General features: G+C 53.4%; 55 protein-coding genes and 1 riboswitch (2 of these 56 running past the window's edge). Of the genes, 27 read left to right on the forward strand and 28 right to left on the reverse strand.

The annotated features are described in order from the left end of the window. From deoC to PXG97_RS11005, 14 genes are all read left to right on the forward strand, one after another. Positions 1–381, forward strand: partial view of a deoxyribose-phosphate aldolase gene (deoC, locus tag PXG97_RS10940; RefSeq protein ID WP_276497786.1) — the 3' portion only. Its footprint begins 282 nt before the window's first position; 381 of the gene's 663 nt are visible here — the last part of the coding sequence; its start codon lies beyond the left edge, outside the window; it ends in the stop codon at positions 379–381. Further along, positions 374–892, forward strand: coding sequence for a sporulation protein (locus PXG97_RS10945; protein WP_276497787.1), 519 nt, complete (start codon positions 374–376; stop codon positions 890–892). Before deoC ends, PXG97_RS10945 begins: the two co-directional genes overlap by 8 nt. A gap of 147 nt (positions 893–1,039) precedes the next feature. Next, positions 1,040–2,230 (forward strand): M20 metallopeptidase family protein, encoded by a 1,191-nt coding sequence (locus tag PXG97_RS10950; RefSeq protein WP_276497788.1) that lies wholly within the window; start codon positions 1,040–1,042, stop codon positions 2,228–2,230. A 21-nt stretch (positions 2,231–2,251) separates the two neighbouring features. After that, positions 2,252–3,043: a DUF2490 domain-containing protein gene (locus tag PXG97_RS10955; RefSeq protein ID WP_276497789.1), complete on the forward strand. Its 792-nt coding sequence runs from the start codon at positions 2,252–2,254 to the stop codon at positions 3,041–3,043. 149 nt (positions 3,044–3,192) lie between these two features. Next, positions 3,193–3,696 (forward strand): Hsp20/alpha crystallin family protein, encoded by a 504-nt coding sequence (locus PXG97_RS10960; RefSeq protein ID WP_276497790.1) that lies wholly within the window; start codon positions 3,193–3,195, stop codon positions 3,694–3,696. A gap of 178 nt (positions 3,697–3,874) precedes the next feature. Continuing rightward, entirely contained in the window at positions 3,875–5,368 is a 1,494-nt protein-coding gene (locus PXG97_RS10965) for a Do family serine endopeptidase (RefSeq protein ID WP_276497791.1), read from the forward strand. Between the two features lie 107 nt (positions 5,369–5,475). After that, positions 5,476–7,053: an L-piperidine-6-carboxylate dehydrogenase gene (gene amaB / locus PXG97_RS10970; protein WP_276497792.1), complete on the forward strand. Its 1,578-nt coding sequence runs from the start codon at positions 5,476–5,478 to the stop codon at positions 7,051–7,053. Positions 7,054–7,673: 620 nt separating this feature from the next. Continuing rightward, complete coding sequence (locus PXG97_RS10975) at positions 7,674–8,231, forward strand: RNA polymerase sigma factor (protein WP_276497793.1); 558 nt, start codon at positions 7,674–7,676, stop codon at positions 8,229–8,231. Between the two features lie 35 nt (positions 8,232–8,266). Beyond that, positions 8,267–8,920: a hypothetical protein gene (locus tag PXG97_RS10980; RefSeq protein WP_276497794.1), complete on the forward strand. Its 654-nt coding sequence runs from the start codon at positions 8,267–8,269 to the stop codon at positions 8,918–8,920. Between the two features lie 13 nt (positions 8,921–8,933). Then, the gene (locus PXG97_RS10985; protein ID WP_276497795.1) at positions 8,934–10,106 is read left to right on the forward strand and encodes a DUF4097 family beta strand repeat-containing protein; all 1,173 of its coding nucleotides are present in this window, start codon (positions 8,934–8,936) and stop codon (positions 10,104–10,106) included. 111 nt (positions 10,107–10,217) lie between these two features. Further along, positions 10,218–10,643: a RidA family protein gene (locus PXG97_RS10990; RefSeq protein WP_276497796.1), complete on the forward strand. Its 426-nt coding sequence runs from the start codon at positions 10,218–10,220 to the stop codon at positions 10,641–10,643. Between the two features lie 27 nt (positions 10,644–10,670). Continuing rightward, entirely contained in the window at positions 10,671–12,485 is a 1,815-nt protein-coding gene (locus PXG97_RS10995; RefSeq protein WP_276497797.1) for a MutS family DNA mismatch repair protein, read from the forward strand. Positions 12,486–12,618: 133 nt separating this feature from the next. Next, a complete protein-coding gene (locus PXG97_RS11000; RefSeq protein WP_276497798.1) occupies positions 12,619–12,864 on the forward strand; it encodes a hypothetical protein in 246 nt (81 codons plus the stop codon). Positions 12,865–12,942: 78 nt separating this feature from the next. Continuing rightward, complete coding sequence (locus tag PXG97_RS11005; RefSeq protein WP_276497799.1) at positions 12,943–13,401, forward strand: hypothetical protein; 459 nt, start codon at positions 12,943–12,945, stop codon at positions 13,399–13,401. Positions 13,402–13,491: 90 nt separating this feature from the next. On the opposite strand, the gene tsf is transcribed toward PXG97_RS11005, so the two are convergent. From tsf to PXG97_RS11035, 6 genes are all read right to left on the reverse strand, one after another. Then, entirely contained in the window at positions 13,492–14,325 is an 834-nt protein-coding gene (tsf, locus tag PXG97_RS11010) for a translation elongation factor Ts (protein WP_276497800.1), read from the reverse strand. Positions 14,326–14,479: 154 nt separating this feature from the next. Continuing rightward, positions 14,480–15,247 carry a 30S ribosomal protein S2 gene (gene rpsB / locus PXG97_RS11015; protein ID WP_276497801.1) on the reverse strand — a complete coding sequence of 256 codons (768 nt, stop codon included), beginning with the start codon at positions 15,245–15,247 and terminating at the stop codon, positions 14,480–14,482. A 21-nt stretch (positions 15,248–15,268) separates the two neighbouring features. Continuing rightward, positions 15,269–15,655 (reverse strand): 30S ribosomal protein S9, encoded by a 387-nt coding sequence (gene rpsI, locus PXG97_RS11020; RefSeq protein WP_276497802.1) that lies wholly within the window; start codon positions 15,653–15,655, stop codon positions 15,269–15,271. Positions 15,656–15,659: 4 nt separating this feature from the next. Further along, positions 15,660–16,109 (reverse strand): 50S ribosomal protein L13, encoded by a 450-nt coding sequence (gene rplM / locus PXG97_RS11025; protein ID WP_276497803.1) that lies wholly within the window; start codon positions 16,107–16,109, stop codon positions 15,660–15,662. 257 nt (positions 16,110–16,366) lie between these two features. Then, positions 16,367–18,166, reverse strand: coding sequence for a M56 family metallopeptidase (locus PXG97_RS11030; protein ID WP_276497804.1), 1,800 nt, complete (start codon positions 18,164–18,166; stop codon positions 16,367–16,369). Position 18,167: 1 nt separating this feature from the next. Next, positions 18,168–18,533 carry a BlaI/MecI/CopY family transcriptional regulator gene (locus PXG97_RS11035; RefSeq protein WP_276497805.1) on the reverse strand — a complete coding sequence of 122 codons (366 nt, stop codon included), beginning with the start codon at positions 18,531–18,533 and terminating at the stop codon, positions 18,168–18,170. A gap of 184 nt (positions 18,534–18,717) precedes the next feature. Here PXG97_RS11035 and PXG97_RS11040 point away from each other — a divergent pair, with 184 nt between their 5' ends. Further along, complete coding sequence (locus PXG97_RS11040) at positions 18,718–19,698, forward strand: NAD(P)H-quinone oxidoreductase (RefSeq protein WP_276497806.1); 981 nt, start codon at positions 18,718–18,720, stop codon at positions 19,696–19,698. A gap of 82 nt (positions 19,699–19,780) precedes the next feature. Here PXG97_RS11040 and PXG97_RS11045 read toward each other — a convergent pair whose 3' ends face one another. The 5 genes from PXG97_RS11045 to recA form a co-directional block, all read right to left on the reverse strand. Beyond that, positions 19,781–20,491 (reverse strand): RluA family pseudouridine synthase, encoded by a 711-nt coding sequence (locus PXG97_RS11045; RefSeq protein ID WP_276497807.1) that lies wholly within the window; start codon positions 20,489–20,491, stop codon positions 19,781–19,783. Between the two features lie 222 nt (positions 20,492–20,713). Then, positions 20,714–21,742 carry a sensor histidine kinase gene (locus tag PXG97_RS11050; protein WP_276497808.1) on the reverse strand — a complete coding sequence of 343 codons (1,029 nt, stop codon included), beginning with the start codon at positions 21,740–21,742 and terminating at the stop codon, positions 20,714–20,716. 3 nt (positions 21,743–21,745) lie between these two features. Then, complete coding sequence (locus PXG97_RS11055) at positions 21,746–22,435, reverse strand: response regulator transcription factor (RefSeq protein ID WP_276497809.1); 690 nt, start codon at positions 22,433–22,435, stop codon at positions 21,746–21,748. 216 nt (positions 22,436–22,651) lie between these two features. Continuing rightward, a complete protein-coding gene (locus tag PXG97_RS11060) occupies positions 22,652–23,464 on the reverse strand; it encodes a DUF3108 domain-containing protein (RefSeq protein WP_276497810.1) in 813 nt (270 codons plus the stop codon). 170 nt (positions 23,465–23,634) lie between these two features. Further along, positions 23,635–24,690: a recombinase RecA gene (gene recA, locus PXG97_RS11065; protein WP_276497811.1), complete on the reverse strand. Its 1,056-nt coding sequence runs from the start codon at positions 24,688–24,690 to the stop codon at positions 23,635–23,637. Positions 24,691–24,850: 160 nt separating this feature from the next. Here recA and PXG97_RS11070 point away from each other — a divergent pair, with 160 nt between their 5' ends. Further along, complete coding sequence (locus PXG97_RS11070; protein WP_276497812.1) at positions 24,851–26,002, forward strand: hypothetical protein; 1,152 nt, start codon at positions 24,851–24,853, stop codon at positions 26,000–26,002. A gap of 680 nt (positions 26,003–26,682) precedes the next feature. Here the strand turns inward: PXG97_RS11070 and PXG97_RS11075 are convergent. Continuing rightward, positions 26,683–27,312 (reverse strand): GNAT family N-acetyltransferase, encoded by a 630-nt coding sequence (locus PXG97_RS11075; RefSeq protein ID WP_276497813.1) that lies wholly within the window; start codon positions 27,310–27,312, stop codon positions 26,683–26,685. A 169-nt stretch (positions 27,313–27,481) separates the two neighbouring features. Here PXG97_RS11075 and PXG97_RS11080 point away from each other — a divergent pair, with 169 nt between their 5' ends. Beyond that, positions 27,482–28,354 (forward strand): SDR family NAD(P)-dependent oxidoreductase, encoded by an 873-nt coding sequence (locus tag PXG97_RS11080; RefSeq protein WP_276497814.1) that lies wholly within the window; start codon positions 27,482–27,484, stop codon positions 28,352–28,354. A 71-nt stretch (positions 28,355–28,425) separates the two neighbouring features. Here the strand turns inward: PXG97_RS11080 and PXG97_RS11085 are convergent, their stop codons facing one another. The 9 genes from PXG97_RS11085 to PXG97_RS11125 all read right to left on the reverse strand — a co-directional run bounded on the left by PXG97_RS11085 (position 28,426) and on the right by PXG97_RS11125 (position 39,131). Next, positions 28,426–28,854 carry a hypothetical protein gene (locus PXG97_RS11085; protein WP_276497815.1) on the reverse strand — a complete coding sequence of 143 codons (429 nt, stop codon included), beginning with the start codon at positions 28,852–28,854 and terminating at the stop codon, positions 28,426–28,428. 232 nt (positions 28,855–29,086) lie between these two features. After that, a complete protein-coding gene (locus PXG97_RS11090; RefSeq protein ID WP_276497816.1) occupies positions 29,087–30,052 on the reverse strand; it encodes an AAA family ATPase in 966 nt (321 codons plus the stop codon). A 7-nt stretch (positions 30,053–30,059) separates the two neighbouring features. Further along, entirely contained in the window at positions 30,060–31,427 is a 1,368-nt protein-coding gene (locus PXG97_RS11095; RefSeq protein WP_276497817.1) for a peptidylprolyl isomerase, read from the reverse strand. Between the two features lie 103 nt (positions 31,428–31,530). Further along, the gene (locus PXG97_RS11100) at positions 31,531–33,831 is read right to left on the reverse strand and encodes a peptidylprolyl isomerase (RefSeq protein ID WP_276497818.1); all 2,301 of its coding nucleotides are present in this window, start codon (positions 33,829–33,831) and stop codon (positions 31,531–31,533) included. A 166-nt stretch (positions 33,832–33,997) separates the two neighbouring features. After that, complete coding sequence (locus PXG97_RS11105) at positions 33,998–34,408, reverse strand: ATP-binding protein (RefSeq protein ID WP_276497819.1); 411 nt, start codon at positions 34,406–34,408, stop codon at positions 33,998–34,000. Beyond that, positions 34,401–34,739, reverse strand: a complete 339-nt coding sequence (locus PXG97_RS11110; protein WP_276497820.1) for an STAS domain-containing protein — start codon at positions 34,737–34,739, stop codon at positions 34,401–34,403. Before PXG97_RS11110 ends, PXG97_RS11105 begins: the two co-directional genes overlap by 8 nt. 20 nt (positions 34,740–34,759) lie before the next feature. Next, the gene (locus PXG97_RS11115; RefSeq protein ID WP_276497821.1) at positions 34,760–36,799 is read right to left on the reverse strand and encodes a GAF domain-containing SpoIIE family protein phosphatase; all 2,040 of its coding nucleotides are present in this window, start codon (positions 36,797–36,799) and stop codon (positions 34,760–34,762) included. A 320-nt stretch (positions 36,800–37,119) separates the two neighbouring features. Then, positions 37,120–38,589 (reverse strand): IMP dehydrogenase, encoded by a 1,470-nt coding sequence (guaB, locus tag PXG97_RS11120; protein WP_276497822.1) that lies wholly within the window; start codon positions 38,587–38,589, stop codon positions 37,120–37,122. 224 nt (positions 38,590–38,813) lie between these two features. Then, entirely contained in the window at positions 38,814–39,131 is a 318-nt protein-coding gene (locus PXG97_RS11125) for a rhodanese-like domain-containing protein (RefSeq protein WP_276497823.1), read from the reverse strand. A 119-nt stretch (positions 39,132–39,250) separates the two neighbouring features. Here PXG97_RS11125 and pnuC point away from each other — a divergent pair, with 119 nt between their 5' ends. After that, positions 39,251–39,868 (forward strand): nicotinamide riboside transporter PnuC, encoded by a 618-nt coding sequence (pnuC, locus tag PXG97_RS11130; RefSeq protein WP_276497824.1) that lies wholly within the window; start codon positions 39,251–39,253, stop codon positions 39,866–39,868. A gap of 404 nt (positions 39,869–40,272) precedes the next feature. Here the strand turns inward: pnuC and PXG97_RS11135 are convergent, their stop codons facing one another. Then, entirely contained in the window at positions 40,273–40,680 is a 408-nt protein-coding gene (locus tag PXG97_RS11135; protein ID WP_276497825.1) for a hypothetical protein, read from the reverse strand. Positions 40,681–40,887: 207 nt separating this feature from the next. Here PXG97_RS11135 and PXG97_RS11140 point away from each other — a divergent pair, with 207 nt between their 5' ends. Further along, on the forward strand, positions 40,888–41,412 hold the full coding sequence (locus PXG97_RS11140; protein ID WP_276497826.1) for an ATP-binding protein: 525 nt from the start codon (positions 40,888–40,890) through the stop codon (positions 41,410–41,412). Between the two features lie 12 nt (positions 41,413–41,424). Next, positions 41,425–42,300, forward strand: a complete 876-nt coding sequence (locus PXG97_RS11145) for an aldose 1-epimerase family protein (RefSeq protein ID WP_276497827.1) — start codon at positions 41,425–41,427, stop codon at positions 42,298–42,300. Between the two features lie 164 nt (positions 42,301–42,464). Here PXG97_RS11145 and PXG97_RS11150 read toward each other — a convergent pair whose 3' ends face one another. Next, positions 42,465–42,686 carry a hypothetical protein gene (locus PXG97_RS11150; protein ID WP_276497828.1) on the reverse strand — a complete coding sequence of 74 codons (222 nt, stop codon included), beginning with the start codon at positions 42,684–42,686 and terminating at the stop codon, positions 42,465–42,467. Between the two features lie 253 nt (positions 42,687–42,939). Beyond that, positions 42,940–43,036: riboswitch (TPP riboswitch) on the forward strand. A 61-nt stretch (positions 43,037–43,097) separates the two neighbouring features. Between PXG97_RS11150 and PXG97_RS11155 the strand changes: the two genes are divergently transcribed. Then, the gene (locus PXG97_RS11155; protein ID WP_276497829.1) at positions 43,098–45,515 is read left to right on the forward strand and encodes a TonB-dependent receptor; all 2,418 of its coding nucleotides are present in this window, start codon (positions 43,098–43,100) and stop codon (positions 45,513–45,515) included. 356 nt (positions 45,516–45,871) lie between these two features. Next, on the forward strand, positions 45,872–47,050 hold the full coding sequence (locus tag PXG97_RS11160; protein WP_276497830.1) for an acyl-CoA dehydrogenase family protein: 1,179 nt from the start codon (positions 45,872–45,874) through the stop codon (positions 47,048–47,050). Between the two features lie 300 nt (positions 47,051–47,350). Here the strand turns inward: PXG97_RS11160 and PXG97_RS11165 are convergent, their stop codons facing one another. Further along, positions 47,351–47,857, reverse strand: a complete 507-nt coding sequence (locus PXG97_RS11165) for a phospholipase D-like domain-containing protein (RefSeq protein ID WP_276497831.1) — start codon at positions 47,855–47,857, stop codon at positions 47,351–47,353. Between the two features lie 197 nt (positions 47,858–48,054). On the opposite strand from PXG97_RS11165, the gene ruvB reads away from it, so the two are divergent. Next, positions 48,055–49,098: a Holliday junction branch migration DNA helicase RuvB gene (gene ruvB, locus PXG97_RS11170; protein WP_276497832.1), complete on the forward strand. Its 1,044-nt coding sequence runs from the start codon at positions 48,055–48,057 to the stop codon at positions 49,096–49,098. A gap of 140 nt (positions 49,099–49,238) precedes the next feature. On the opposite strand, the gene PXG97_RS11175 is transcribed toward ruvB, so the two are convergent. Next, positions 49,239–50,159, reverse strand: coding sequence for a BRCT domain-containing protein (locus PXG97_RS11175; RefSeq protein WP_276497833.1), 921 nt, complete (start codon positions 50,157–50,159; stop codon positions 49,239–49,241). Positions 50,160–50,412: 253 nt separating this feature from the next. Between PXG97_RS11175 and queG the strand changes: the two genes are divergently transcribed. Then, positions 50,413–51,357, forward strand: a complete 945-nt coding sequence (queG, locus tag PXG97_RS11180; protein WP_276497834.1) for a tRNA epoxyqueuosine(34) reductase QueG — start codon at positions 50,413–50,415, stop codon at positions 51,355–51,357. Between the two features lie 3 nt (positions 51,358–51,360). On the opposite strand, the gene PXG97_RS11185 is transcribed toward queG, so the two are convergent. Further along, positions 51,361–51,552 (reverse strand): hypothetical protein, encoded by a 192-nt coding sequence (locus tag PXG97_RS11185; RefSeq protein ID WP_276498262.1) that lies wholly within the window; start codon positions 51,550–51,552, stop codon positions 51,361–51,363. A 366-nt stretch (positions 51,553–51,918) separates the two neighbouring features. On the opposite strand from PXG97_RS11185, the gene PXG97_RS11190 reads away from it, so the two are divergent. Then, positions 51,919–53,361 (forward strand): BatD family protein, encoded by a 1,443-nt coding sequence (locus PXG97_RS11190; RefSeq protein WP_276497835.1) that lies wholly within the window; start codon positions 51,919–51,921, stop codon positions 53,359–53,361. A gap of 2 nt (positions 53,362–53,363) precedes the next feature. Further along, positions 53,364–54,443, forward strand: a complete 1,080-nt coding sequence (gene aroC / locus PXG97_RS11195) for a chorismate synthase (protein ID WP_276497836.1) — start codon at positions 53,364–53,366, stop codon at positions 54,441–54,443. Positions 54,444–54,461: 18 nt separating this feature from the next. On the opposite strand, the gene PXG97_RS11200 is transcribed toward aroC, so the two are convergent. Next, positions 54,462–55,124 carry a carboxypeptidase-like regulatory domain-containing protein gene (locus PXG97_RS11200; RefSeq protein WP_276497837.1) on the reverse strand — a complete coding sequence of 221 codons (663 nt, stop codon included), beginning with the start codon at positions 55,122–55,124 and terminating at the stop codon, positions 54,462–54,464. A 233-nt stretch (positions 55,125–55,357) separates the two neighbouring features. Then, positions 55,358–56,749: a sodium:proton antiporter gene (locus tag PXG97_RS11205; RefSeq protein WP_338088606.1), complete on the reverse strand. Its 1,392-nt coding sequence runs from the start codon at positions 56,747–56,749 to the stop codon at positions 55,358–55,360. Positions 56,750–57,178: 429 nt separating this feature from the next. Between PXG97_RS11205 and PXG97_RS11210 the strand changes: the two genes are divergently transcribed. Beyond that, positions 57,179–57,371: the 5' portion of a NifU family protein gene (locus PXG97_RS11210; protein WP_276497838.1), read on the forward strand. 422 nt of this gene lie beyond the right edge of the window; only the first 193 of its 615 coding nucleotides appear in the window; its start codon is at positions 57,179–57,181; the stop codon falls past the right edge of the window.

Here is a 57,371-nt window from a genome sequence, read left to right on the forward strand (position 1 = left end):
GTGATGAATGTTTCTAACTTTAAGTCCGGCAGGTATAAGGAGGTGGAAAATGAGCTGAGTGATTTAGCCAAGTTCTGCCACATGCGTGAAGCCGAGCTGAAGGTAATTATTGAGACGGCGCTGCTGACGGAGGAGGAGATCGTAAAAGCCTGCGGCATCTGTACCAGTGCCGGGGCAGACTTCGTGAAAACCTCTACAGGCTTTGCCGCGAAAGGGGCCACCGTAGAGCATATCAAGCTGATGCGCCGCGTGCTACCCAGCAGAATGAAGATAAAGGCTTCTGGTGGCATCAGAACGACCGCCGAAGCAGAAGCATTAATACGAGCGGGCGCCGACAGGTTGGGCTGCTCGGCCAGCATACAAATAGTTTCCCATGAATAGATTCCTTAGTATTTCGCTTGCTTTGCTATTGGTAGCCAGCACCTCCTGCTCCCCGTCCAAGGGTGGCAGCCGTGTCGGCAGCGAGGCAAAGATAGGCACCGGCAAATCGGCGGACAGAGTGATGGACGACCTGAGCCAGTACCGGCCAAAGTATGAGGTGACAGAGGCGGAGCCGTTGGCCCGTATCGAGCCGACGCAGCACAACAACGAGCAGGTGGCAGTGCTGATGGACACGGTGGCCAGCGTGAACAAGAACATCAAGTATGCGCAGGGTTACCGCATTCTGGCTTACAACGGCTCTCAGCGCCAAACCGTCATGGACCTGCGCAAGGCCATCATCTCCAGAGTGCCCGAGGTGCAGGATTACCTAACCTACCAGCAGCCAAACTTCCGCCTTATGGTGGGCGATTTCTTTAGCAGGGTGGAGGCGCAGCAGGTACTCAACCAAATCTCCGACCTGATCCCGAACGCGCAGATCGTGCAGGACAAGATCAACATCCGGAAGAATTAAAAAAGCGTAGGCACAGGCCGGAAAAGCGTTGTGGTATAAGAGCTGCAACGCTTTTTGTTTTGATGCCATACCGTATAATTGTTACCTTGTTTTACAGTTCCGTTGAGCTGGCCCAAAGTATAGGAAGCCATTTTCCAGAAATTGCACATGTCGATATCCATAGCTAGAATTAAAGAACTTGCCCAGGCCTATGCACCGGACACGGTGCAGGTGCGCCGCCACATCCACGCCAACCCTGAGCTCTCCTTTGAGGAGCACCATACTGCCGCCTATGTACGGCGGGTGCTGGAGGGGTACGGTATAGAGGCCGAAAGTATGGCCGGCACCGGGCTAGTGGCGCTGATAAAGGGTCGAAACCCGGAGAAGAAAACCATCGCCCTGCGCGCCGACATGGATGCCCTGCCGATCACGGAGGCCAACGAGGTGGCGTATAAGTCGAGAAACGAGGGGGTGATGCATGCCTGCGGGCACGATGTGCACACGGCTTCGGTGCTGGGTACGGCACGTATCCTGCAGGAGCTGCGCGGGGAGTTTGAAGGCACCGTAAAACTGGTATTTCAGCCGGGCGAGGAGAAATTCCCGGGTGGCGCGTCTCTTATGATCAAAGAGGGCGTGCTGCAGAACCCGGCGCCGGAAAGCATCGTGGGCCAGCATGTGTTCCCGCTGCTGCCTGCCGGCAAGGTGGGCTTTAAGTCGGGGATGTACATGGCCAGTGCCGATGAGATCTACATTACCGTGAAAGGGAAGGGAGGCCATGCGGCGCTGCCCGAGATGAACGTAGACCCTGTGCTGATCTCGGCTCACCTGATCGTGGCGCTGCAGCAGATTGTTAGTCGCCATGCCAGCCCGAAGGTGCCGACAGTGCTCTCGTTTGGCAAAGTGGAGGCCAAAGGCGCCACGAACGTGATCCCGAATGAGGTGAAGCTAGAGGGCACCTTCCGGACCATGAACGAGGCGTGGCGGCGGGAGGCGCACCAGAAGATAAAGAAGCTAGCCGAGGGCCTCTGCGAAAGCATGGGCGGCAGCTGCGACATCGACATCAAGTTCGGTTACCCTTTCCTGCAAAACGACCCGCAGGTGACAGGCATAGCCCGTGCAGCCGCAGAAGCATACTTAGGAGCCGAGAACGTGGTGGAACTGGACCTGTGGATGGGGGCTGAGGATTTTGCCTACTACACCCAACAGGTGTCGGCCTGCTTCTACCGCCTGGGCACCCGCAACGAGGCGCGCGGCATTACCTCCGGTGTGCATACGCCCACGTTTGATATAGACGAAGCTGCCCTGGAAACCGGCATCGGCCTGATGGCTTGGGTGGCGCTGCAGGAGCTAGAAGGGTAAATGAAGCTTAGAACAAGGAATATGAAAAAGCTATACTTTATACTGTTGCTGCTGCCCATGCTGGCACAGGCACAAAGCAAAATTACGGCCCCCGCCACCATCTGGCCAGAGCTGCAGGTAAGTGCAGAGGTGGGCGAAGAAGGCGTGCTGTTTCTGCGCAATGGCTACCGCATTAACACCGACAGCGATTTTAACGACCTGAAGGAGTCAGGGTTCCTGAGCAATTTTGAGCGCGTGGAGCTAAGCCTGGGCTATGAGCACACGCTGTCAGACCATTGGCGCGGCGGGGCCATGTTGCGCTATGCCGCCGAGAATTACCCCAAGACCATGTTCTATGGCTTGTTTCTGCGCCACAGCGGCGAGGTAAAAGGGTTATACTTTAACAAGCAGCTACTGGCTGAGTATGTAGATCAGGAAAACTATGATGCCTTCGGCCGCTTCAGGTTGTCGGCGGAGTTAGGCAAGCGCCTGCCGCTGGGAGGCAGGTTCATCACCCCAAGTATAAACTACGAGGCCATGCTTCGCTCCAACCTGGGCAAAGAGTACGATGGACGCCAGCAGGAGCGCAACATAGACCGCACCCGCTTGCGCCTGAGCCTGAACTATGAGCTGACGGAGAAGCTGCGTATTAACCCGTACTTTATGCGGCAAACCGATTATTACTATGTGCTTGTTCCGCCCGTGTACAACGAACAGGGGCAGTTGCAGCAGGATGGCTATACCGCCAAGCGGAACCGTATTACACCGGTGATAGGGTTGGAGCTGAAGTATAGCTTCGGCGCCTCCCCAGGCACTGCCAGTATTTCCTACTAACGCAATTATAACTGTAATTTAGTCAGCCTGTTACCATTTTTTGTGTTTCTTGTAATGACATTATTTCATGTTTTTGCATGATAATTCTGTTGGTATGGTTTTTATTCTAGCATAGCTGAAAACGAACGAAACAAAAAAAGGAGGTAAACATGGCACTTACAAGATATAATGGCATGCAGGAGAACATGCCGAACACATTCAGCGCAATGCTGGACCGTTTCTTTAACGAGTCTGTGAACTCGAGAGGTCTATCGGGCTTTACACCCCATGTGGATGCCTGTGAGACAGACCGCGGCTATGAGGTTGAGGTGGCCCTGCCCGGCGTGAAAAAGGAAGACATCTCTATTGATTTTCAGGAGGGAAAGCTAACCATTACTGGCGAGCGCAGGCTAGAGAAGAAGGAGGAAGGCCGCCGCTACCACATGTTGGAAACCCAATACGGTTCCTTCAGCAGATCCTTCTACCTGCCTGACAATGTGAACCCAGACAAGATCACGGCCGAGTTTGTGGACGGTATCCTGTTGGTGAACGTGCCCAAGGATGAGAAGAAAACGATGAAACGCCAGATCAACATCTCAGCCGGAGACACCAAAGAGGTGAAAGGCGAGAAGAAAAGGGAAAAGTCGCTAACAGAGAACGGCGAAGCAAAATAAGCAGCGCGAGCAAAGTTTAAGAGAGGCCAGCAAAATTGGCCTCTTTTTTGTTTATTAGGAGATGTAAGTAAAATAACTACCGGGTAGCGGTATACTACCGTATACCATGATAGCGTTCATACTTAAGTAGATATAATTAATACAAGATATTATATATAGTAAATTTCAAGATCATAACATGAAGACGAAACAGTTTATACTTGGCGTTGCGCTCTCGGCTGTGGTAGGCGGTGGTGTGGCTGTGGGTAGCTACAAACTGCTGGAGGATGAGAATAATGTAGTTCAAACAGAGCAGCAGTATCCGACGGTACGCTACACCAGCGATATGCGCAGCAGCAATGTTGTAGTGCCCGAAGGGCTTAACTTTATAAAGGCCGCCCAGGTGTCCACGCCTGCCGTGGTGCACGTGATGACAGAGTACAGCGTACGCTCCTCGGAGCGCTACAGCAGCCCGATGGACCCGTTCCTGCGCGAGTTCTTCGGCGACGGTTTTGGCCAAAGCGTGCCACGGGGCCCGCAGATGGGCTCCGGTTCAGGAGTCATCGTTGCATCAAACGGCTACATCGTGACCAATAACCACGTGATTGACAGGGCCGATAAAATTGAGGTGGTGCTGGACGACAAGCGTAAGTTCGAGGCCACGCTGGTAGGAACCGACCCCACCACAGACATAGCCCTGCTGAAGATCAATTCCGATAACCTGCCAACTGTCCGCTACGGCAACTCCGATGATTTGCAGGTGGGCGAGTGGGTATTGGCCGTGGGTAACCCCATGAACCTGACTTCTACTGTTACTGCCGGTATTGTGAGTGCCAAGGGCCGTAACATCAATATTCTGCGCACCAGCGCTACACAAGACATGAGCATCGAGTCTTTTATCCAGACAGATGCTGCGGTAAACCCTGGTAACTCGGGGGGAGCCCTGGTAAACCTGAACGGTGACCTGGTGGGCATAAACACCGCTATTGCCTCACAAACAGGCTCCTTTGCCGGTTATTCCTTCGCCGTTCCGTCAGCTATCGTGAGCAAGGTGGTGGATGACCTGCTGAAGTATGGCGAGGTGCAGCGTGCTCTGCTTGGGGCCTCTATCCAGGAAATTGACGCCTCGTTTGCAAAAGAAAAGGGTCTGAAGACGCTGGATGGTGTATACATCGCCGGTGTACAAGAGCGTAGTGGCGCTGAGGAAGCTGGCCTGAAAGCCGGTGACGTGATTACGGCCGTAAACGATGTGAAGGTAGCCAAGTCGTCGCAGTTGCTGGAGCAGATTGCCCGCTACCGCCCTGGCGACAAAGTGAAAGTGGCCTATATCCGTGACGGAAAGAACAAGACCGCAAACGTGACGCTGAGGAACCTGAACAACAGCACAGAACTGGTGAAACGCAGCAATGCGAAGGCCGTGACGTTTGACGGAGCCACCTTTGAGCCGGTAAGCCGCCAGGAAATGAGCAAGCTGGGCATTACGGGCGGTGCCAAGATCAAGGATGTAGGCGACAGCAAGTTCCGTGACACGGGCATGAAGGATGGCTTTATCATCACCCGTATCGACCGGTATGAGGTAAATGAGCCAGCCGACGTGGAGAAACACCTGAAGAACTTCGACGGTGGTGTGGTATACATCGAAGGGGTGTACCCAGACGGCCTGAAAGCTTACTACCCTATCGGCAAAGGTTAAGAAACCTGCATGATACCTAACAGAAAGCTTCTGCAGCCTTGCAGAAGCTTTTTTATTTTTTAGCTTTGTATAAGAGCCTGTTAAACGAAATTAAAAGAGATAAAACCATGAAACAGACAGTAGATACCCTGCCGCTGGTGAAGGAGATTGCCGACGTGCTGCAGCAGTTAGGTATAAAGGAGGTTAACCCTGCCTATAGCACAGGCCTTGCCTGGGGTGGCCACGAAAACCGCGCTACCCGTACCATCATCTCGCCTGCCGACGGCAACACTATTGCCACCGTGAACATGGCTACAGCCGAGGACTATGATAAGGTGGTAACCACAGCGCAGGAGGCTTTTCAAGTATGGCGCAAGACGCCAGCCCCAAAGCGTGGCGAGGTGGTGCGCCAGATAGGCGATAAGCTGCGCCAGCACAAGGAGGCGCTGGGCAAGCTGGTAAGCTACGAAATGGGCAAGATCTACCAGGAGGGCCTGGGCGAGGTGCAGGAGATGATCGACATCTGCGACTTTGCCGTTGGCCTGTCGCGCCAGCTGCATGGCTTTACCATGCACTCGGAGCGCCCGCTACACCGCATGTATGAACAATACCATCCGCTGGGCATTGTGGGGGTTATCTCTGCCTTTAACTTTCCGGTGGCGGTTTGGAGCTGGAATGCAATGTTGGCCGCTGTGTGCGGCGACGTGATCATCTGGAAACCGTCAGAGAAAACACCGCTTACCGGGGTGGCCTGTCAGCACATCATCCGTGAGGTGCTAGCCGAGAACGAGCTGCCGGAGGGCATCTTTAACCTGATCATCGGGGATGCGGAGATCGGCAGCCTGATGAGCCACGACAAGCGTGTGCCGCTGGTGTCTGCCACAGGCTCTACGCGCATGGGTAAGAAAGTAGGCGAGGCGGTAGGTGCCCGTTTAGGTAAATCGCTGCTGGAGCTGGGCGGTAACAACGCTATCATACTTACCGAGAGTGCCGACATGGAAATGGCCTTGCGCGCCATTGTATTCGGTGCCGTGGGTACTTGCGGCCAGCGCTGTACCTCCACCCGTCGCCTCATCATCCACGAGAACATCTATGAGCAGGTAAAAGAGCGCGTGCTGAAAGTATACCCGAACCTGCCGATCGGCCACCCGCTGGACAGTACCACCCTGGTGGGCCCGCTGATTGATAAGGATGCGGTAAATGCCTTTGCCAATGCGCTGGAGAAAGTGCAGCAGGAGGGAGGCACGCTGCTGACGGGCGGTGAGGTGCTGAGCGGCGATGGCTTTGAGACCGGCACCTACGTGAAGCCAGCCATCGTGGAGGCCGAGAACCACTACGAGATGGTGCAGGAAGAAACGTTTGCGCCAATCCTATACCTGATCAAGTATAGCGGAGAGGTGGAGAATGCCATTGAAATCCAGAACGGCGTGCGCCAGGGCCTGTCTTCGGCTATCTTCTCTACCAACCTGCTGGAGACGGAGGCCTTCCTGGGCCATTGGGGTTCGGATTGCGGTATTGCCAACGTGAACATCGGTACATCCGGTGCCGAGATCGGCGGTGCCTTCGGTGGCGAGAAAGAAACAGGCGGCGGCCGTGAGTCTGGTTCCGATGCCTGGAAAGTATACATGCGCCGCCAAACCAACACCATTAACTACAGCCGCGAGCTACCGCTGGCTCAGGGCATCAAGTTCGATATCATGGACTAAAGCAAGGCTACCACCCTCGCAGCTCCTGCGAGGGTTTTGTAAGCCATATCATATAAAAGCGCCGGCTCCACCAAGGGCCGGCGTTTTTTATGGAGGCCTGTGCATAAAGGAGGCCTGTGTAAGGCTTGCCTGCTAAACCACATTTCTTACGCACTTAGGCTTCCGTGGCCTTGCCGGCTATACATGTCTTTCTCAAATTCACCCTTTCCCATACTTGCTTTACCCATCCTTGCGCTTTACCACTTTCTGCTTTACCAAGACGAGCGCCTACTTATCCACAATTGTGCATAAGCTACATGTGGATATGTGGAAAACCCATGTTTATACATGCGGTACTACTGTTCCAGGAGTCGTTACAGGGGCAATCATTTCCTATGTTATTGTATCTTTGGAAGTATAACTTAAAGAGGTATAGGGAGATAACGCGTTTCCTGTTTTTCCACATCAGGCTGTGGAAAGTGTGGAAAAGGCGGGTAAACGAAAATCTGCAGGAAAAATTTTAATATTGGGTGCAACCTTGGGTAAACGGCTGTGTCTTTAGTGCAGAAGTTGAAAGATAGAGGTGCATGAGCATATAGTACACAGGGTGATCGCGACGAAACCGGTTAAGCAGTAAAACTTTGGAAAAACTTGGCTACCAGGATGTAAATCAGGAGGTGGTGCAGCGCTGTAGAGGCGGTGACCATCGGGCGCAGTATGAGCTTTACAAGCTGTACGCCAAGGCCATGTTTAACGTGAGCATGCGCATCACCAACGATTACGCTGAGGCCGAGGATGTGCTGCAGGAGGCCTTTGTGAGTGCCTTCAGGAACCTGCACAGCTACAAAGGCGAGGCAAGCTTCGGCAGCTGGCTGAAGAAGATCGTGGTAAACGCGGCCATAAATGCGGTGCGCAAGCGGCGTGCGGAGCTGGTGCCTATGGACGAGCGCACTGTGGCAAACGTGCCGGATGAAGTAACGGAGGACGATGCGGAGTGGCAGGTAGAGCAAGTGCGACGGGCCATTCAGAAGCTGCCCGACGGTTACCGTGTGGTGCTGAGTTTATACTTGCTGGAAGGATACGACCATGCCGAGATAGGCGAGGTAATGGGTATCTCGGAGTCAACTTCTAAATCGCAGTACAGCAGGGCGCGCAAAAAGCTACTGGAGATAATGAAAGAGCCGCAGTTTGTGGCCTGATACATCAATAAGGAAATATATGAAGGAGCTTTACCATGAAAGATAGATTAGAACGTTTTGTGCAAGACAACCGGGAGGAATTCGATGTGTTCGAGCCCCGACCGGAACTGTGGCAGCAGATATGCCAGGAGCTGCCCAAGAAATCACCCGAGAAAGAGGCCAAGGTTATTAAAGTAAACTTTGGCGAGCGTGCCAGCTTCAGCGCCGACTTCTTCTTCATGCGTGTGGCGGCAGCCATCGTGCTGCTGCTGGGCTGTGGCCTCACCATTTTCCTGATGAAGCAGCAGACCCCTGATACCGCCAACACGCTGGCCTCAGCGCAAAGTATAAACGCCCCTGCCTCTGAGGTGAGCGCAATTGCGCCGGAGCTACCAGAGATCGAGGCTTACTACGCCAGCCAGATAAAAGCGAAGAAATCAGAGCTGAGCGAGTACGACCTGATGGTGCTGGGGCTGGACGAGCACCAGTTGATAGACAAAGAACTGGCCCGCCTCGACAGCAGCTACGTGCAACTCAAAAAGCAACTCTATACCTCCCCCAACACCAACGAAATAGTAGGTGCCCTGATCCAGAACCTGCAGCTACGCATCAGGGTGCTGAACCGTCAATTGGAAGTGCTTCAGCGTCTGGAGCCAACAAAGCAAAAATCTACTCAAGAACCACAAAAAGATGAAACCTCAAATGTATAACGCTCTACGCCTAATGTTGGGACTGGTACTGGCCCCAATGCTGGCAATAAGCCAGGCAAGAACCCCGGCACCCTGCCCAGATGTAAAGATCGACCTTTCAGGGCTGCGTGTATTGGAAGAAATGGACTTTGAAAGTATGGCCGAGCTGCGGGAGCTGAAGAGCCTGGCTGTGCTGGAAGACCTGAAAGGTTTGAAGGATCTGGCAGGTCTGGGGGACTTGGCAGAGCTGCGCCACCTGGCCGTGATTGGCCAGACAGGCCCCGGGCAAACCGGAAACCTTGAAACTACGGAAGCCATGTTTGATGCCGAGAAACGCAAAACCGTCGACAAAACCTTTAAGGTGAGCAGCAAGGATGCCCTGAACATTGAAAACCAGTGGGGCAAGGTGCACGTGAATACCTGGGACAAGAGCGAGATCCGGGTAAAGGTTGACGTGATTGCCCGTGCCGCTACCGACGAGAGAGCCCAAATGATGCTGGACAATATCAGCATCGTGGAAAGCCGTGAGGGCAACGTCCACTCTTTCCGGACTAAAAAGGAGCCGATGCGCATTAACGGAAACAACAGCAACAGAAGTTTGGAGATTAACTATACCATATACATGCCTGCCGCAAACGCTATCGCCGTTAAAAACAGCTTCGGCGATGTGTACATGGCCTCTATGAAAGGGAAAGTGGATATCGATGTGAAGTATGGGGCCCTGAAGTGTGAGCGCCTTGCCAACGCTGGCAATACCGTGAAAATTACCTACGGCTCCGGTAACTGTGCCTATATCAACGGCGGAAACATCAGCGCGGCCTATGCCGACATGAAAGTAGAGGAGGCTGGTGGTTTGCAGGGCTCCTCGAGCTACAGTGACTTTAGCGTCGGAAGCTTACAGGAGGCCATGGAGATGGAGCTGAAGTATGGCTCCTTCCGGGTAGACAATATCAGCAACAACATCCGTAAAATCTCGCTAGACAGCGGCTTTACCCCCATTAGCCTTAACTTCGCTGATAACGCGGCCTTCAACTTCGACGTGAACGTGAAGTTCGGTAACTTTAACGTGGATAAGTCGTTCGTTACTATAACATCGCTCGAAAAAGACTATACCTCAGCCGCTTACAAAGGCAAGTTTGGCAGTGCCTCGCCGAAGGCGGTGGTGAACATTAGCTCCAGGTATGGCGACGTAAAATTTACGAAGTAACTAAATGCTGTAAAAATAGTTTGTTTAAGGTGAAGGAAGAGCTGGCAACTGCCGGCTCTTCCTGTTTTCAGGCGTACCAGAGAATCAGGCTTTATTTATGTATATTTGGCTATGGCAAAAAACAAAGAACTACTAAACTCGAGCAAGGCGCCGGAGCCGGTGGGGCTGTACCCCCATGCGCGGCGAGTGGGCAACCTGCTGTTTTTGTCGGGGGTGGGGCCACGGGAGCGGGGCACTAAAAAGATACCGGGCGTAGAGCTGGACGAACAGGGCAACATCCTTAGCTACGACATCGAGGCGCAGTGCCACTCCGTGTTCCGGAACGTGCGTGCAATCCTGGAGGACGCTGGCTCCAGCTGGGACAGCCTGGTGGACGTGACCGTGTTCCTGACAAACATGAAGGATGATTTTGCCACCTACAACCGTTTGTATGCGGAGTACTTTCAGGATAACCAGCCATGCCGTACCACTGTGGAGGTAAACAGCCTGCCCACCCCCATCGCGATTGAGCTGAAGTGCATCGCCATGATTGACTAAAAGTACACGAAGCGAAAACATTAGATTGTGAGCGAAAGCAGAGAAAGTTTATACTTAGGCAGGGCCTCCCGCTTTGCCGAGCAGGAGAAAAAAGCCACCTCTACCTCTAGTGCCGTTTCCTGGTTGCGGGTGGGTGTGTTTGTTGCCGGTGCGGCGGTGGCCTACTATTTTTTTAGAGCAGGCAATACTACCGCGGGTGCTGTGGCCATTCTTGGTTTTTATGCCCTGTTTGTAGGGGTGATGCGCTGGCACAGCCGCCTTAACTTCCGCTACCAGCAGCTGCGCCTGCTGCGGCAGGTTAACGAGCAGGAGGTGGAGCGGCTGCAGGGCAAGCTGAAGTCCTTCGACGGAGGCCAGGAGTTTGTGGATGATCACCACCCCTATACTTCCGACCTCGACATTTTCGGGCATAACTCACTGTTCCAGCTGCTAAACCGCTCTGTTACCAGCATTGGCAAGTATAAGCTGGCCATGTGGCTGCGCAGGGCCGCCGCGCCGCAGCAGGTGCTGCAGCGGCAGGAGGCAGTGGCCGAACTGGCCTCTGCTAAGAACCTGGACTGGCTACAGGAACTGGTGGCGCTGCCCATGCACTATAAACACGATGCCGAGTCGGCGGCGGGTTTTATACAATGGTTTAGGGATAAGGCTTTTTTCAGGCAGCATGGTTGGCTAAAGCCGCTGCTGTTTGTGCTGCCTATACTTACGCTAGCGTCTATGGGTGCCTGGTTCTATGGCCTTAGCGGCTGGGTTGTGGTTGGTTTGCTGGCGGTGCAGTACCTGCTGGCGCATCGGTTCACCCTGGCGCGCGACGAGTACTACGATAAGAGTATCGGCATTTACGAGGCCATGCGCAGCTACACCAGGCAGCTGCAGCACATAGAGCAGCACCAGTTTGATCAGCCCTTGCTTCAGGAACTGCACCAGGGGCTGATGAAATCCGGCACCAGGTCCTCTGTAAGTATAGGCAAGCTGGCCAACATCATCGACTTCTTCTCCTATCGTCTCAGCACCCTCATGGCTTTTTTCCTGAACGCTACGCTGATGTGGGACTTTGTGTGGATGTACCGCCTGGAGCGCTGGAAGGAGCAGCACCTGCAGCAGCTGGAGCATAGCCTGGAGGTGCTGGCCGAGTTTGAGGCGCTGGCAAGTATAGCGGCCTTTCAGCACGCACACCCGCATTTTGCGGTGCCACAGCTTAGCCGAGTGCCGTTCTTGTACCAGGCTACGCAGCTGGCGCACCCGCTCATTTTCTCGGTTAAACCCGTTGCCAATGACTTTGAGATGCAGGGGGCAGGCCATACTATTGTGATCACAGGCTCTAACATGTCGGGCAAGACTACGTTTCTGCGCACGGTGGGTATCAATATGGTGCTGGCGCTGATGGGAGCCCCGGTATGTGCCCGAAGCATGGCGGTCACTCCTGCACAAGTATACACGGCCATGCGCACAGCCGACAACCTGGCGGAGAACACCTCTTCGTTTTATGCCGAGCTGAAGCGCCTGCGCATGCTGCTGGAGCTGACGGAGCAGGGGCAGACCGTGTTCTACCTCCTCGACGAGATACTGAAAGGTACCAACTCCCGCGACCGTCACCTGGGCGCCATGTCGCTGATACGGCAGCTGCACAAGCGCAACGCCTCCGGCCTCATCTCCACCCACGATCTGGAGTTGGGCGCCATGGAACAGGAACTGCCGGGCAGCGTAGAAAACTACAGCTTTAACAGCGATATCATTGGCAACGAGATCAACTTCGATTACAAGCTTACCCCTGGCCTCTGCCGCAGCTTTAACGCCAGCAAGCTCATGCAGCTAATGGGGATTGAGATAGAGGAAGAAGCCTGATAGTTCGACAAAGGAATTTTAGACAAAGAACAGAAGACTACACTGCAAATCCCCATACTTGGAGGGGCAGGAGTGGCTTTATATTTGTCCCTCTTACATACTTCATTACATTAACCACTTAGCATTATAAACTATGAGAGTAGTAGCCGACATACCAAACCCGCACGTGAAGATCACGCTGCACTCCTACAATGGCAAGTATATCCTAAAACTGGAGAAAGCTAACCTGGAGCAGATCTATAAAATAGAGGAAACCGAGGTAATGGGAGACGAAGGCGTAAAAGCCCTGATCGATGAGGAGTTTATCGAGGGAGTCCTCAACCGATTCCAGGACATGCGCGATGTGTTTGTGAGCACGGTGAGGCGGAATAACGGATAGCTATTTTCTAATCTGGGTGCAACGGGAGGCAGGCAAATAGGGTCAGGTAAGTATAAACGCCTCATACTCATAACGAAGATGAAAAGATTCTTTATAATTCCTCTGCTGGGCCTTGCGTTACTATCCTGTAATAAAACGGAGGCACCTGTCTTGGCACAAAAGGATGAAAGCCAGCATATCCTAAAGGATATGACTGAATCCCAGAAGTGGCAACTTGTAAGGATGACGGGGCAAATCCCGAACGCGGAGCTAACAGGTGATAAGATGGCGTGGCAGGAGTATTACCTCCTAAATCCTGATGGCAGTTTCACAAAGGTTAGGCAGCAAGGAGGAGTATCAACATCAGCTTCTGGCACATACACTTATCATAGTTCTTCAGACGAGAAATACCTGGAGCTCTCATATGCTGCACCCAGTGCTATTATAGGCACCTGCACTTCTGACTCCAAGGAGAGGTTGACCCTTATTAAGGATAGGCTTCAGAGTTCATGGCAGGCATGTGATGGCCCTGGCTTGGAGTACAAGAAAGTAGATTAACAGGCTTCTTATTTGCCCCGGGAGTCCGACTGCCATAAAACAAAAAAGCCCACCTTTCGGCGGGCTTTTTCTTTATCATTTCAGCTGAAATTAACCGATAGCTACACGCTTGAACTCGGTTACTGTCATGCCTTTGTTTGTGTTGTCAAGCAGCTTGGCTACAGAAACAGAAGGGTCTTTCACGAAGTCCTGGTTCAACAGCGTGTTGTCTTTGTAGAACTTGTTCAGCTTGCCCATCGCGATTTTCTCCAGCATAGCCTCTGGCTTGCCTTCGGCACGCGCCTGCTCTTTACCAACCTCTATCTCACGCTCAACAGTAGCAGAGTCAACGCCGTCTTTGTCAACCGCGATTGGCTTCATGGCAGCAATCTGCATCGCTACGTCTTTACCAACTTCAGTAACGTCAGTACCGCCCGTGTTAGTCAGACCAACTAATACACCTAATTTGCCATTAGAGTGGTTATAGTTTACAACCTTCTCAGCAGTTACGTTTTCGTAAGAGATAACGTCGATCTTCTCACCGATTTTACCCATCAGGTCAGTGATGTGGTCCTGCAGCGAGCGGCCATCCGCCTGAGGAGCAGCAAGCAGCTCTTCTTTAGTAGCAGCGTTAGAAGAAACAGCAGTCTCCATGGCAGCTTTCGCCAGGTTCTGGAAGTCTTCTACTTTAGATACCGGCTCAGTTTCGCAAGCCAGGGCAATTACTTTACCGTTTTTGCCGTCTTCGCTTACGTGTGTCAGCACGATACCCTCAGAGGTAGCGTTGTCAGCACGCTTGCTGGCAATTTTCTGGCCTTGCTTACGCAGAATATCTTTAGCTGCCTCAAAGTCGCCGTTAGCTTCAGTAAGCGCCTTCTTGCAGTCCATCATACCGGCTCCGGTTTCCTGGCGGAGTTTGTTAACGTCTTGTGCTGTAATAGCCATCTGTTTATAATTAAGAATTATGAATTATAAATTACGAGTTCTTTTTGTGGGGCTGAAGGGGTGCTTCAGCTTCCTAAATCCCCTAAAACAAACTGAACATTGAAGCGCGATTTGCCCAATGTTCAGTTTGATAGGATGCAATATGAATTAGGTCTTATTGCTCGTCAGCTTCCTGCTTCGCCTTGATACCTTCTTCTTCAGAACGCTTACGCTCAGTCTCTTCTTTGTCCACTTTGCGCTCAGACAGACCTTCTTCGATAGCCTTGCCGATGATCGATACGATCAGGGCCACAGACTTAGAAGCGTCGTCGTTTGCAGGGATTGGGAAGTCTACCAGCTCTGGGTTAGAGTTTGTATCGCATACCGCGAATACTGGCAGGTTCAGTTTCTGAGCTTCTTTAACCGCGATGTGCTCACGCTTTACGTCTACTACGAACAGAGCGGCTGGCAGGCGAGACAGGTCGGCGATACCACCCAGTACACGATCCAGTTTCTCACGCTCGCGAGACAGCATCAGCTTCTCACGCTTGGCCAGTGCCTTAGACTGCTCTGGGTCTTTCATCATCTTGTCGATGGTAGACATTTTCTTCAGAGACTTACGCACTGTAGCGAAGTTTGTCAGCATACCACCCAGCCAACGCTCAGTCACGTAAGGCATCTTCAGGCGACGAGCCTCTTCTGCCACGATCTCTTGTGCTTGCTTCTTGGTAGCTACGAATAAAATCTTACGACCAGACTTTGCGATGTTCTTGATAGCGGCCGTAGCCTCATCCAGCGCAACCAAAGTTTTGTTCAGGTCAATGATGTGGATACCGTTTTTCTCCATGAAAATGTATGGAGCCATTTTCGGATCCCACTTGCGGGTAAGGTGACCGAAGTGAACACCTGCCTCAAGTAATTCTTTATAATTAGTACTTGCCATGTTGTTGATACACCTTTAATATTAACGTTTGCTGAACTGGAATGAACGACGAGCTTTGCGCTTACCGAACTTCTTACGCTCTACCATGCGTGGGTCACGCGTGATGAAGCCCTCTTTCTTCAGGGCTGGCTTGGTCTCGGCGTTTTCTACTACCAGTGCTTTAGAGATAGCAAGTCTAAGTGCTTCAGCCTGGCCGCTTACACCACCACCTTTAAGATTGGCTTTCACATCGTACTTGCCAATAGCTTCTAAGGTTCTGAACGGCTGATTCACAATAGTTTGAAGTACTTCGCTAGGGAAGTAGTCCTTGATATCTCTACCGTTAATAGTGATATTCCCTTGCCCGGCCGTCATGTAGATACGAGCCACCGAGGTTTTTCTTCTACCAGATGTATTGATAACTTCCATTAAATTAGATATTGAGGGTTAATTCTTTTGGCTGCTGAGCGGCGAACGGATGCTCGCTTCCTGCAAAAACATGAAGATTTCTAAACAGCTCGCGGCCCAGTCTGTTTTTAGGCAACATGCCACGAACAGCGCGCTCTACAAGCAGCGTAGATGATTTAGCCTTAAGCTCACGTGGAGAAGTCTTCTTCTGACCACCTGGGTAACCAGTGTGTGTCAGGTAGTACTTCTGATCCCACTTACGGCCTGTGAAACGCGTGTCATCAGCGTTGATGATGATCACGTTATCGCCGCAGTCAGCGAAAGGAGTATACGAAGGCTTGTGCTTGCCTTTCAGGATCTTGGCAACCTCAGATGCCACACGACCCAAGCTTCCTTGCCCTGCATCAACAATTACCCAGCCTTTGTTGGCTGTCTTCTTGCTGACAGTAAGGGTCTTATAACTTAAATGATCCATTTTTAGTGGTTGTAAGCGATTTATTTATTTGAATTATGAACTTTCGGTCTCTCGAAAATGGACACAAAGATAGAAGCTATTTATTTGATATGCAATAGATAGTGCGAAATATGCTGGAATACAGGTAAATAGTGTCCGGACCTATGCTTGTTGCTGGCGCTGCAGTTCTTAGGCGCTAGCTTTTGGAGGGGAGGGCGTAGGCATAAAGCATCCCTGCCTGGCAGCTTCATGTTGCCAGGCAGGGATGCTTTCCAGTGCTACTCCTTTGCTTTCACTGGCGGCGGCGGAGGAGGCAGTTGCGGCAGCTGGCCATACTTGGCTTCTGCGGCCGGTATGCTTGGCTTCCCGTTGTAATCATAGGTCTCGGCCTGGCCGTTCTTCAGGAAGAAAACGATGGACTCCAGGTTGTACTCTCTCCTGTTGTTAAACTTCCAACCCACCTTTTCTATACTTGGGTTCCTCTCTAAAAAGGCTTTGTAGTCTGCGGGCCAGTTCGACTTCTCCTTGTAATAAGGCACCTCGTCAAGTATAAAAACATAGGCTTCGTCTACATTCTCCTCTTGCGACGGCGGTGGCGGAGTTCCCGGGCTTGCCGTAGAAAGCCTCTTGCTAAAGGCTTTTACCTGCTGCGAGTCTTTGTTTGCCTTTGTGGTGATAGAAACTAGCCCGTTGGCCGCCTGGCTGCCAAACTCCTTGCGGGCGGCTTCTCCCTTCAGCACATCGACACGATGAATCTGCTTCGGGTCTAACTTTTTAACAGCCTCATCCGATGCCATTTCCCCATCTATGTAATACACCGGTGATTCCGGGAGGCTTACGCTTGCTTCAGCTTCTTTCCGAGCAGGGGGAGGTGGGGCTGGCAAGTCCTCGTTTGCCGGTACTGGTGGGGGAGGCGGAGGCAGTTCCGCTGCATCCGGGGCGTCTGGTGCCGGCGGAGGCGGTGGTGGGAGCGCAGGCAAGTTATACTTGCGCTCAAGCTCCGCTACGCTCTTGGCGTCATCCAGGTAGTATACTTCCGTGCCGCCGCCTTTTAGGGTGAGCACTAGCGCATTCCGGCTATCGATCCTTTGGCCGCGCACGTTTTTTACGTTGGCGTTTTGCTTTAACTGTTTTACGAGTTCTTGCGGCAGCCTCAGGTCGCCGTTCTGCTGCAAAGCCTCTGCTTCAGTGTCGGCTGTTGCTCCGGGGGCAGGCGCTGCGCCTCTAAAAGCAAAAAGCAAGGCGGTGGCAAGCGGCAGCACGATCAGCAGCCTAAGCCGGCTGACTTTATGTGTAGGCATTTTGTTCATCATGGCAATTCTTCTTTTTAGAGATGGAAAATTGAATTGATTAGCAATCTGAGGTTGTGTGGCGCCTACAACTTTCAGTAAAAGGTATTGATATTCTTTCCGGTCTATGCCGGCATTCACAACATTTTGGTCGGCAATAAACTCCAGGTTTTCTTTCATGGCTTTTCTCATGAGCCAGGCACCCGGGTTAAACCAGTAAAATACTATGCTTAGTTCTGCCAGCAGCACATCCAGGGTGTGCCAGCCGGTTATGTGGATCAGCTCGTGCCGCAGTATGGACTCCAGCTCTTCCGGCTTGTGCTGTGCCGGGTTCAGGTAGATGGTCTGCCAGAACGAGAAGGCCTGGGTGATGCTTTTCACTTTCCGGAAAGGCACGGCTTTATAAGCAGCGGGCTCCGAGGCGGCATGTATCCGGTAGAGCGACACAAACTGAAGTATAAACCGCACAAGCATCACACTTACCCCAGCCCAAAACGCATACACGGGCAGCTGCCAGTAATCAAAGGCCTCTTGTGTGGGTGCGGCAGCCGGTGTGGCATAGGCCCACGCAGGGATGGTTACCAGGTAAGCCGCCGCCCCATGCTGCTCGCTGGCAAACAGGGCCGAGAGATCGATAAAAGGATACGCGGTAGAGAACACGATGCCGAACACCAGGAACAGGCGGTTGAGGTGGTAGAACGTGAGCCGGCGGAGCGCCACATGGTACGCCAGGTAGAACAGCACCAGCGCCACATTCACTTTTAGCAGGTATAGGAGCAGTTCAGGCATGTTATTCCGATTTTTTGTTCTCTATCATGTCGATAATCTCTTTCAGTTCCTCGGCGCTGATCTTCTGGTCTTTGGCAAAAAAGGCCACCAGTTCCTTGTAGGAGCTCTTGAAGTAATCGCCCACAAAGCTTGTCATGAAGCGCTTCTTATAGTCTTCCTGCTTTATCAGGGGCAGGTAGCGGTACGAGTTACCCAGCTTCTCACCCTGCACATAGCCTTTCTTCTCCAGGTTTTTCACTGTGGAGGCCAGCGTGGTGTAAGGGGGCTTCGGTTCCGGCAGCTTTTCCAGGAATTCCTTGATAAATCCCCCCTCCGTGGCCCAAATCACCTGCATGGCCTCCTCTTCCTGTTGTGTTAGCTTTTCCATAGTGTTACGATGTTTTCGTATAGTTACGAAAGTTTCGTAATAAAGTAAACCGTTCCCTTATTTATTTTTTGAATATTTTTCTGATGCGAACAGAAAGAGACTTGTAGGCGCTCTTTTGTTGGGGAGGAAACCTCCTGGGCAGAGCAGCGTCTAAAGTATAACATCACTAAAAAGGAGCCTTAACATGAAAGCTATACTTGTAAAACAGCCGGGCGGGCCGGAGCAACTTGTACTAGGGGAGCATGAGCAGCCGCTGCCCAGCCCTCATGAACTGCTGGTAAAGGTGCATGCCACTGCCCTTAACCGCGCCGATACGCTGCAGCGGCAGGGGAAATACCCGCCGCCAAAGGGAGCCAGCCCACTGCTGGGGCTGGAAGTGGCCGGAGAGGTAGTGGAGGCAGGTATCAACTGCACCAAGTATAAAAAAGGTGACAAAGTGTTTGGCCTGCTGCCTGGCGGCGGCTACGCCGAGTATGCCGTGATAGACGAAGCCATGGCCATGCCTGTGCCCGATAACTTAAGCATGGAGGAGGCCGCTGGCATTCCTGAGGTGTTCTTAACCGCCTGGCAGGCGCTGGCGTGGCTAGGGAAGCTGCAAGCCGGTGAGCGCGCCCTGATACATGCCGGTGCAAGCGGAGTGGGCACGGCCGCCATACAGTTGGCGCGGGCGCTGAAGGCCGAGGTGCTGGTAACAGCCTCGGAGCAGAAACTGCAGGCCTGCCTGGACTTGGGGGCCCACAGGGCCATCAACTATAAAGAGGTGCCTTTCGAGGATGAGGTGCTGGCGCATACCAACAACGAAGGAGTAGATGTGATTGTGGATTTTATAGCCGGGCCATACTTTAACCAGAACCTCGACTGCCTGCGCCTGGACGGGCGCCTGGTGATACTTGCCAGCCTGGGTGGCGGCAAGGTGCCCGAGGTAGACCTGCGCAAAATACTTACAAAGCGCCTGCAGGTGATCGGCTCCACCCTCCGCTCCCGCTCCAAAGAGTATCAGATTAAACTAACGGAGGATATGAGCCGCTTTGCCCTGCCACTTTTTAGGGAAGGGAAGCTAAAGCCGGTGATAGATTCTGTGTATGATTGGGAAAACGTGGCTGAGGCGCACCGCTACATGGAGCAGAACAGGAATATCGGCAAGATTGTGCTGCGGGTTGGCTGATATCGGATAAAAGACAAAGGACAAAAGAAGCGGCCAGTCCACACTTCCTTTGTCCTTTATCTAAAGATCTTTTGCCAAGATGCTAGTGCGCCCGCAGCTGCTTCACCAGCACGGCGAAGTCTTTTGGATAAGGCGCCTCAATCTTAACCGGCTCTCCGTCCAGCAGCGCGAAGCCAATGTTAAAGGAGTGCAACGCAAAACGCTTGATCAGCGGTAACTCTTCTGTGTCTTTTTTCAGGTTGTAGCCACGCTTCAGGTTGCTCAGGTATACTTGCTCACCGCCATACAGCGCATCGCCTACGATCGGGGCGTTAAGCGAGGCAAGGTGCACCCGTATCTGGTGCAGGCGGCCGGTTACAGGCAGGCACTCCACCAGGGTATGGCGCGCATAATTCTCCAGGGTGGTGAAATAAGTTTCGGCAGGCTTGCCTTTTGGGCTTAGGTGCGCCACACCTTTTGCGTTCGGTAGAATTGCCCTGTTTACCAGCTCATCCTCAAACTTATGCACACCCCACGCCACGGCATGGTATACTTTGTACACCTGGCGGTGCTCGAACTGCATGGACAGGTGGCGGTAAGCCTCCGCGTTTTTGGCAAAAGCCAGGCAGCCCGAGGTGTCTTTGTCCAGGCGGTGGCAGGCCTGCAGGTCCGGGTTGTATTGGCGGGCTATCTTTAGCAGGTTGGTTGTATTCGGCGTACGGTCCTCCAGCGTGGCCAGAAACGGCGGCTTGTTCACCACCACGTAATCCTCGTTCTCAAAAATGATCAGGTCTTCAAAAACCGGGTACTTCATGTGCTGTTATACTTTGTTCAGGCACAGCCATACATTGCGGCCGCGCATCCTGCAAAGATACGGATTATAGTTGTTGGTTGATCGTTATTCGTTATTAGTAGGGGCGCTATGGTTTTGTGATTGGACCAGGCAGCCGGAAACTATAGGCATGCCCGAACTATAGCTATAGGTATGGCAAGTATAGGCTTGCGGCTTTACCATGCCAACAACGAATAACAATACCTACTTCGCCTTCTGTAGCTTGAAACGGAGGGTAGTGCCTTTATCCACCTCGCTCTTTACGGCGATAAAGGAGCGGTGCGCCTCTATGATGTGCTTGCAGATAGAGAGGCCGAGGCCGGTGCTGGTGGTGTCGCGGGAGCGGCTCTTATCGATGCGGTAGAAGCGCTCGAAGATACGGTTGATGTGTTCCTGGGCAATGCCCTTGCCGTCGTCTTTTACGGTGATGGTGTACTTTTTCCTGCCCTCGTCAAACGTGATCCAGATATTGCCTCCTTTGCGGCCATACTTGATGGCGTTATCTATAAGGTTGATGAACACCTGGCGGATACGGTTGGGGTCTGCAAAGAGCATCACAGGCTCGTCAGCCTCTACATGCAGCGTAACCTCATGCCTGGCGGCTTTTTGCTCCAGCTGCTCTGCCACCTCGCGCACCAGCTGGGCCACGTCAAAGTTGCGCTTGGCCATCTTTACCACGCCCTTCTCAAACTGCGAGATACTGATCAGGTCCTGCACCAGCGCATCCAGGCCGTCCAGGCTTCTGGCGGCTTTCTGCAGAAATTTGTCGCGCACGTTGGGGTCATCCATGGCACCGTCCAGCAAGGTATGGATGAAGCCCTGGGCAGCGAAGATCGGTGTCTTCAGCTCGTGCGATACGTCAGCGAGAAACTCGCGGCGCATCATTTGCAGGCGCTTCAGCTCGTCTATCTCCTGCTGCTTGCCCTCTGCTATCAGGTAAATCTCGTCTTTAATCTTCTTAAGCGGATCGGCGATGAAGGTAGAGCGGCTCTCCACCTTCTTAAAGTCCTGCCGCTTTAGCTTCTCCAGGCTGGAGTAGACGTTCTTTACCTCCCGGAACACCAGTGCCTCGTAAGAGAAGTGCACCAGCACAAAGCAGCAGACGAACACAAGAACCAGCGCCACGATAAACCCCTGCGAGGAGAAGGAGCTGGCTAAAGCAAGAAAGGCGGTGAGCACAATTGCTACCGCCAGGGAGGTTAAAAGGGCAAGCGTACGGGAGTTTAAGTTCATCTACTAATCAGTGTTGAACTTGTAGCCAACACCTTTAATGGTTTTAATGTTCTCTTCGCCTACTTTCTCGCGCACCTTGCGCACATGCACATCCACGGTGCGGGCAATCACATATACGTCGTTTCCCCAGATGTTGCTCAGCAGCTCCTCGCGGGTGAAGACCTTATTGGGCGTGGCCGCCAGGAAGGCGAGCAGCTCGAACTCCTTTTTAGGCAGCGTTATTTTCTCTTCGCCCTTGTACACGGCAAAGCTCGAGCGGTCTATCCTCAGGTCGCCGGCCTCTATCACCTTGTCCTGCTCTTCTTGCTGTGCATCCCGGCGGGCAAAGGCGGCCAGGCGGCTTAGCAAAGCACGTGGTTTTATGGGCTTGGTAATAAAATCGTCAGCGCCTGCATCGAAGGCGGCTACCTCTGAGAACTCCTCAGAGCGGGCGGTCAGGAAGATGACGTGCGTGTGGCGGAACTCCTCCTGCTCGCGCAACTGCCGGCAGGCGGCGATGCCGTCCAGTACCGGCATCATCACGTCCATCAGGATGATATCCGGCTTTACATGCCGGGCCACTTCTATGGCTTTTTTCCCATTGTCGGCGGTGCTTACCTCGTACCCTTCGCGGGACAGGTTATACTGCAGCAGCTCCACGATATCCGGATCGTCGTCTACCACAAGAACTTTGTAATGCGATGCTGTTTGCACGGTATAGAGCGTTATGTTTAGCTTTTTATACTACACCTGCGTTTTTGTAACGCTTTGTGTAAAGTTCGGCTGCAACCGTTCTCCCTGTAAAGATACCATACATTATAACATTCTGACGCAGCATAACCAAACCATAATGAAATGTTAACATTTCCCTAACCTGCCGGGTTGGTATGCTATAAAAAAAGGCCAGCTCTTCAGCTGGCCTTCGGCTCTTTATTGCTTTGCAAACAGCAGCTTGTTTTTCAGGTTCTTGTAGTCGTAAAGGTTCACTTTCACGGAGCCAACAAACATCTCGGCCTGTATCAGCACCGGAATCTTGTTCTTATCGTCGGAGAGGTACACGGTAATGGAGTTCTCGCCTTTGAACATTTCGTTCTTGGGCATGCGCGGCACCAGCTTAATGGCTCTAATGTCGCCGGCCTTGGTGCTTACCACCTCACGGCCGCGGTACTCTACCTCCATGTTAAAGTTCTCCTCGTCAAAGAAACCCTGTACATTGGTTTTGTCGCCCACGCGCATCTTATCAAAGTTGATGGTGCGCAGGTAGTAAAAACCGCTCACGATGTCCTGCACGTTCTCGCTTACTTTATAGCTCTTTTTCTCTACCTTCTTCGACTTTTTCTTTTTCTCTACATGCGCCTTGTTGGCGTAGTGGTCAAAGTCCACGGTCTCACGCTTGCGGTAGTTCCCCTCCTCTATGTTGCGGAAAGAGCGCTGGGGCACAATGGCAGCCGTGTCGATGTAGGACTGCCAGGTATCCCTGATCCTGATGAAGAGATCAAAGGAACTGTTCGTCTTTCCGTACACGGTGGCTTTGTAGCAGGCCCGGTCGTTCACGGTATGTATTTCCGGCGATATATCGATTACCGCTTCGGCCGCCGTGATAGGGCCATAGTGCACTTTATACTTGAGCACCTCGCCCGTGCTAAAGCTGTCGTTTGGGTGCTCGCGCATTCTGTCCTTGCTGGCAAAACCAAAAACGACAAGGGAAATAAGTATGAGTACAGGGAAAAACTTCTTCATCATAGTGGCCTTCCTTTAGGTGTTAGTGTCAATACCTGTTATCAATCAAGTTTTGTACCAACTGCTTCTCAAGGCTTAAGTTATAGAATCTCCTTTTGCTATTCAACTGATTTTAAACAAAAAAGGTGCTACCATGGTAGCACCTTTTTTTACTTCAGGTCAGGAAATAATGTTCACTCGGCTTCGGCAGAGGCTGCGGCAGAGTCATCAAGGGCGGCGGCAACCTTCTCCGGCTCGCCTTTCACGATGGCTCTGATCTTGTTTTCGATCTCTTCCATCAGCTCCGGGTTGTCCTGCAGGATCTGCTTCACGCCGTCGCGGCCCTGGCCCAGCTTGTCGCCGTTGTAAGAGAACCACGAACCGGATTTCTGCACGATACCCAGCTCAACGCCCAGGTCCAGCACCTCGCCCACTTTAGAGATACCCTCGCCATACATGATGTCGAATTCCACCACCTTGAACGGAGGGGCCACTTTGTTCTTCACTACCTTCACGCGGGTGCGGTTACCGGTAATGTTGTCGGCGCTCTCCTTGATCTGGCCCACACGGCGGATATCCAGACGCACAGAGGCGTAAAATTTCAGGGCGTTACCACCCGTGGTAGTCTCCGGGTTACCGAACATCACACCGATCTTCTCGCGCAGCTGGTTAATGAAGATACAGGTACATCCCGTCTTGTTAATCGTGCCGGTAAGCTTGCGCAGCGCCTGCGACATCAAACGTGCCTGCAGACCCATTTTGCTGTCGCCCATGTCGCCTTCCAGCTCGCCTTTCGGCACCAGTGCAGCCACGGAGTCAATTACAATAATATCAATCGCGCCAGAGCGGATCAGGTGGTCAGCGATCTCAAGCGCCTGCTCACCGTTGTCCGGCTGCGATATCAGCAGATTTTCTGTATCAATGCCTAGCTTCTGGGCGTATATCCTGTCAAATGCGTGCTCTGCATCAATAAACGCTGCTAAACCGCCTTTTTTCTGCGCCTCGGCAATGCAGTGCATGGTAAGCGTGGTTTTACCAGAAGATTCAGGACCGTAGATCTCTACGACACGGCCGCGTGGCAAACCGCCAATACCCAAAGCAATGTCCAGACCCAGCGAACCAGTGGAGATGGCCGGAATGTCCTCAACCTTGTTGTCGCTCAACTTCATTACGGTGCCTTTGCCGTAGGTTTTGTCGAGCTTGTCCATGGTCAGCTGCAGGGCCTTTAGTTTTTCGTTGCTTACGCTCATGTGTGTTTTCTTAATTAACTTTATATTGAAGGTGAAATTACGAATTCGGAGCCAATCTTCAAAATAGTTTACAAGTATTTTGCTAATTTTTTTAGCTGTTCGGCGCCGTCTGATTATAACATAGCCGCACCTGTTTTTGTGCCATACTGAGCCCTTTTTTATGCACCTCCCGAAAGTTTTTTTTCTATTGATTTTGCTGGTAGTAAGTTCATTTGCGAAGGCACAGCTAAACAACCAGGCGCTACTGCAGCCAGTGGAGGTGCAGCAGCAATATGCTAATGATATTAGGATAAAAGTGCAGGCGCTGGGCTTTCTCAAGAACAACGAGTACTTCAACAAAATTGCCGACGGCTATACGCTGTTCGGCTACCAACTCAATCCAAAACTGAGCTACCAGCCCACAGCTAACGTGGCAGTGGAGGCAGGTGTTTTGCTCTGGAAGGACTTCGGTGCCGCGGGCTATGAAGACATTACGCCCACCTTTACAATAAAGGTGCAGCAGGAGCGGTGGGAGCTGCTGTTCGGTACTTTGGAGGGCAACCTGAGCCACGGCTACATAGAACCGCTCTATGACTTTGAGCGCCTCCTGCTTAACCGGCTGGAGCAAGGCGTGCAGTATAAGCTGCAAACGCCCCGCCTGCGCCTGGACGCCTGGGCCGATTGGGTAAACATGCTCTACCGTGGGGAGGACGACCAGGAGCAGGTGAACGGCGGCGCCGCTGTGGCCATACTGTTACTGGCCCAGGAGGGGCGGGGCAATCTGGCCGACAGTTTATACCTGACGCTGCCCGTGCAGTTCACTGCCCAGCACAAAGGAGGGCAGATAGATGCCTCTGACTTGCCGCTAACCACCGTAGCTAATGTTGCTATTGGCCTGGAGCTGGAGAAAAAGTATAACCGCCGTGTGCTGCACCGCCTCTACACCAAAAACTACCTCGTGGGCTACAGAGACTTCTCCAACGAGTTGCAGCTGCCCTACGAGCAAGGGTGCGGCTTATACTTCAACCTCGGGGCTGACACCAAGTACCAGGACGTGATGCTGAGCTACTGGCGCGGTGACGGCTACATCAGTGAGTTGGGGGGCAAACTTTACCAGTCGGCCTCCACCACTTTTAAGAACCCGGATTACCTGGAGCAGGAGCGGGAGCTGCTTATACTACGCCTGATGAAGGACATTGAGCTGATAGAAGACCTGAGCCTGACGCTGCGCCTGGAGCCCCTCTGGGACTTTAACAACCCAAAGCTGGAGTTCTCCAGCGGTTTCTACCTTAACTTTAACACAGATTTTTTCCTGGCCAAGGCGAAGCGGTAGGGTATGCGTCCTCTTCTTTGCACATGGCGCAAATCTTCATATTTGTGACTTACTAATGATGTTGAGTCTGTGACTCGTCTGGCTTGAAAAGCTATACTTTATACTTCTCTGGCGCAAGCGTCCGCTTGTGCCTTCTTATACTTCGGCCATACTTTCATAGCCATTGCCTCCCTCAACCTGACACAGGCTACTCTTACAAACTACCGTTCATCCTCCAGACTTACATACCTACAGTTTCATTTATACTTTCTGCCCTCCCAGGCCGGGAGGCCTCGTTTTCCCGCTCGGCGCTGGGAGCTTTTCCTTTGCTCCTACGTCGCAATGCCTTCGGCACCGGAAAAACTCGCATAGGCGCCTCACAGAAAAACTGGGATATTGTTCGATAGCTGCGGCTGACGGAGCTTCAGCCAAGTCTCGCATGGAAGGGGCAGGGGGTAATCGCCTGCTAATTCCATCCTCGGAGGAACTGGGGTGGATTCATACTTATAGGGGCAAGTCGTGACTATCAGCAGCAGCCATGATACTTATACTTAGCCAAAGCAAGTATAAATTAAGGATTCATACTTTGTAGCGAAAGGGGGAAGCCTGACCTCGCGACTGCACCTGCTAAGTGTGAGAGCTTGGTCTTGGTTCTTAGGAAAACCTCCTGGGTGGGGGCAGCAAAGCAGGCCGGAGTTATACTAGGCCACCGCAGTAGAGCTGGCTTCCTGCTGCTGTTGTGCCCGCTCGAAATCTTGGCGGGTGATGCCGTAGTAGCTGAGATCCAGTAGTTCATCGGAGTCGGTGCCGCGGTAATCGCAGCGCAGCACGCCTTCCTTTACAAACCCGCAGCTTTCCGCCAGAGAGCCGTAACTCTCATTGGCGCTGGTGCAGCGCAAGTATACCTTGTTGAGCTCCAGCGGGCCAAAAGCAAACTGCAGCACCTCTTGCAGCGCCTCCTGCGCCAGCTGCCGGGTGGCAGGCCAGGCAGCGAAGTATAAACCAAGCTCCGCTTTAGGTATGGAGCGGTCCAGGTTCTTCAGGGCAATATCGCCGATGTAGTGGTTGTCTTCTTTCTGCCAAACGCCGAAATCAAATGTGCGCCGGTTTTCCCAGTCGGTGCGGAGCTGCTGTACCTGTGTGCGGGCATCATCCAGCACGCGTACCCGCGCCAGCCGGCCCGAGAAGGCGGGGCTCAGGTAGGCGATGTTCTCCTGCAACAGGCGCATAAAGTCGCGCTCATCCCCCTCCTGGTAAGGGCGCAGCAGCAGGTGGGGCGTCTCTAATTGTTCATCAAAGGCATCTGCTAGCGTATCGTATAAGTAGCTCATGAAGAATCGTGTGGCTGATGGTTATCCGTACTCGGTGCTCTGCTCTGTCATACGCTAACGGGTGCAAAACGTGGTGTTACTTTGGAAGAATATCCTTCACCAACTCTTCTGATGCATCTGTCGTTACTACTTAATGATAATCATTGCGACATAACTAGATCAAAATCAAATGGGAAACAGACTTGAAGGGAAAGTAGCCATCGTGACAGGCGGTGGCTCTGGTATTGGCGAAGCCATCAGCAAAAAATTCGCGAAAGAGGGAGCAAAAGTAGTAGTGGCCGGTTTTCCGGAGGACCCGGTGGAAGACGTAGCGAAGGAAATCCAGGAGGAGGGGGGCACTGCCATTCCTTTCACCGGAGACTTATCGGTACTAGCCAATGCGCAGCATTGTGTTGAGCTGGCCGTGAAGCAGTACGGCAAACTCGACATCCTGATAAACAACGCGGGCACGTTCCCGGAGACAAACCTGCTGTCCGACTACTCGGAGGAAGCCTTTGACTACTTACTGAAAAACAACATCCGGACAACGTTTGCTATGAGCAAAGCCGCGCTGCCGGAGCTGCAAAAAGCAAAGGGCAATATCGTGACGGCAGGATCGGAGTCGGGTTTACTGGGTATTGCACAGAACGCCCCGTACGGCGGCACCAAAGGCTTTAACCATGCTTTTACCAAAGGTTTAGCGGCAGAGCAGGCGCAAAAAGGCGTGCGCTGCAACATCGTGGCCCCAGGCCCCATCGACACTGGCTGGACGCATAAGGAGACCGGCCCTATGGACAAGCAGATGGAGCAGATGGTTACGCAGGGCACGCTGATGGGCCGCCGCGGCACGCCGGAGGAAGTTGCCAACGTGTACCTGTTCCTGGCTTCGGACGAGGCCTCGTATGTAACTGGCGCGATCTTCCCGGTAGACGGCGGCACGCTCATTGCCAAGGGCCCTGCCGGCGACATGGCCGCGGAAAGCATGAAAAAGCAGCCTAAGGGCGAACTCAACCTGAAGCACTCCAAAGAAAGCCACACTTCGGTGAGAGAGCAGGATAGGTAAACAGGATTTTTTAAAAAGAGAAAGCCGCTACCTTACCAAGGAGCGGCTTTCTCTTTTTAGTTTATACTTGGCTACGCGTTCAGGTACGGGTAGTTAAAGTGCTTCGGGCTGTGCAGGTTCTGCTGGATCATCATCACATCCAGTGTATGGGCCGTTTCTTTGAAGAACTCCAGGCGGCGGTACAGCATCTCTTTCTGCAGCACGGTGCCGGTGGCTGTCTTCATGTAGGCTTTCTTGTCTTCCAGCAAGTGGTGCATTACCTCGTTTGCCTGCTCCTCGTGCTGCATGTACCACTGCTGAAAATCAAACAGGCGGGCAGCACCCGGGGTAGGCGATTTAAAATCCAAGCCATGCAGGCGCAGCACATCGGCCAGCAGGTCTATCTCCAGCGGAATGGAGGTATTGTAAGGCATGGTACGCACCTCCAGCTTGCTGTTAAGGGCGCCTGCAATGCGGGCCAGGTTATCTTTAAAGCGAAGAAATAAAGCAGCCGCTTCCATATGTCTATCAGGTAAATTTAACTATAAGTATAGGCGCAAAATTACACCAATTAGTTTGAATTGCAATTCACGAGATGAGGGGATGGAGTGAACCTTTACCCTGTCATGCTGGAAGAATCTTGGTGGAGAGTAGCTACTGCTTCAACACAACTCAACTAAGATCTACATACAATGACAGAAATGGTAGCGCATATTCATTCACTCATTCAAAACTCACTCAGTCAGAATTGCTCTACAGCAGCTCCCGGATCAGCTGCTCTTCCGTAACACCCTCTGCCTCTGCTTTGAAGTTGCGTACGATGCGGTGGCGAAGAATAGGCAGCGCCACTTCCTGCACATCCTCAATGTCAGGGCTATACTTGCCGTTGAGGATGGCATTGCACTTAGCCCCCACGATCAGGTGCTGCGAGGCCCTCGGGCCCGCGCCCCATTCCAGGAACTGGTTGGCCTGCTTAGAGGCCATCGGCATGTTCGGGCGGGTTTGGTGCACCAGCTTCACAGCGTACTCCACCACGTTATCGGTTACCGGCACACGGCGCACCAGCTGCTGAAAGGCGAGGATGTCATCGGCGTGCAGGACCTTGCGGAGCTGGTTTACGGCAGCGCCCGTGGTGTTCTTCACGATCTGCAGCTCCGACTCATAGCTGGGGTAGCCTAGCGTGATGTTGAACATGAAGCGGTCGAGCTGGGCCTCGGGCAGGGGGTAAGTGCCTTCCTGCTCAATAGGGTTCTGGGTGGCCAGCACGAAGAAAGGGCGGGGCAGGTTATACTTGTGGCCGGCTACGGTAACGGCATGTTCCTGCATGGCCTCCAGCAGCGCCGCCTGTGTTTTTGGGGGGGTACGGTTTATCTCGTCGGCCAATACGATGTTAGCGAAGATAGGGCCCGTCACAAAGCGGAAGTTGCGGTCCTTATCCAGCGTTTCGGCCCCCACAATGTCGGAGGGCATGAGGTCGGGCGTGAACTGCACCCGGTTAAAGCTCATGTCGAGCGTGGAGGCAATGGTTTGGATGAGGAGCGTCTTGGCCAGCCCCGGCACCCCCACCAACAGGCAGTGCCCCTGACAAAAAACAGCTGTGAGTACTAATCTTACTACTTCGTCCTGGCCTACAATTACTTTTGATATCTCAGAAGTTAATTCGCGGTAGGCGCTGTGCAGGGCGTCGGCTGCTTCTTTGTCAGAGGTGAACTGCGTCATAGGTTATCTATTGCGTTAGTTGCTGGAGCCCCCCACAATCCTGGAGCTCCGGATCCACTTCGATGTATACGGTGTTGATGTTCTTTTTAAACCACTCGTTTACGGCTTTGCTGCGCTTCTCAGAAAGTGCCGCGTTCGCTATCTTCTGGTAGTCGTCTGTCAGGTTAGCCAGGTGCGGCGCTGTTTTTGACTTCAGGTACAGAATGCGCACCGCGTCTTTGCCATCCGGCGTGGTAAAGGCCACTGGCTTGGAAATCTCGCCTACCTGCAGGGTATCGATCACGAAGAAAATGGCTGGGTCAACCTGATCCATGGGGATGTAGGTAGTGCCGGTGGCACGGCTTGTGAGCATGCCGCCATTGTCTTTTGTGTTGGTGTCGTCGGAGTACTCCTTGGCAGCCTTGGCAAACGAGATGCTGTCGTTCTCGATCAGCGTGCGGATGCTATCCAGCTCCGTAACGGCAGCCTTGATGTCAACCGTGGCCGTGGCCGGCTTTATCAGGATGTGGCGCGTGTTAAACTCTTGTCCACGGCGCTCGATCAGCTGTATCAGGTGGAACCCGAACTGCGACTCGATCACGTTTGACAGGCCGCCTGGCTCCAGGCGCAGCGCGGCTGCCTCATACTCTGGCACCAGCTCCTTTTTCTTGAAGAAACCCAGCTCACCGCCATCCTGTGCAGAGGCAGGGTCCTGCGAGTACTGGCGGGCCAATGCGGCGAAATCCTCACCGGCCAATATACGCTTGCGCAGCTCTTCCAGTTGCTGACGCGCCGCTTGCTTCTGCTCGCGGCCAATTTCTGCATGAAGCACAATCTGGCCGATCTCTACCTCTGTGGAGAAGTAGGGCAGGCTGTCTTTCGGGATGTTGTTGAAGTACCTTTTGATCTCCTTCGGCGTAACGGATACCTTGCCCGTAATCTCACGCTGCATACGCTCCATCACCATCTGCTCGCGCACGGTTTTGCGGAGCTCATCCTTCAGCTGGCGCAGGCTTTTGTTGTAGTACTGCTCCAGGCGCTCAGTGCCGCCCACCTGGCTGGCCAGGTAGTTGATGCGGTCATTCAGCTCACTGGTCACCATGGCTTCCTCCACCGTGATGGAGTCAACCTCGGCGCGGGCCAGCAACAGCTTGTCCTGCAGCAGTGAGGTGAAGATCTGGCACTTCAGGTCTGGGCTGGGCTGCTGCTTCGACTGCGTCAGGTACTGCAGGTAACCAAACTCCAGGTCGGAGCGGAGAATAACGTGGTTGTCTACCTTGGCGATAATGCCGTCCACCTGGTACTGCACAGGGGCCTGGGCATAGGCCGGGGCAGACCATACGATGAGGCAAAGTGCCGCAAAGGCCGACAGGGCAAATTGATGAATCTTTTTCAAGGGATCTATCTTTATTTATACTTATGCTGAAAATCAACGCACAAGTTACTTCTTTATTCTGAAATACCCGAAAAGCAGGGCAAATTAGGCACAGCGATAAGGGCTACTGGCGCACCAGCTTTTCTACCTCGTCCTCTTTTACATTTACCGGGTATTTGCTGCGCAGTTCCTGCACCCACTGCTCCTCCAGGTAGTTCTGGTAATCGGAGATAACCGGCCCGCGCACCTCGCTCAGCTCCTTGTACGCTGGCTCCAGCACATCTTTGATGATGATGAGGTACTCGCGGCCATTTTGCTGTGTGGTGTACGTACCTTTTTTCCACTCCACGGCATCCAGAGCTTTGTTGTCGCCCCGCTGGAACTTCTTCTCGGCTATCTGCACCGCCAGCGGGTTGTCCTTGTTCAGGCTCTCGGCCAGCGCGGCCAATTCCGAAGTATACAGCGTGAAGGAGGCACGGCGGTTGCGGCGGCGGCCGGTCTCGGTATTGTCCGGGCCGGCCTGCTTGCTCTTGCCCAGGCTTTGGCTGGTAATTTGCCCGGCAGGTACCCCTTGCTCCTGTAAGTACGCCTGGGCGGCATTGGCGCGTGCCTCTGCAACCTTGGTGTTCTCGCGGGCGTCGGTGTGGCCGTTCACCTCCACCGTCAGGCTTTCGTTTTGCTGCAGCAGCTCTGCCAGCTTCTCCAGCTCGGCGCGTCCTTCAGCGCTAAGCTCGGCCTTGTTCGGCTCAAACAGCACATCGCTCAGCCTGGCAAAGGAAACAGGGTAGCGGCGCTTGTTTAGCTGCTGCTGCGCCTGCTGCAGCAAGTCTTTGTTGGCGGCGCTGATCACGATGGCATCGGCACGCTCGCCCCACTTATACTTCTCGCGGTTCTGGTTAAAGTAGTTGCGCAGGCCCACCGTGTCTTCAATCGCCTTGCTCCATACCTTCTCGTCCATCAGCTGGAACAGCAGGATGCCGTCGTGGTACTCCTGCACCAGCATGCGGTAATCGTTATACTTGTTCTCCAGGTTATTGCGCTCGTACTCCAGCAGGCTCTTCTCCGCAAAGCTTTCGTAGAGCAGGTTCATGGCGTGGGCGGCCGTGCCGCCGTTACGCGAGCGCTGCTCTGCCTTCACGTAAGTATAGAAGTCGCCTACCGTGTAGTTTTTACCCTGAATGGTGAACAGCGTTTGCTTCAGTGCCTTGTCGCTCTCGTCGTAGCTCCAGGTGCCTTGCAGCAGCTCGTCGGTGGCCTTGGCCAGTGCGGCAGCCTTCACCTCCGCGTTCTCGGTAAAGCTGTTCTCCTGCTTGATGCGCCTCAGGAAAGCGGTCTTGTTCAGTTCAGAGCGGGAGTCTTTGGCAATTTTATTGCGCAGGTGCTGCTCCATATCCTCGTAAGGCGGCAGGCTGCGTTTCTCGATCATCTTAATGATGTGCCAGCCATAGGATGTATACACCGGCTTCGAGATGTCGCCGGGTTTCTGCAGGGCAAAGGCAGCCTCCTCGAACGCAGGAATCATGCGCCCTGTGCCAAACCAAGGCAGCTCACCACCGTTTCGGGCGGTGTTGGCGTCCTCTGAGAATTCCGTGGCCAGCTTCTCCCACTGCTCCCCGCGCTGTAGGCGGCGGTATATGGCGTCTATGCGCTGCTTGGCGGCCAGCGAGTCGGCGGCTGGGGTGTTAGGCGTAGAGCGCACCATGATGTGGGCAACTTTCGCCTCGCCACGCGCCTGGCGCTTGTCGTTTACTTTTATCAGGTGGTATCCGAAACGGGTGCGCACCGGCATCGATACCTCGCCTACGGCTGTCTTGTAGGCCGCGTCCTCAAACGGGTACACCATCTGCAGGGCAGTGAAATAGCCTAACTTGCCTCCGTTGTCGGCGGCCGATGGGTCCTGGGAGTACTCTTTTGCCAGTTTGCCGAAGTCTTCGCCGCTCTGGGCACGTTTGCGCAGCTCCATTGCCTGGTTATAGGCGGCCAGCGTGTCTGCAGGGGCGGCGTCAGGGGCCAGGGAGAGGAGGATGTGCGAGGCGCTTACCTCCTGCTTCATCCGCTCGTAGGCTTCCTTCACCAGCTGGTCGGTCACGCTCTTTTCGGTAAGGTAGGGCTGTGCCAGCTGTTCTTTATAACCCTCCAGCTCGCGCTTAAAGGCCATGGTCGTGTCCAGGCCACGGCTCTCGGCCTCCATCACCTTCAGCTTAAAGTTGGTGTAAAGCTTCAGGTAATCGGCCACGCTCTCGCGGGTATAGGCATCGTCGTTGCCGCCGTTGTTCTTCTCGTACACATAGCGGAACTCTGACGTGGAGATAGGCTGGGAGCCAAGCGTAGCGATTGCGGGTTCTTTACTGTCGTTCTTCTTGGAGGCGGTACAGCCGGCCATGGCCAGGGCGGTTACCGCTACCAGTAGGTGGTTGCTGCGCATAGGATGATTTGAAATCAGGATTTTCTTTCTCGCTGACCCGGGGATCAGGGTATGCAATTTTAGGTAAAATTTCTGACAGATAAATCAAAAACTATATCCATAATACAATTGCACAGGCTTTTGTTCCCGGATAACGGCCAGGGCGGCAGCTAAAGTATGTAAAGGCTTACTTGATTTTCTTGTAGAGCAGGCAGGTGTTCTGGGTGCCGTCCGTGACGAACTCCACCTTGTCCATGATGCGGTTCACCAGCGCGATGCCCACGCCACCCTTCTTACCCATCTTGATGTGCTCCTGAATGTTGGGCTCTTTGTAATTGCTGCGCTCAAAGGCTTTGCCCTGGTCTGCTATCTCAAACCTTACCTGGTCTTTCAGGGTCTGCACTTTGAGGGTAAGGTACTTGTTGGGGTCCTCGTGGTTGGCGTGTATGATCAGGTTGGCGCATATCTCATCCACAGCCAATACGATCTGGTTCATGAGGATATCCGAGAGCGCAAGCGCCTTCAGATAGTCCGTCACGAAGTCCCGTATCAGCTTCAGGTTTTTTTTAGTACAACTTACCCGAATGGAATTATTCATTTGCAATGCTTCTGGCTTCCTCGTAATCGGATACGATGGTCATGAGCAGGTCAAGGCCAAGTATCTCGAACACGTTGCGTACCTTATCCTGCATGTTATAGAAGATAAGCTTGATCTGGGCGTCCTCGAACCGCTGCAGATGCGAGATGAACACCCCGAGGCCCGCGGAGGAAATATAGTTAAGGTCCTGGCAATTAACCAAAACCTTGCTGTACTTCATAATCTCAGGGTCAGACAATTCTTCATCCAGTATAACAGAGGAGCTTGCATCCAGTTCGCCATCCAGGGTCAGGATGACGGTGTTGTCCTTAATTTCTTGTGTAATTTTCATCGGCATACTTTACGGGTTAATCACTTTTTTTGTTGAGTGGGCCTGAACTTAATGACGAGCAGCGTCTGGTCGTCGTAAAGGTTGCCCGGGCCGGTAAAATCGTTCACATCGTTGATGATGGCATACTTAATATCATCAGCCTCCAGGTGGTACGTTTGCTTCAGCATGTACAGCAGCTTTTCCTCGCCATACTCCTCGTTTTGCGGGCTTCTGGCCTCCACAATGCCATCGGTGTAGATCACCATCACATCGCCGGGGTTATAGTCATAGTACATCTCCCGGATGTGGCCGGCGTAGGCCTTGTCGTCGCGGATAATGCCCAACCCCAAGCCGTCCGTCTTGAAGTAGAACACGTCGTCCATCATCGCATTATAGTACAACGTATGGCAGTGGCCGGCGCGGGCAAACATAAAACCCTTCATACGGTAATCTATAATATATAGCGCAGAAGTTATAAAAGAAGTTCTTTCCAGGCAGCGGCTGAGCGCGCTGTTGGCCTGTTTCATGAACTCGCTCGGGGCCATGTCCTGCTGCATCAGCCCATGGAAGATGCCTTTCATCTGCGCCATATGGAAGGCCGCCGAGATCCCCTTGCCCGACACGTCGCCGATGATGATGGCAATGCGCGACTCGCTCAGCTGCAGGAAATCGTAGAAGTCACCGCCCACCTCCTTGGCGGCCAGTGAGTGTGTGCTTATCTCAAACCAGCTATCGGTCGGGAATGTTTTCGGGATCAGGCTCTCCTGCACCTGTGTGGCAATTTTCAGCTCCTCCTTATAGCGCTCGTTCTGCAGCGACTCGTTAACCAGGCGCAGGTTCTCAATAGTGAGCGTAGTTTGGCTGGTGAAGGTGCGCAGCACGTTCACGGTTTCGTGGTCAAATCCCCCCTCCACGTCTTTCAGCAAGTACAGGACGCCCGAAAGGTGCTTTGCTGATTTGATGGGAAGTATGGCCATGGACTTCCAGGGCAGGCCTAAACCACGGAAGCCTGGGTTGCGGCCCAGGTTGTTGTTGATGTAGTCCATATTGTGGATGTTGTAGGCCTGCAACAGGTGCCGGATGCTTTTTATCTGGGGCTCCTTGATGTTGAGCAGGTGCGTTACCTGGGGCTCGCTGTTGCGGACTACCTCGAACCAGGCGGCGCTGGCGTCCGAGGCCTTGATAGTGCTTTCCACCAACATGTCGTACACCTGCGCCTCACTTTGCCCTTGCTGTATGGAGAGGCTCAGGCGCTGAAAGTTGAGCAGGTCCTCGCTCTTCTGCTCGAATACGCTGGAGGTGGGGAGGCTGAACAAGGACACCAGGAAAGCGGCCAAGGTATACATGCCCACAAACAGCATGGCCAGCAGCAGAAACCCTACATCGGTGTAGTCGATCACCAGGTTCAGGTTTTCGGCCATGTTGTAAAAGAAGCGCACAAAAATGTAGCTGCTGAGCAGGATGGCGCCAAGCAGCACCAGGGAGCGGCTCTTGTTGTTGAAGGTGAGGTAGGCCACCCACTTCAGGTTCGTGCACAGGAAAAGGATGTAAAAGCCCATCAGGGCCAGCAGTGGCAGGAAAACGTAGCTGGTGTAGTTAAAGTTGAAGATGGTGAGCAGCAGCGTAGCACCCAGCAACAGCTCAAACCAGTCCCAGGCAATCTGCAGGAACTTGTTCTTGTGGTAGAGCAGCAGCTGCCGCCAGATGTAGAAAGCCTTGGCCAGGAACAGCACCAGCAACCCGAAGTTTATCTGGTACACCACGTGCAGCAGCAGCGTGTACTCAACCTCCACATAGTTGATGTATACCCTGTACACCAGGTACAGCGCCACGCTCAGGTAAGCGGCCACGCCCGCCTTGGAGAACAGGTTCCAGAGGTAGCCGATAAAGTCCATGCCCTTGAGCATCTCGGTGTGCAGCCGCTGAAACAGGAACACCGACACGATAAACACCACCACGAGCAGGTTGCTCAGGAACGGAAACGCAAACCCAGGCGCACCGGCCCCTGCCAGCTTGCTTTCGGCGGTTAGCAGTATGTAGACCAGCAGTAACAGCCAGCTTACGACCGCAGAAGTTGCCAATAAGGTTTTTGCGTTGTTTTTATATAGCATAAAACGGAATCCCGTTTATGGGTTCGCTGCGACACAGAATAGGATGATCCTTGGCCTGGTCTTAAAGTGAAAGGTAAGAAAAAAATCTGCTTTTCGGCTAAAGGATCACATCCTGTTTTAGAAAATCACCTTGCATAACGTAAATCGGGCGGCGTAGGTTAGCAGATGCAGGGGTTGAGTATAGATTTTTACAGATATTTCTAAAAAAGGATAGCAGCCAACGGTGCTCCGCTGGCTGCTATCTGCTTTGTAGCCACTGGCTTAGGTGTGGGTGGCTTTATGTTTATACTTTAGCGGCTGTAGTTCGGTGCCTCGCGCATAATCTGCACATCGTGCGGATGGCTCTCGCGCAGGCCGGCGCCTGTGATCTTCACCATTTTGGCATGCTGCAGGTCTTCTATGGTAGGGGTGCCGCAGTAGCCCATGCCGGCCCTGATGCCGCCCACCAGCTGGTAGATCACCTCGTTTACCAGGCCTTTATAAGCCACACGGCCTACAATTCCTTCTGGCACCAGCTTTTTGGAGTCTTTCTCGTTGCCCTGGAAGTAACGGTCCTTCGAGCCTTCTTCCATGGCCTCTACCGAGCCCATGCCGCGGTACGTCTTGTACTTACGCCCTTCGTAGATGATCATCTCGCCAGGGGCCTCTTCGGTGCCCGCCAGCAGCGACCCAATCATGGCCGTGTTGGCGCCACCGGCCAATGCCTTCACAATATCGCCGGAGAACTTAATGCCCCCGTCAGCGATTACCGGAACACCCGTGCCCTCCAGGCCTCTAACGGCCTCCATCACGGCAGAAAGCTGGGGCACCCCAATACCGGCAATAACGCGGGTCGTGCAGATGCTGCCCGGGCCCACGCCTACTTTCACGGCATCGGCGCCGGCGTCGGCCAGGGCTTTGGCCCCCTCGGCCGTGGCAATGTTGCCGGCAATCAGGTCCACGTTCGGGAACTCGGTCTTTATGCGTTTTACGGCTTCCAATACGCCCCTGGAGTGGCCGTGGGCCGTATCCACGCTAATCACGTCTACGCCAGCCTCTACCAGCGCCTTCACGCGGTCCAGCACATCCGGGGTCACACCCACGGCAGCACCAACGCGCAGGCGGCCGTATTCGTCTTTGCAGGCAAAGGGACGGTCTTTTTTCTTCAGGATATCTTTGTAGGTGATCAGGCCAACCAGTTTGCCGTTGTCGTCCACCACCGGGAGCTTCTCGATCTTATACTCCTGCAGAATGTCCTCCGCCTTAGACAGGTCCGTGCCTTTTTTAGCCGTGATCAGGTTATCGCTTGTCATGACAAGCGACACCGGCTGAGTTAAGTCTTTCTGGAAACGCAGGTCGCGGTTAGTGATGATACCGGTCAGGTACCCCTCGTCGCTTACGATCGGGATACCGCCAATCTTGTTCTCGGTCATGATCTGCACGGCGTCGCCCAGCGTAGCTTTCTCGTTCAGGGTGATCGGGTCCATGATCATGCCGCTTTCAGAGCGCTTTACCTTGCGCACCTGCTCCGCCTGCTTCCGGATAGACATATTCTTATGGATGATGCCGATACCGCCTTCCTGGGCCATCGCAATGGCCAGCTCCGCCTCGGTTACCGTATCCATGGCAGCCGAAACAAGCGGGATGTTGATGCGGATGTTGCGCGTTAGCTGTGAGGAAGTATCAGTTTGGTGTGGGAGTACCTCGGAGTAAGCCGGGAGCAGAAGCACGTCATCGTAGGTAAGTGCCTCAAATAAAATCTTAGACTGATCAGAGCGCATGGCAAATAAATTAGGGGTTATTATTTGCCGCGTAAAGTTACAGAAACTTAAGGAGATATTTACGCAAGTACACCGGTATTTTTTGCAACAGCCTGTGCACAATTATATAGCTTTAGAAAAGTATACTGCCTGCCCACTCCTAAAAAACGCTCGCCCTGCTCCCCATTGAAATCCAGGCAGAGTGGCGCCTGCTGCAGCTATAGGGTGCTGCCGCAGCGGGCAGCTTAATAGACCGCCATCGTCGGGTCCACCTGCGTGGCCCAGGCATGGATGCCCCCCTTGAGGTTGAGCAGGTTATCGAAACCGAGCCGCTGCGAGAGGTAGTTAATGGCCTGGGCGCTGCGGAAGCCGTGGTGGCAGATAACCACTACCGGAATATCGCGGCGGATGCGCCCGGACTGCTTCGGCAGCTCCCCCAGGGGAATCAGCTCGCCGCCGAGGTTACAGATCTCGAACTCCTCCGGCTCGCGCACATCCACCAGTTGTATGTTGCTGCTGTGGGCCAGCCTGGTCTTCAGTTCCTGTGCCGTGATCTCATCCATGGTGCGTATAGGTAAAGCGGGTATAGTTGTAGCGGCTCATCCAGCGGTAGGTTGCGCCGAAAGCTTAAAATTAACACGCTTTATGTTTATAAGTACCCTTTGAGGTGTAAATTGCGCCAATGGAAATTTGGCAAAGCATTCTAGAGGCACTTAAGGCCATGAGCCTGGTGGAGTTAACAGGTGTGGTGTTCGGTATTCTGGGCGTGTGGCTGGCCGCCAAACCCAGCGTCTGGACCTGGCCAGCCAGCCTGGTGAGCGTGGGCATGTATGTGCTGGTGTTTTACGGCGCCCGCCTCTACGCCGACATGGGCCTGAACGTGTTTTACTTTGTCACGAGCCTTTACGGCTGGTACATGTGGCTGTATGGCGGCAAGAACCACACAGAGCGTAAGGTGGGGCATGTGACGGTGAAGGAGTTTACGGTGTTGGTGGTGCTGGCCGTGCTCTTTACCCTTGGCCTAGGCTACTTCCTGGATAACTACACCAACGCCGACTTATCCTACACCGACTCGGCCACTACCGCCGTGAGCCTGATGGGCTACTGGATGATGGCCAAGAAGCAACTGGAGAACTGGATTGTGTGGCTGGCGGTGGACGTTGTGTACGTGGGGGTTTATACGTATAAGGAGCTGTACCTCACCAGCTTTCTGTATGTCGTGTTTCTGGCCTTGTGCGTGCAAGGGTACCGCAACTGGAAAAAGGAACTGGTGCTGCAACAGCAAAAGGTTGTTGTATAATTATACTTTATCCTTTAGGAGTTTAATTACATTATTGGCCTTAGAGCGTAAAAGGAGTATCCATCCTTTTGCTGCGACCCCTGTACGGGCGTAGTTTGTTAAACCACTAACGATGCAGCACCATGAAACAACGTAAACTGGAATTACCCGATGAACTGAAGTTCGAGAATCGGATGAAGTGGGGGTACGAGTCTCCGGATGAGCGCCCCAAGTTTGTTTTTCTGAGACAACACGGTGAAGCGAAACCGAAAGTAGTAGAGGTATATAATTTTTATGACTACAGTTTCTCTGATAATTAGGGGCACTTCGGTCTTCGTGCCACCAAACAACGAGAGGCAGCCGCTTTGGCTGCCTCTCGTTGTTTGGTGGCTATACCAGTGTGTTCGGCTTGCCTGCCCTGGGGCTCACCGGCAGTTTCTCAGCCACTCCATGGCTTCCTCTTCGTTGTCGTAGATGTGCGCTTTAAAGCTCCCTTGGACACGCCGGCGAAAGTCTTCGGCGGCAAGCCTGTTCGGCTGCCCCTGCGGCACCAGGTCTACGAAGCAGCTAAGGCCGGCCTGCACGGCAGGAGGGATGAATACCCGCTCCAGCCACTCGTTAATATCTAAAAAGGGACCGGTGTAGTAGCGCGTGTCGTTCAGGATCTTGGAATAGGGGGTGCGCTGCAGGCACTCGACGTACAGCAGCCCCACCGACTTTGCCTGCTCCACAGATGCCGTTCCGTACCAGCACCCCCTGATCCAACCATTTCCTTTATCTGCTTCAACCCTGAAGAACACTTCATCGTTGGCATCGCGCAATTCTTTTTTCATGGTAAAGTTATGTGGAGGAAGCTAATGGCAGTATTCCTATAAAACGGCAGACAATATAGCCTAAATATATAGAAAACGCTATGTACTTCCTGGTGAAAGTTAATGCTCTTTTACGGGCATGGTAACAGTAAGATAAGCAGCAAATGATAGGCCAGATACTACCAGAAGTATGACTAACTTTGGGCGCGGCAACAGGAAAAATAATTTATGATCAAAATCGCCATTACCGGGCCGGAGTCTACGGGCAAGTCTACGCTGGCGCAGCAGCTGGCGGCACGGTACCGCACTGTGTGGGTGCCGGAGTATGCCCGCAGCTACGTGGGCAACCTGGGCCGGCCTTATACTTTGGAAGACATAGAAAACATTGCCCGCGGCCAACTGGCCCTGGAGCGGGAGCTGCAACAGCAGGCAAGCGGTGTTTTATTTGCCGATACCGACATGCTGGTGCTCAAGATCTGGAGCGAGCACGCCTTTGGCCACTGCCCCGCCTGGATACAAGAGCAGTTGCAGCGCCAGGACTACAACCTTTGCCTGCTGATGGGCGTTGATTTGCCCTGGGAGCCTGATCCGCTGCGCGAGCACCCGCACCTGCGCCAGTATTTTTACGAGTGGTACAAGCGGGAGCTGGAGGCGCTGCAGATGCCTTTCGTGGAGATACACGGGCAGCAGCAGGAGCGGCTGCAAGTAGCCGCGCGGCACGTGGAGGAGCTGCTGCAGAAACATCAACCTTGACAAACCAAGAACATGCTATACTTCCTCGAGAACGATAACTATAAGGTGGGCATCGACACGCTGGGTGCCGAGCTGCACCACTTCATCAAGAAAGACGAGAACCTAGAGTTTATTTGGCAGGCCGACCCGCAGGTGTGGGCAGGGCACGCGCCCAACCTTTTCCCCATTGTGGGGGAGCTGCCGGGGCAGCAGTATACTTATGAAGGGCAGCAATACCAGATGAAGCGCCACGGCTTTGCCCGCCGCAAAGAGTTTGAGTTGGTGGAGGAGCACCATGACAAGCTGGTTTTCCAGCTGACCGAGGACGAGGAGACGCTGCAGCAGTACCCGTTTCAGTTCAGGCTGCTGGTGGCGTACACGCTGGAGTGGAACAAGCTCTCGGTTACCTACCACGTGGCCAACACGGGCAAGCAGGCCTTATACTTCTCCGTTGGCGGCCACCCCGGCTTTAACGTGCCTTTTTACCCAAACGAGGCGTATGAAGATTACTTTATCGAGTTTGAGCAGGAGGAGACGCTGCACCGCCACCTGCTGAGCCGGGACGGCCTGCAGAACGGTGAGACCGAGCAGGTGATGGAGCAGGAGCGCGTGTTGCCGCTAAAGAGCAGCTACTTTTACAAGGACGCGCTGGTGTTTAAGGACATGCGGTCGGAGAAGGTGGTGCTGGGCAGCCACAGGAATGCCCGCCGCGTAGAGGTGGCGTTTGAGGGGTTCCCGTACCTGGGCATCTGGGGCAAGCCTGAGCACCCGCGCTACGTGTGCATTGAGCCTTGGTGCGGCATTGCCGGTAGGGTAGGTGAGAGCGGCGACATTACGGAGAAGGAGGGTATCAACCACCTGGGTCCGGAACAGAGCTTTGCCCGCACCTACAGCATTGCCATACTGTAAGATCGGTGTTGGTTATTGGTTATTCGCGTCCGGGCGCTTACCCCCCATTCTCTAACTCTCTCTCTAACTCCTAAATTCTCTAACTTCTCCCAACTCTCTGACTTTGCAAGCAAAAAGCCCCGCTATGTATTCAAACATAGCGGGGCTTTTTGCTTGCAGTGTACTCAGTGCAAGGAGGGTTCCGGAAACTTAGGAACCTTTATCTTCCTAATGTCATATTTTGGTTCGAAGTCGCTTACAGGTAGCGAAATGCCTGGCGGCAGGTCCAGGTCGGGCAGGTCATCACCTAGCGGCTCGCCTCCGTCGTCGTTGTCGGTGGATGGCGGGCGGTTATACTTGGTGCGCGGGGAAAAGGCATAGTATGCCAATATGGTTAACAATGCCACAGTATATAATATGCTGATCATCATCACGGTTCTCTTTTATTTTTCAACTTCTGCTGATCTCTCTGCATGGCAAAGTGTTTTACTTGCAAGCGGTAAAAACTATTGTGCCTTATTATGCTTTACAACGTACTTTGGGGCTAAGTGGTTATCCGTCAGAGGTAAAATTTAGCAGGTGCTGCAAACCTTGTGTTATGGCCTGCCCAAGTATAAATTAATCCTGTTTTTGGTTTAGAAGAGAAAGCGTCCTACCTTTGCCGGTACTCAGGGGTGCCCTATTATTTCGGGCTGAGATCATACCCATAGAACCTGATCCGGGTAATGCCGGCGAAGGGAGAGGTACGGGAAACAAAGTAGCAGGCGGCCGGCCCCTGGTCTGTCTGTATGTTTCACCATTTTCTTTTTCACAAACCAATGAAAAGCTTTTTTATGGCACTGGCAGCCATCATACTGCCATTGCAACTGTTGGCGCAGCACACCCTGAGCGGGCGTGTAAGCCATGCTGGCACAGGCGAGGCCCTGGCAGGCGCTACTGTAGTGGTGCTGGAGTCTAACACAGCTACGGCCACCGGCAGCGGCGGCACCTTCTCTTTCCCCAACCTCCCGGCTGGGGCTTATACTTTAAAAGTAACTTACCTGGGCTTTGAGCAGCAGCAAACAAGTATAAACCTGCAGCAGGACAGGCAGGTGCAGGTTGCGCTGCGGCCACAGGCGCTGCAAACCGGCGAGGTGGTGGTGTCGGCCACGCGGGCCAGCGAGAAAACAGGCACCACATTTACCAACATAAGCAAGCAGGAGCTAGCTGAGCGCAACTTCGGGCAGGACCTGCCTTACCTGCTGGAGCAGACGCCATCGGTGGTGGTGAACTCTGACGCCGGTGCGGGCGTGGGCTATACCGGCATCCGCATCCGGGGCTCCGACATCACCCGCATCAACGTGACCGTGAACGGCATTCCGGTAAACGACTCGGAGAGCCACGGCACTTTCTTTGTGAACATGCCCGACCTGGCCTCTTCTATCGAGGACGTGCAGGTGCAGCGCGGCGTGGGTACCTCAACCAACGGCGCGGGCGCCTTTGGGGCCAGCCTGAACATCCGCACCATCGGCGTGAACCGCGAAGCCTATGCCGAGGCTGTTAACGCCTACGGTTCTTATAACACCTGGCGCCACTCGGTTTCATTCGGTTCCGGGCTGATCAACGACAAGTTCACCATCGACGGGCGCCTGTCCAAGATCTCCTCCGACGGCTACATCGACCGGGCCTTCTCTGATCTGAAATCCTACTACCTGGCGGCGGGCTACCATGGCAAAACTGGCATGCTCAAGTTCGTGACCTTCTCGGGCAAAGAGAAAACCTACCAGGCCTGGGATGGCGTGCCGGAGGAGAAGCTGGAGACCGACCGCACCTACAACGGCTTTACCTACGAGAACGAGACCGACAACTACCAGCAGGACCACTACCAGCTGCACTACTCCAAAGACCTGCTGCCGCGCCTGAACCTGGGAGGCGCCTTCCACTTTACCCGCGGCCGCGGCTACTACGAGCAGTACAAGAATAACCAGAAGCTGGCCAACTACGGCATCGCGCCGGTGGTGCTGGGCGATACCACCATCAGCCGCTCCGACCTGATCCGCCAGAAGTGGCTGGATAACTATTTCTATGGCGCAACCTACGCCCTGAACTACACCGACGTGGCCGGCAAGCTGAACGCTACCCTGGGCGGCGCCTGGAACAAGTATGACGGCGACCACTATGGCGAGGTGATCTGGACCCGCTACGCCTCCGACAGCAAGCTGGGGCAGCGCTACTACTTCAACAATGCCCTAAAAACCGACTTCAACATCTTTGGGAAGGCAAACTACCAGCTCACCGAGCGCTTGGGCGTGTTCGGAGACCTGCAGTACCGCACCATTGCCTATAGTATAGATGGCGTGGACGACGACAACCGCGACGTGACGCAGGAGGCGGATTTCAGCTTTATCAACCCGAAGGCGGGCGTTACCTACCAGATAAGCGAAGGCCAGACGGCTTATGCCTCCTATGCCGTGGGTAACCGCGAACCAGCCCGCTCCGACTTTACCGATAAGCCGCAGAACACCCAGGCCGGCGCTGCCGACCCGAAGGCAGAAACGCTCTACAACCTGGAGGCAGGCTACCGCCTGCGCGGCAGCAGGCAGGCAACACGCTACACGGTGGATGCCAACTTCTACTACATGGACTACGACAACCAACTGGTGCTGACCGGCCAACTGAACGACGTAGGCTCGCCGCTGCGCACCAACATCAAAGACAGCTACCGCACTGGTATGGAGTTGGCGGGTATGATCAGCTTTAATGAGGTGTTGGAGCTGAGCTCCAACGTTACCTTTAGCCGCAACAAGATCCGCAATTACACGGAGTACCTGTATGTGTATGATGCCGACTATAATGTAGAGGATGTGGTAGAGACGAACTATAACGAGACGGACATCTCTTTCTCGCCGGCCGTGGTGTCGGCGCATAAGCTGGAGGTGCAGCCAGTAAAGGGTTTCCGGGCGGCCATACTTTACAAAACCGTGGGCAAGCAGTACCTCGACAACACCGCCTCCGAAGATCGTAAGATCGATGCCTACCAGGTGGCTGACCTGCGCCTGCGCTATACGTTCAAGCCGTCGTTTATGCGGGAAGTGGAGCTGGCGCTGCTGGTGAACAACCTCTTTAACAAGGAGTATGTGGCCAATGGCTATACCTGGAGCGAGGCATATGTAGGCGACAACACCCGCTACGATTACAACTACTATTACCCGCAAGCCACCCGCAACTTCCTGCTGTCGGTGGGTGTGAAGTTTTAAGGTATAAATCCATACTTCTTAGAGAAGGAGCCCTGCCAGCTTGGCGGGGCTTTTTCTTTGACTAAGATTCTTGAGATTTATGGATTCTCAGGACAATGTGAATAAACTGGCGCCGGTATCTGACCGGTGACGTAGGGTGTGTGCGAGTCTCCAGCCTCGCTTGGCTGTAGTGTTATAGCTGAGGCGCAATACGTTGCGCCTCTACAAAACCAAAAAGCCATGAACTTATAGTTATATGTGATACCAAGGGAGACAACAAATCCACCCTCCAACAATTTAGCCATCAAAATACACAGGTTATGCTTAAAATTTTAACTTTGCATAATACCCTAACGCTTTAACCTTAAAACAAAACTATGGCTTACGAATCATCAGGAGCCCCTGATTACTATAACATTGACGACCTGCTGACGGAGGAGCACCTGCTTATCCGCCAGACCATGCGCGACTTCGTGAAGCGCGAGATATCCCCGAACATTGAGCAGTGGGCGCAGGACGCGCACTTTCCGTCTGAGATTGTGAAGAAGTTCGGCGAAGTGGGTGCTTTTGGCCCGACGATTCCAACCGAGTACGGCGGCGGCGGCCTCGACTACATCAGCTACGGCATCATCATGCAGGAGATCGAGCGCGGCGACTCGGGCATGCGTTCCACGGCCTCGGTGCAGGGTTCGCTGGTGATGTACCCGATCTATAAGTATGGCTCGGAGGAGCAGCGCAAGAAGTACCTGCCCAAGCTGGCCAGCGGCGAGTGGCTCGGCTGCTTTGGCCTCACGGAGCCGGACTTCGGTTCCAACCCGGGCGGTATGATGACGAACATCAAAGACATGGGCGACCATTACCTGCTCAACGGGGCCAAGATGTGGATCTCGAACTCACCGGAATGCCAGGTGGCGGTGGTGTGGGCCAAAAACGAGGAAGGCCGCATCAAAGGCCTGATCGTGGAGCGCGGCATGGAAGGCTTCTCTACGCCCGAGATCCACAACAAGTGGAGCCTGCGCGCCAGCTGCACCGGCGAACTGGTGTTTGATAACGTGAAGGTGCCGAAAGAAAACCTGCTGCCGAACATCGACGGCTTGAAAGGGCCGCTGGGTTGCCTGGACTCTGCCCGTTACGGTATCTCCTGGGGTGCCATCGGTGCTGCTATCGATTGCTACGAGTCGGCACGCAAGTATAGCATGGAGCGCATTCAGTTCGACAAGCCGATCGGGGGCTTCCAGCTCACGCAGAAGAAACTGGCCGAGATGCTGACCGAGATCACCAAAGCGCAGCTGCTGGCCTGGCGCCTGGGCACGCTCATGAACGAAGGCAAAGCCACCACGCAGCAGATCTCCCTGGCTAAGCGCAACAACGTGGACATGGCCCTGCATATCGCCCGCGAGGCGCGCCAGATACACGGTGGCATGGGCATTACGGGCGAGTACCCGATCATGCGCCACATGATGAACCTGGAGTCGGTGATCACCTACGAGGGCACGCACGACATCCACCTGCTCATCACAGGCGCGGATATCACGGGTATCCCGGCGTTTAAATAGATCGTTGATCGTTATGCGTTGCTCGTTATTCGGGTGGCTACACAAAGTATAAAGTATAGCAAAGGCAGCCGCGGGAGTGGCTGCCTTTGTTTGTCAGAATCTGGATTTACAGGATTTTAGGAGGGACAGGATGAGTAGGTTTACTTGTTGCTGGTGCGGGTTTGTAACCCGTACCTTACTATGATGCAGGATTTATAATCCGGCTGGGGCGGAGGCCCAAACTATAGCTGGTTACGAGCAAGGACACCCGCGGCCTGTATAGACTTATCAATCCTGTGCATCCTCTAACCCAGCCAAAACCTACTCCTCTTCCTCCCCATACATTTCCTTGTACTTTTCGCCTGGGTTATACTTCATCATCTCCTGCCAAAGCCTGTCGAACTCGCGGCTGTAGTCCTGCACAATGCTATGGTTATCGGTCACCAGGATGTTCTCGTGGTTATAAAGGGCGGCGCTGCGGGTCCAGTTGTAGCTGCCGGTAAGCACACGCGCCTCGTCAAAAACAGCGAACTTGTGGTGCATGTGGCTGCGCGTCTTGTCGATCCGCACCTCCAGGCCCCGCACGGCCAGCTCCCGTATGTCCGAGCCGGTGTCGTGGAGCTTTTTGTTGTCCGTGATGATCCTGATACTTACCCCACGCTTGTAAGCCCGGATGATAGCCTCCGTAATGCGGTTGTCGCTGATCGTGAACACGCAGATTTTTATACTTTCCTCCGCTTCATCCATACATTCCACAATGGCGTTGAGGCACTCGTCGCCGGGGCTGAAAAAAGCGTGGCTGGTGATTTTTTGCTGATGACCTTGCATGGGCGTAAGGTACGACAGCCGCATCAATTTTAATAGCCTTTGTTGGAGGTATGCTAATGGGATTAGATTTATGGTGAATAACTATAAAATAATTAGCAAAATTGCGTAAATTCGTCAACTGAAATGGAGCGAAAGCACCGCCGAAACTGTTACCTTTAGGAGCAGCGAAAGCTCATTTTTTGTAGAAGATCATACTTATGAGAGAAGATTATCTCACCGGCGAAAACGAGTACATGACGCCGGCCGAACGCGACATCGACAAGGCCCTCCGCCCGCTCAGCTTCCGCGACTTTACGGGTCAGGACAAGGTGGTGGAAAACCTGAAGATATTTGTGCTGGCGGCCAAGCGCCGTGGCGAGGCCCTGGACCACGTGCTGCTGCATGGCCCTCCGGGTCTGGGTAAAACCACGCTCTCGCACATCATTGCCTCCGAGCTGGATGCCGGCATCAAAATGACCTCTGGACCGGTGCTGGACAAGCCAAGCGACCTGGCGGGCCTGCTCACCAACCTGGAGGCCAACGACGTGCTGTTCATCGACGAGATTCACCGCCTGAACCCGATCGTGGAGGAGTACCTGTACTCGGCCATGGAGGACTATAAGATCGACATCATGCTGGATTCGGGTCCCAATGCCCGTTCCGTGCAGATCAGCCTGAACCCGTTTACGCTGATCGGGGCTACCACGCGCTCCGGTTTGCTGACGGCGCCGCTACGCGCGCGCTTCAGCATTAACTCGCGCCTGGAGTATTACGATGCCACGCTGCTGACCTCGATCGTGAAGCGCTCTTCGGCGCTGCTGGGGGCGCCTATACACGAGGACGCCGCCTTCGAGATTGCCCGCCGTAGCCGCGGTACGCCGCGTATTGCCAACAACCTGCTGCGCCGCACCCGCGATTTTGCCCAGGTAAAAGGAGACGGCACGATTACGGTGGAGATCGCCAAGTTTGCCCTCAACGCGCTGGACGTGGACCACAACGGACTTGACGACATGGACAACCGCATCCTGATGACGATCATCGATAAGTTTAAAGGCGGTCCGGTAGGCATCAGCACCATTGCCACAGCCTGCGGCGAGGAGTCGGAGACGATTGAGGAAGTATACGAGCCGTTCCTGATCCAGGAAGGCTATATCAAGCGCACCGCCCGCGGCCGCGAGGCGACTGAGCTGGCTTACCGTCACCTCGGCAAAATTCCGCCGCAGGAGATTGCCTCCGGCGGGCTTTTTAATCAACCGGAGTAAATAAACTGTTTGTGATAAAGTGAAAAAGCAGGCTCTGATGGGCCTGCTTTTTTGTTTGGAGAAATATAGTACTTTAATATCTAATCAGAAGCAATCAGCTATTACTGCTCTCGCTAGACGCGAGCGAGGAGTCTACTCTCTCAAATACATTTCAGATCTTCAATAACATCCCAAAAGTCGAACTCGTGTATTAGAGAAATATTGCGTCCTTGTTTGCGCATGTTGATCGCTTTTTCCACTTTCCTACCGTAGCAGGCGAAAGCGTAACAAGGGTTACCACTATCACCAACAATAAGGTAATCGGTCTTTTGAGTTACATCACTATTGATGTGGCCACCTAGATTTTGTATTTCAAGCTCTAATTCTTTTCTGGTTCCTCTGCTGAATAGTCCTGTCATGCAAAAACCTTTCCCGTCAAATTGAACCTGAGGGTTAACGGTGCAAATGCCATTAACCTTTATTTGTGAAATCTCTGTTGCAATCTTCTCGGTAAGTTGCTCATCTGTCAACTTTACAAATTCATTAAAATAAGCCATTAGGCGCCTACGTTCTCCATCATCTATCTTTCCGTCCGCCAATACATTTGTAATTAGTGTATATATTTCATCATATGGGTAGTAGGTATTTAGATGTTCATGATGCTCTAGCCATTCGTCTAGTTTCTTTACTTCTGTATCTGTAATCTTACCATCAGATAATATGCCATGGCAAAGGCCCTGTAATATTTGAAGATCAGCTGTTGCGAGGTCATAAAAAACTAAGCCCTGATCAGTAGCATACCTATCACAAAGCCAGTAAACATCTTCCATCAGCTCCAAGCGATTCCCACTGTCATTAGCAGCCTCGAGTATCGTTTGCATCAGACTTTTGAAAGGATTTCGTGTAATCAGATCATTGTGTTTCTCACACCACGATAGCAGCTCTTTAAATTCAGCATCATTTACTTCATTGTCTAAGACAATGCCTAATAATATACCTTTTAGTGAATTTATAGCCTTATCCATCTCGCTTAGACTGGTATATTGTCTGTACTTCAGGCTCTCGTAGTTTTCTGATTCCATATAAAGTTTGTTTTCGGTTAATAGTTTAATGCTAATATATAATAATATTGTTAATAATTAATGTATTATTTGTGTAATTGTGAGATAAGTGTAAATATTTGATGTATTGGTTCTACATCTAAACCTTCATGTTTATTCACTATTAAAAAAACGATCTAGTTGATTCTCAATGACCAATCCGGACCTTTTTCTCCCTAACTTTGTTCTTCTGAAAGTATAGCTGCCAAAGTACAAAGCGGCCACCAAGTATAAATTGAGCAAAGAGAAGTATACATACCTGATCAAGCAGAAGGCCAGTGAGTTGGGCTTTATGTACTGCGGCATCTCCCAGGCGGACTTTCTGGAGGAGGAGGCGCCCCGGCTGGAGCGTTGGCTGAACCAGCACATGCACGGGCAGATGCACTACATGGAGAACCACTTCGACAAGCGCCTCGACCCGCGCCTTTTGGTAGACGGAGCCAAATCGGTGGTATCATTGCTGCTTAATTATTACCCCGATAAGGAAGACCAGCAGCAGGAGGAGGATACGCTCAAGATCTCGAAGTACGCCTATGGCACCGATTACCACTTCGTGATCAAAGACAAGCTGAAGACGCTGCTCAACTACATAAATGAGGAGATAGGGGAGGTAGGCGGCCGCTGCTTCGTGGATTCGGCGCCGGTGCTCGATAAGGCCTGGGCCAAGAAAAGCGGGCTGGGCTGGGTTGGCAAAAACTCCAACCTCATCACGCCGCAGGTGGGCAGCTTCTACTTTATCGCAGAGCTCATCATCGACCTGGAGCTGGACTACGACGGGCCCATCAAAGACTACTGTGGCTCCTGCACCCGCTGCCTCGATGCCTGCCCGACAGGCGCCATCACCGAGCCCTACGTGGTGGACGGCAGCAAATGCATCTCCTACTTTACGATAGAGCTGAAGGACCAGCTGCCGCAGGAAATGAACGGGAAATTCGGGAACTGGGTCTTCGGCTGCGACATCTGCCAGGACGTGTGCCCCTGGAACCGCTTCAGCAAACCGCACAACGAGCCCGCCTTTGCGCCGCACCCCCACCTGAAGGAGCTGAAGACCAGCGATTGGCAGGAGCTGACGCACGAGGTGTTCTCGCAGCTGTTCAAGAAGTCAGCTGTGAAGCGCACCGGCTACAACGGCCTGATACGCAACATCCGCTTTGTGCAGGGCGACCCGGAAAAGGAGTAGGTTTTATACCTGGTGCTTTAGGAAAACGCGGTTAAGGATGATCAGGTAAACCCCTGAGAACTGGTCGTAGCACCATTGCTTTAGTTGCTCAATTTCCTCCTTCACGAGTACTCTAAAAGCCTTGCGCAGCTCTTTTTCAAACAACATCTTATCGAAGCTAACCTTCACTAAGATCGTTTTAACGTATTCCAGCATTTTGGATAAATAGTAAGCCATTTTTGGTAATCTGGTTATACTTACGACTGAGTTAAAATTTGGTGATGATTTCACGTTATATTTATATTTAACATAAGTATGGTGTTGGTTTTTGTTGTAAAAGTATAATCGCGCAGGGCACTTTAAAGGAATAAAGGATCGGCCGCGAAACGAGCCTCATACTTCTGCCAGTGGCCCTGGCGTTATGGTGTTGGGCGCCCCAGGCAGCAGAGGCGGGTATCCCCTGCAGGAGGTGCAGGCTTGCGGCATAGCCTGCCTTTATAAAAGCAACGTGGCCACTTCCGAAAAAGTATTAAATTTGCTCTTACACCATATACCAAGTGCCGCAGCAGTGCGGCCCATGCCATGCGAGCTTTAGCCCTTTCCATCATACTCTGCCTTATGCTGTTTGCGCCTGCCCTGGCGCAGCAGGTGGCGATAGAGTTGGGCAAGAGCTCGCTGCCGCTAAATCAGTATTATACTATTTCGCTGAGGCTGCAGAACCAGCAGCTGCAGGAGTATACCCCTTTCCCCGAGATCGAGGGCTTCAAAAAAAGCAACAGGTACTCCTCCACCAAAACCATTATCACAGGCGGTAACACCACCACGATCCTTACCATCACGCAGAACTATGCCGCCCTCGACGAAGGCACCTATACCTTGAAGCCTTTCAACATGAAGGTAAACGGGCAGACGCTGGAGTCGGAGGGGGTGACGATAACCGTGACGGAGATGCAGGCCGAGGTGCCGCAGGACGCCAACCTGCCCCCCGACATGGTGGTGCCGGAGGAGGAGCAGCAGCAGGTAGAGCAGGAGGCAGAGTTCATCGAAAAAGACGATAACGCCTTCCTGACGCTTTACACCAACAAGGATGAGGTATTTGTGGGCGAGGGGGTGAACGTGGTCTTATACTTTTACCTGGCCGAGCAAGACCAGCGCCTGCTCGATTTCTATGACTTCGCCAACCAGATGAACGGCATCCTGCGGCAGCTTAAGCAGTCGCATGTGTGGGAGGAGACGTTTGACTTTACAGAGATAACGCCGGAGCAGGTAACCGTTCAGGGCGAGCCGTACCTGCGTTTCAGGCTCTACGAGGCAGTGCTTTACCCCATCACGGCCAAGCAACTGTCGTTCCCGCAGCTGAAGCTGCAGATGATAAAGTATAAAGTGGCCAAGCACCCGACGCTGCTCACGCAGGACCGGCAGGAGGGGTACAAAACCTTCTACTCCAGGCCGCGAGAGGTGCAGGTAAAAGAGCTGCCGCCGCACCCGCTGCGCGATGTAGTGCCCGTCGGGGATTATCGCCTGCAGGAGCGGCTGTCGCAGGAGGTGGTGCCGGTGAACAAGACCTTTACCTATGTGTTTCAGGTGGATGGTACAGGCAACCTGTCCGCCATCATGCCGCCATCGCCGGAGGCACCGCCCGGGCTGGACTTTTTCCCGCCCGACGTGCACCAGGATGTCACCCGGCGCGCCGGCACGGTTATGGGCTCCAAGCGCTTCTCTTTTACCCTGATTGGGCGCGAGGCCGGCACTTACGACATGGGGCGCAAACTGGAGTGGGTGTACTTTAACCCTATCACCGCTGCCTACGACACACTGCGCCCATCGCTTAGGGTTCAGGTAACCGGTGTCCCCGACAGTGATGCCCAGGTTATGTCGCGCGACCTGGGGTCTTTCTACAAAATCATTCAAAACGAAGATAACAGCCTGGTAAGCGTGCACCTGTTGGATCAGATCAAGCGCTACACCAATGTTATTCTGCTGGTGCTACTGGCAGTGTCAACCTTTGTCTTTATAAAACGATAACTATGAGCAATTCCTACGGAAAGCTTTTCCGGATAACAACCTTTGGCGAGTCACACGGTGCGGCTGTGGGAGTGATTGTGGATGGCTGCCCTGCCGGCCTCGAGATCAGCACCGAAGAGATACAGCATGCGCTGGACCGCCGCCGCCCCGGCCAGTCCGACATCACCACGCCCCGCAAGGAGGAGGACAGGGTGACGGTACTTTCGGGCATCTTCGAGGGCAAGACCACCGGTACGCCCATTGCCATGGTTGTGAACAACAAAGACCAGCACAGCCACGACTACAGCCACATTCAGCACGCCTTCCGGCCTTCTCACGCTGACTATACTTACTCTGCCAAGTATGGCACCCGCGATTACCGGGGCGGTGGGCGCAGCTCTGCCCGCGAAACAGTGGCCCGTGTGGCCGCCGGCGCGCTGGCAGCCAAACTGCTGCAGCTCCACGGCATTACGGTGCAAAGCTATGTATCGCAGGTGGGGAGCGTGAAACTGCGCAAGCCATACTACAAGCTAGACCTGAGCCAGATCGACTCGAACAAGGTGCGCTGCCCCGACGGGAAGGTAGCCGCCCGCATGATTGGGCTGGTAGAGGAGGCCCGCGATACCCTGGATACCATAGGCGGTGTGGTAAGCTGCGTAGTGAAGGGAGTGCCGGCCGGGTTGGGAGAGCCTGTTTTCGATAAGCTGCACGCCGAGCTAGGGAAGGCCATGCTAAGTATAAACGCTGTGAAAGGCTTTGAGTACGGCAGCGGTTTTGAGGGCGTGAAGATGCGCGGCTCCGAGCATAACGACCAGTTCTATACCGATGAGGAAGGCAACGTCCGCACCCGCACCAACAACTCGGGTGGCATACAGGGCGGCATCAGCAACGGGCAGGACATCTACTTTAACGTAGCCTTTAAGCCGGTAGCCACCATCCTGCAGCCCCAAACAACCATCAACGATGCCGGCGAGGAAATCACCCTGCAGGGCAAAGGCCGCCACGACCCTTGTGTGCTGCCCCGTGCCGTGCCTATTGTAGATGCCATGGCCGCGCTTGTGCTAGCTGATTTCCTGCTGCGCCAGCAGGCAAACAAAGTATAACAGGCCGCTCTCCCGGAGCTAGTCTTTTTCCTCAGAAGCCTGCCGTGCCTTTTTGCGGGTGCGGGAGGCTTTTTTCTTGTTGCCGATCGGAATGCCCAGTAGCTTAACGTCGCTGGGCACCATGTAGCGGCGCTGTTGCTGGCTGCCCACCTGCATCAGCCCATACTTTGCGTTCGTTTCCGCATCCATAGCCCGCATCTTGGTAAGGTCCTTTCCCTCCAGTGGCCCCAGGTCCACTTCCGGCTCCGGCTCCTGTGGCAGCTTCACCTTAGACAGCGCCTCCCGTAGCTCCCGCTCCGTAGCCCAAGGCATCACGTCCACCGTGGGCAGCTCGGTGGAGTTCTCGAGGAGATATATAATGGTGGAGTAGCTGTTGCCGCTAAAGGTGTGCGGGATGCGCAGGAACTGTTTCTGGTAGCCTAATGCCGCCACCACCACGCTGTCGCCGGGCAGCACCGGCAGCGAAAAAAAGCCGCCTTGGCCCGTGTTTGTGCCGCGGTTGGTTTGCGGCACAAACACGGCCACGCCGGCCAACCCCACGGCACTGTCGCCCGCCACCACCATTCCAGACAGTTGCACCGCCTGTTTCTGCTGCTGCGCCAACCCCTGCCCAGGCCAAAGCATAAGCAGCAGCGCGAAAACGGAAAGAAGGGGGTACGGGATATGTTTGCTGTGTTTCATAGCTGGTGGTGTGGGCGGTGCGCAATGTTATCGTATGGTAGAAAAATCCATATTAATAAACATATATATAAGAACGATAATGTGTTTGGATTATTGCCTATTCGGTTGTGAGGCAGTGGGTAATGTGAGCATGGCAGGCGGCAAACCAAATGAAAAGTATTTGGCTGCCTCTCAAAAGCAAAACAGCCGCCCCTGCTAAGCAAAGGCGGCTGTTTTTATACTTTATACTTGTCTTAGAAGAGCTTCAGGTGCACCACCAAGAACCACACCAGCGCCAGGATTGGCAGCAGGAACGGAATAGAGTAGCGCAGGACATAGGCGAAGAAAGTAGGCATTTTAATACCGGCACTCTCGGCAATGGCTTTCACCATGAAGTTAGGCCCGTTACCAATGTAGGTAAAGGCTCCGAAAAGTACGGCGGCCAGAGAGATAGCCTCCAGCTGTACTAGCGTTTCGATGCCGCCGACAGAGGTGCCTGCCGCGAAATGGCGCACATCCGTAACGCTGCTCTGTGCCAGGTCATACTTAGCCATGGCCAGCGACAGGAAGTTGGCATAGGTCGGGGCGTTGTCCAGGAAGCCGGAAAGCGAGCCCGTTGCCCAATACAGGAAGCTAGGCGTGATGTACTGCGAAAACTGCGGAGACGATGCGATTTGGGCAGACAGTTGCAGGGCCGGCATCATGGTAAAGAAGATACCAAAGAACAGGAACACTACCTCCAGGATAGGGTGGAAGTTGAAGTGGTTGCCGGCCAGCGCTGTTTTGCTGGAGAAACGGAAGCACAAAAAGGCCGCAGAAAGCTGGATGATCTCGCGAAGGAAAGAAATCTTGGCGCCGTCATAGTAGATGTGTGGCAGCCCGTCAATCACGTTCGGGTCCAGGAACACGGCACCGATGATGATCGCCAGCCAGAACAGGTTGCGCTTGCCTGTAAAGTGGAATTCTGTTTTGGCCTCGTTCTTCGCCACCACTTCTGGGCGTGGCGTAAACTCTGTCTCTTTGTTGCGACGGTCTACCAGGAAGAAAAGGAAGCAAAGCAGTGCGATAGATGCCATCCAAGGAACGAACAGGTGCTGCAGTGTCCAGAAGAACGGAACCCCTTTGATAAAGCCAATGAATAGCGGCGGATCTCCCAGTGGCGTAAGCAAACCACCTGCGTTACTCACAATAAAGATGAAGAATACGATCTGGTAAGGCTTGATGCGGTGGTTGTTAAGCCGGATGAACGGGCGGATAAGCAGCAATGAGGCGCCGGTTGTGCCAATAAAGTTTGCCAATATAGCGCCAACAGCCACAAGTGCAACGTTCATAAGAGGTGTAGCCCGTGCATTTACATTCAGATATATTCCCCCTGCTGCAATGTAAAGTGAGCTTAGTAGTGCTGCAAATGTTATGTACTCTGCCAGTGTATGAACCGGCATGTGTATATCCCCGAGTACAAAAAGATAGTAAGCTAACACCGTTAAGCCAAGCACAACGGCTACTGTTTTATAATTGTGCTCCCAGAAATGTCCAAAAAAGATCGGTCCGGCAGCGATCATGCCTATCAAGAGCAGAAAAGGCATGATCAGGAACATGGGTAAGGCATGCTGGGCCTGTGCCAGTAGGATAAAATTGTCTACCATGGTGTGGATTAGTTCGGTTTAGATTTTTTGTTGTGCAGCACAAAGATACATTTTCTGGGCTAAATAGCTAAGGGAAACCGCCACCTGAAAGCTAATTTAATGTACCTACATGGAGCAGCAGGAGCAGTAAAAGCAGTGAGCGCGTAAAACAGAAAGGAGCCAGTGCTGCCGTAAAAATAAGCCTGACTCCAGGTTGCTGGCCTTGCACGGTTTTGCACTATTCCTCTTTTCTGTTTTTGCCCTGCGGCCTGCTTTGGAAGGCATGGCAGCACATGGGGGTAAGGTTACGGCATTGGGGGCACTTCTCTTGCGGCTAGCCAGGGGCGGCGAGTGAGGAATTCGACTGGCTGTGCACTTGTCGTAAATAATGCCTAATTTTGGAAACTTAATGCAACACCCACAGGTTTTAACATTAAACAGCGAAAAATCATGACAGAAAATAAAGAAAAGATGGTTTCTGTGTACGCAGAGGCTAACCCCAACCCCGAGTCGATGAAGTTTGTGATGAACGTGCAGATGCTGCCTGACGGGCAGAGCGTGGACTATCCGAACGTGGAGAGCGCGCTGGAGTCGCCGCTGGCACAGGAGCTGTTCAACTTCGACTATGTATCGCGTGTGTTTA

The organism is Pontibacter litorisediminis (genome assembly GCF_029360645.1).
Lineage (GTDB): Bacteria > Bacteroidota > Bacteroidia > Cytophagales > Hymenobacteraceae > Pontibacter > Pontibacter litorisediminis.

What these genes read in the sequence shown, in the direction of transcription:
- PXG97_RS10945 (WP_276497787.1), top strand. Translation starts at nt 374, where the DNA reads ATGAATAGATTCCTTAGTATTTCGCTTGCTTTGCTATTGGTAGCCAGC.
- PXG97_RS10950 (WP_276497788.1), top strand. Translation starts at nt 1,040, where the DNA reads ATGTCGATATCCATAGCTAGAATTAAAGAACTTGCCCAGGCCTATGCA.
- PXG97_RS10955 (WP_276497789.1), top strand. Translation starts at nt 2,252, where the DNA reads ATGAAAAAGCTATACTTTATACTGTTGCTGCTGCCCATGCTGGCACAG.
- PXG97_RS10960 (WP_276497790.1), top strand. Translation starts at nt 3,193, where the DNA reads ATGGCACTTACAAGATATAATGGCATGCAGGAGAACATGCCGAACACA.
- PXG97_RS10965 (WP_276497791.1), top strand. Translation starts at nt 3,875, where the DNA reads ATGAAGACGAAACAGTTTATACTTGGCGTTGCGCTCTCGGCTGTGGTA.
- amaB (WP_276497792.1), top strand. Translation starts at nt 5,476, where the DNA reads ATGAAACAGACAGTAGATACCCTGCCGCTGGTGAAGGAGATTGCCGAC.
- PXG97_RS10980 (WP_276497794.1), top strand. Translation starts at nt 8,267, where the DNA reads ATGAAAGATAGATTAGAACGTTTTGTGCAAGACAACCGGGAGGAATTC.
- PXG97_RS10985 (WP_276497795.1), top strand. Translation starts at nt 8,934, where the DNA reads ATGTTGGGACTGGTACTGGCCCCAATGCTGGCAATAAGCCAGGCAAGA.
- PXG97_RS10990 (WP_276497796.1), top strand. Translation starts at nt 10,218, where the DNA reads ATGGCAAAAAACAAAGAACTACTAAACTCGAGCAAGGCGCCGGAGCCG.
- PXG97_RS11000 (WP_276497798.1), top strand. Translation starts at nt 12,619, where the DNA reads ATGAGAGTAGTAGCCGACATACCAAACCCGCACGTGAAGATCACGCTG.
- PXG97_RS11005 (WP_276497799.1), top strand. Translation starts at nt 12,943, where the DNA reads ATGAAAAGATTCTTTATAATTCCTCTGCTGGGCCTTGCGTTACTATCC.
- tsf (WP_276497800.1), bottom strand. Translation starts at nt 14,325, where the DNA reads ATGGCTATTACAGCACAAGACGTTAACAAACTCCGCCAGGAAACCGGA.
- rpsB (WP_276497801.1), bottom strand. Translation starts at nt 15,247, where the DNA reads ATGGCAAGTACTAATTATAAAGAATTACTTGAGGCAGGTGTTCACTTC.
- rpsI (WP_276497802.1), bottom strand. Translation starts at nt 15,655, where the DNA reads ATGGAAGTTATCAATACATCTGGTAGAAGAAAAACCTCGGTGGCTCGT.
- rplM (WP_276497803.1), bottom strand. Translation starts at nt 16,109, where the DNA reads ATGGATCATTTAAGTTATAAGACCCTTACTGTCAGCAAGAAGACAGCC.
- PXG97_RS11030 (WP_276497804.1), bottom strand. Translation starts at nt 18,166, where the DNA reads ATGCCTGAACTGCTCCTATACCTGCTAAAAGTGAATGTGGCGCTGGTG.
- PXG97_RS11035 (WP_276497805.1), bottom strand. Translation starts at nt 18,533, where the DNA reads ATGGAAAAGCTAACACAACAGGAAGAGGAGGCCATGCAGGTGATTTGG.
- PXG97_RS11040 (WP_276497806.1), top strand. Translation starts at nt 18,718, where the DNA reads ATGAAAGCTATACTTGTAAAACAGCCGGGCGGGCCGGAGCAACTTGTA.
- PXG97_RS11045 (WP_276497807.1), bottom strand. Translation starts at nt 20,491, where the DNA reads ATGAAGTACCCGGTTTTTGAAGACCTGATCATTTTTGAGAACGAGGAT.
- PXG97_RS11050 (WP_276497808.1), bottom strand. Translation starts at nt 21,742, where the DNA reads ATGAACTTAAACTCCCGTACGCTTGCCCTTTTAACCTCCCTGGCGGTA.
- PXG97_RS11060 (WP_276497810.1), bottom strand. Translation starts at nt 23,464, where the DNA reads ATGATGAAGAAGTTTTTCCCTGTACTCATACTTATTTCCCTTGTCGTT.
- recA (WP_276497811.1), bottom strand. Translation starts at nt 24,690, where the DNA reads ATGAGCGTAAGCAACGAAAAACTAAAGGCCCTGCAGCTGACCATGGAC.
- PXG97_RS11070 (WP_276497812.1), top strand. Translation starts at nt 24,851, where the DNA reads ATGCACCTCCCGAAAGTTTTTTTTCTATTGATTTTGCTGGTAGTAAGT.
- PXG97_RS11075 (WP_276497813.1), bottom strand. Translation starts at nt 27,312, where the DNA reads ATGAGCTACTTATACGATACGCTAGCAGATGCCTTTGATGAACAATTA.
- PXG97_RS11080 (WP_276497814.1), top strand. Translation starts at nt 27,482, where the DNA reads ATGGGAAACAGACTTGAAGGGAAAGTAGCCATCGTGACAGGCGGTGGC.
- PXG97_RS11085 (WP_276497815.1), bottom strand. Translation starts at nt 28,854, where the DNA reads ATGGAAGCGGCTGCTTTATTTCTTCGCTTTAAAGATAACCTGGCCCGC.
- PXG97_RS11090 (WP_276497816.1), bottom strand. Translation starts at nt 30,052, where the DNA reads ATGACGCAGTTCACCTCTGACAAAGAAGCAGCCGACGCCCTGCACAGC.
- PXG97_RS11100 (WP_276497818.1), bottom strand. Translation starts at nt 33,831, where the DNA reads ATGCGCAGCAACCACCTACTGGTAGCGGTAACCGCCCTGGCCATGGCC.
- PXG97_RS11105 (WP_276497819.1), bottom strand. Translation starts at nt 34,408, where the DNA reads ATGAATAATTCCATTCGGGTAAGTTGTACTAAAAAAAACCTGAAGCTG.
- PXG97_RS11110 (WP_276497820.1), bottom strand. Translation starts at nt 34,739, where the DNA reads ATGAAAATTACACAAGAAATTAAGGACAACACCGTCATCCTGACCCTG.
- guaB (WP_276497822.1), bottom strand. Translation starts at nt 38,589, where the DNA reads ATGCGCTCTGATCAGTCTAAGATTTTATTTGAGGCACTTACCTACGAT.
- PXG97_RS11125 (WP_276497823.1), bottom strand. Translation starts at nt 39,131, where the DNA reads ATGGATGAGATCACGGCACAGGAACTGAAGACCAGGCTGGCCCACAGC.
- pnuC (WP_276497824.1), top strand. Translation starts at nt 39,251, where the DNA reads ATGGAAATTTGGCAAAGCATTCTAGAGGCACTTAAGGCCATGAGCCTG.
- PXG97_RS11135 (WP_276497825.1), bottom strand. Translation starts at nt 40,680, where the DNA reads ATGAAAAAAGAATTGCGCGATGCCAACGATGAAGTGTTCTTCAGGGTT.
- PXG97_RS11140 (WP_276497826.1), top strand. Translation starts at nt 40,888, where the DNA reads ATGATCAAAATCGCCATTACCGGGCCGGAGTCTACGGGCAAGTCTACG.
- PXG97_RS11145 (WP_276497827.1), top strand. Translation starts at nt 41,425, where the DNA reads ATGCTATACTTCCTCGAGAACGATAACTATAAGGTGGGCATCGACACG.
- PXG97_RS11155 (WP_276497829.1), top strand. Translation starts at nt 43,098, where the DNA reads ATGAAAAGCTTTTTTATGGCACTGGCAGCCATCATACTGCCATTGCAA.
- PXG97_RS11160 (WP_276497830.1), top strand. Translation starts at nt 45,872, where the DNA reads ATGGCTTACGAATCATCAGGAGCCCCTGATTACTATAACATTGACGAC.
- PXG97_RS11165 (WP_276497831.1), bottom strand. Translation starts at nt 47,857, where the DNA reads ATGCAAGGTCATCAGCAAAAAATCACCAGCCACGCTTTTTTCAGCCCC.
- ruvB (WP_276497832.1), top strand. Translation starts at nt 48,055, where the DNA reads ATGAGAGAAGATTATCTCACCGGCGAAAACGAGTACATGACGCCGGCC.
- PXG97_RS11175 (WP_276497833.1), bottom strand. Translation starts at nt 50,159, where the DNA reads ATGGAATCAGAAAACTACGAGAGCCTGAAGTACAGACAATATACCAGT.
- PXG97_RS11185 (WP_276498262.1), bottom strand. Translation starts at nt 51,552, where the DNA reads ATGCTGGAATACGTTAAAACGATCTTAGTGAAGGTTAGCTTCGATAAG.
- PXG97_RS11190 (WP_276497835.1), top strand. Translation starts at nt 51,919, where the DNA reads ATGCGAGCTTTAGCCCTTTCCATCATACTCTGCCTTATGCTGTTTGCG.
- aroC (WP_276497836.1), top strand. Translation starts at nt 53,364, where the DNA reads ATGAGCAATTCCTACGGAAAGCTTTTCCGGATAACAACCTTTGGCGAG.
- PXG97_RS11200 (WP_276497837.1), bottom strand. Translation starts at nt 55,124, where the DNA reads ATGAAACACAGCAAACATATCCCGTACCCCCTTCTTTCCGTTTTCGCG.
- PXG97_RS11205 (WP_338088606.1), bottom strand. Translation starts at nt 56,749, where the DNA reads ATGGTAGACAATTTTATCCTACTGGCACAGGCCCAGCATGCCTTACCC.